Origin of the sequence: Microbacterium atlanticum (assembly GCF_015277815.1) — a bacterium.
Lineage (GTDB): Bacteria > Actinomycetota > Actinomycetes > Actinomycetales > Microbacteriaceae > Microbacterium > Microbacterium atlanticum.
This window is the reverse complement of record NZ_CP063813.1, coordinates 2,924,737-2,980,771: the sequence shown is the minus strand read 5'-3', so window position 1 is coordinate 2,980,771 and position 56,035 is coordinate 2,924,737. Positions and strand designations below refer to the sequence as shown.

General features: G+C 70.3%; 58 protein-coding genes, 3 tRNA genes and 1 pseudogene (2 of these 62 running past the window's edge). 44 read left to right on the top strand and 18 right to left on the bottom strand.

All coding sequences use genetic code 11. The features are described from left to right. Both IR212_RS13690 and IR212_RS13685 read left to right on the top strand, forming a co-directional pair. A protein-coding gene (locus IR212_RS13690; protein WP_194396429.1) for a 1,4-dihydroxy-2-naphthoyl-CoA synthase crosses the window boundary here: on the top strand, positions 1-46 show its 3' portion. 860 nt of this gene lie to the left of the window's left edge; only the last 46 of its 906 coding nucleotides appear in the window; its start codon lies beyond the left edge, outside the window; its stop codon occupies positions 44-46. Positions 47-143: 97 nt separating this feature from the next. Further along, entirely contained in the window at positions 144-1,298 is a 1,155-nt protein-coding gene (locus IR212_RS13685; RefSeq protein ID WP_194396428.1) for an AMP-binding protein, read from the top strand. A 6-nt stretch (positions 1,299-1,304) separates the two neighbouring features. Here the strand turns inward: IR212_RS13685 and IR212_RS13680 are convergent, their stop codons facing one another. Further along, positions 1,305-1,703 carry a VOC family protein gene (locus tag IR212_RS13680; protein WP_194396427.1) on the bottom strand — a complete coding sequence of 133 codons (399 nt, stop codon included), beginning with the start codon at positions 1,701-1,703 and terminating at the stop codon, positions 1,305-1,307. Between the two features lie 83 nt (positions 1,704-1,786). On the opposite strand from IR212_RS13680, the gene IR212_RS13675 reads away from it, so the two are divergent. Beyond that, on the top strand, positions 1,787-2,770 hold the full coding sequence (locus tag IR212_RS13675; RefSeq protein ID WP_194396426.1) for a 1,4-dihydroxy-2-naphthoate polyprenyltransferase: 984 nt from the start codon (positions 1,787-1,789) through the stop codon (positions 2,768-2,770). A gap of 40 nt (positions 2,771-2,810) precedes the next feature. On the opposite strand, the gene IR212_RS13670 is transcribed toward IR212_RS13675, so the two are convergent. Further along, complete coding sequence (locus IR212_RS13670; RefSeq protein WP_194396425.1) at positions 2,811-3,149, bottom strand: DUF4229 domain-containing protein; 339 nt, start codon at positions 3,147-3,149, stop codon at positions 2,811-2,813. A gap of 137 nt (positions 3,150-3,286) precedes the next feature. Here IR212_RS13670 and IR212_RS13665 point away from each other — a divergent pair, with 137 nt between their 5' ends. The 4 genes from IR212_RS13665 to IR212_RS13650 are packed head-to-tail and all read left to right on the top strand — an operon-like array spanning position 3,287 to position 8,214. Continuing rightward, a complete protein-coding gene (locus IR212_RS13665; RefSeq protein ID WP_194396424.1) occupies positions 3,287-3,763 on the top strand; it encodes a PLDc N-terminal domain-containing protein in 477 nt (158 codons plus the stop codon). A 1-nt stretch (position 3,764) separates the two neighbouring features. Continuing rightward, positions 3,765-5,591, top strand: coding sequence for a 2-succinyl-5-enolpyruvyl-6-hydroxy-3-cyclohexene-1-carboxylic-acid synthase (gene menD, locus IR212_RS13660; protein WP_194396423.1), 1,827 nt, complete (start codon positions 3,765-3,767; stop codon positions 5,589-5,591). 59 nt (positions 5,592-5,650) lie between these two features. After that, a complete protein-coding gene (locus IR212_RS13655) occupies positions 5,651-6,514 on the top strand; it encodes a PPK2 family polyphosphate kinase (protein ID WP_194396422.1) in 864 nt (287 codons plus the stop codon). Positions 6,515-6,558: 44 nt separating this feature from the next. Then, a complete protein-coding gene (locus IR212_RS13650; protein WP_194396421.1) occupies positions 6,559-8,214 on the top strand; it encodes a DUF885 domain-containing protein in 1,656 nt (551 codons plus the stop codon). Here the strand turns inward: IR212_RS13650 and IR212_RS13645 are convergent. Continuing rightward, positions 8,211-9,461, bottom strand: a complete 1,251-nt coding sequence (locus tag IR212_RS13645) for an amidohydrolase family protein (RefSeq protein WP_194396420.1) — start codon at positions 9,459-9,461, stop codon at positions 8,211-8,213. The genes IR212_RS13650 and IR212_RS13645 overlap by 4 nt on opposite strands. Continuing rightward, positions 9,458-10,765 carry an isochorismate synthase gene (locus IR212_RS13640; protein ID WP_228479330.1) on the bottom strand — a complete coding sequence of 436 codons (1,308 nt, stop codon included), beginning with the start codon at positions 10,763-10,765 and terminating at the stop codon, positions 9,458-9,460. Before IR212_RS13640 ends, IR212_RS13645 begins: the two co-directional genes overlap by 4 nt. 22 nt (positions 10,766-10,787) lie before the next feature. Between IR212_RS13640 and IR212_RS13635 the strand changes: the two genes are divergently transcribed. The 4 genes from IR212_RS13635 (at position 10,788) to IR212_RS13620 (ending at position 14,756) form a co-directional block, all read left to right on the top strand. Continuing rightward, positions 10,788-11,426 (top strand): DUF402 domain-containing protein, encoded by a 639-nt coding sequence (locus tag IR212_RS13635; RefSeq protein ID WP_194396419.1) that lies wholly within the window; start codon positions 10,788-10,790, stop codon positions 11,424-11,426. Between the two features lie 10 nt (positions 11,427-11,436). Then, positions 11,437-12,174: a demethylmenaquinone methyltransferase gene (locus IR212_RS13630; RefSeq protein ID WP_194396418.1), complete on the top strand. Its 738-nt coding sequence runs from the start codon at positions 11,437-11,439 to the stop codon at positions 12,172-12,174. A gap of 51 nt (positions 12,175-12,225) precedes the next feature. Continuing rightward, complete coding sequence (locus IR212_RS13625; protein ID WP_194396417.1) at positions 12,226-13,281, top strand: polyprenyl synthetase family protein; 1,056 nt, start codon at positions 12,226-12,228, stop codon at positions 13,279-13,281. Between the two features lie 101 nt (positions 13,282-13,382). Further along, positions 13,383-14,756 carry an FAD-dependent oxidoreductase gene (locus tag IR212_RS13620; RefSeq protein ID WP_194396416.1) on the top strand — a complete coding sequence of 458 codons (1,374 nt, stop codon included), beginning with the start codon at positions 13,383-13,385 and terminating at the stop codon, positions 14,754-14,756. 277 nt (positions 14,757-15,033) lie between these two features. On the opposite strand, the gene IR212_RS13615 is transcribed toward IR212_RS13620, so the two are convergent. After that, entirely contained in the window at positions 15,034-15,510 is a 477-nt protein-coding gene (locus IR212_RS13615) for a hypothetical protein (RefSeq protein WP_194396415.1), read from the bottom strand. Positions 15,511-15,605: 95 nt separating this feature from the next. Between IR212_RS13615 and IR212_RS13610 the strand changes: the two genes are divergently transcribed. Beyond that, positions 15,606-16,403, top strand: a complete 798-nt coding sequence (locus IR212_RS13610) for a hypothetical protein (protein WP_194396414.1) — start codon at positions 15,606-15,608, stop codon at positions 16,401-16,403. A gap of 26 nt (positions 16,404-16,429) precedes the next feature. On the opposite strand, the gene IR212_RS13605 is transcribed toward IR212_RS13610, so the two are convergent. The 4 genes from IR212_RS13605 to IR212_RS13590 all read right to left on the bottom strand — a co-directional run bounded on the left by IR212_RS13605 (position 16,430) and on the right by IR212_RS13590 (position 19,258). Further along, positions 16,430-17,236, bottom strand: a complete 807-nt coding sequence (locus tag IR212_RS13605; protein WP_194396413.1) for an alpha/beta fold hydrolase — start codon at positions 17,234-17,236, stop codon at positions 16,430-16,432. A gap of 40 nt (positions 17,237-17,276) precedes the next feature. After that, positions 17,277-17,552, bottom strand: coding sequence for a hypothetical protein (locus IR212_RS13600; protein WP_194396412.1), 276 nt, complete (start codon positions 17,550-17,552; stop codon positions 17,277-17,279). A gap of 152 nt (positions 17,553-17,704) precedes the next feature. Then, a complete protein-coding gene (locus tag IR212_RS13595; protein ID WP_194396411.1) occupies positions 17,705-18,046 on the bottom strand; it encodes a DUF7882 family protein in 342 nt (113 codons plus the stop codon). Positions 18,047-18,769: 723 nt separating this feature from the next. Beyond that, a complete protein-coding gene (locus IR212_RS13590) occupies positions 18,770-19,258 on the bottom strand; it encodes a YajQ family cyclic di-GMP-binding protein (protein WP_109211358.1) in 489 nt (162 codons plus the stop codon). A 327-nt stretch (positions 19,259-19,585) separates the two neighbouring features. Here IR212_RS13590 and IR212_RS13585 point away from each other — a divergent pair, with 327 nt between their 5' ends. From IR212_RS13585 to IR212_RS13540, 11 genes are all read left to right on the top strand, one after another. Then, entirely contained in the window at positions 19,586-20,833 is a 1,248-nt protein-coding gene (locus tag IR212_RS13585) for a sugar ABC transporter substrate-binding protein (protein WP_194396410.1), read from the top strand. A 73-nt stretch (positions 20,834-20,906) separates the two neighbouring features. After that, positions 20,907-22,526 carry an ABC transporter permease subunit gene (locus tag IR212_RS13580; protein WP_194396409.1) on the top strand — a complete coding sequence of 540 codons (1,620 nt, stop codon included), beginning with the start codon at positions 20,907-20,909 and terminating at the stop codon, positions 22,524-22,526. A 148-nt stretch (positions 22,527-22,674) separates the two neighbouring features. Then, a complete protein-coding gene (locus IR212_RS13575; protein WP_228479570.1) occupies positions 22,675-23,538 on the top strand; it encodes a sugar ABC transporter permease in 864 nt (287 codons plus the stop codon). Positions 23,539-23,541: 3 nt separating this feature from the next. Continuing rightward, entirely contained in the window at positions 23,542-25,026 is a 1,485-nt protein-coding gene (locus tag IR212_RS13570) for an alpha-amylase (RefSeq protein ID WP_228479329.1), read from the top strand. A gap of 148 nt (positions 25,027-25,174) precedes the next feature. After that, positions 25,175-26,623, top strand: coding sequence for an alpha-amylase family glycosyl hydrolase (locus IR212_RS13565; RefSeq protein WP_337907603.1), 1,449 nt, complete (start codon positions 25,175-25,177; stop codon positions 26,621-26,623). A 156-nt stretch (positions 26,624-26,779) separates the two neighbouring features. After that, positions 26,780-27,151, top strand: coding sequence for a hypothetical protein (locus IR212_RS17360; RefSeq protein WP_475591205.1), 372 nt, complete (start codon positions 26,780-26,782; stop codon positions 27,149-27,151). Next, positions 27,148-27,936 carry a hypothetical protein gene (locus IR212_RS13560; protein WP_194396408.1) on the top strand — a complete coding sequence of 263 codons (789 nt, stop codon included), beginning with the start codon at positions 27,148-27,150 and terminating at the stop codon, positions 27,934-27,936. The genes IR212_RS17360 and IR212_RS13560 overlap by 4 nt, the downstream gene beginning before the upstream one ends. Positions 27,937-28,016: 80 nt before the next feature. Continuing rightward, positions 28,017-28,925: a bile acid:sodium symporter family protein gene (locus IR212_RS13555; protein ID WP_194396407.1), complete on the top strand. Its 909-nt coding sequence runs from the start codon at positions 28,017-28,019 to the stop codon at positions 28,923-28,925. 73 nt (positions 28,926-28,998) lie between these two features. Further along, on the top strand, positions 28,999-29,499 hold the full coding sequence (locus IR212_RS13550; RefSeq protein WP_194396406.1) for an FBP domain-containing protein: 501 nt from the start codon (positions 28,999-29,001) through the stop codon (positions 29,497-29,499). After that, entirely contained in the window at positions 29,496-30,407 is a 912-nt protein-coding gene (locus IR212_RS13545; protein WP_194396405.1) for a PfkB family carbohydrate kinase, read from the top strand. The genes IR212_RS13550 and IR212_RS13545 overlap by 4 nt, the downstream gene beginning before the upstream one ends. Before the next feature lie 122 nt (positions 30,408-30,529). Continuing rightward, a tRNA-Tyr gene (locus tag IR212_RS13540) sits at positions 30,530-30,614 on the top strand. On the opposite strand, the gene IR212_RS13535 is transcribed toward IR212_RS13540, so the two are convergent. After that, the gene (locus IR212_RS13535) at positions 30,602-31,309 is read right to left on the bottom strand and encodes a hypothetical protein (RefSeq protein WP_194396404.1); all 708 of its coding nucleotides are present in this window, start codon (positions 31,307-31,309) and stop codon (positions 30,602-30,604) included. The genes IR212_RS13540 and IR212_RS13535 overlap by 13 nt on opposite strands. 136 nt (positions 31,310-31,445) lie before the next feature. Here IR212_RS13535 and IR212_RS13530 point away from each other — a divergent pair, with 136 nt between their 5' ends. Further along, complete coding sequence (locus tag IR212_RS13530; protein WP_194396403.1) at positions 31,446-32,432, top strand: hypothetical protein; 987 nt, start codon at positions 31,446-31,448, stop codon at positions 32,430-32,432. Between the two features lie 114 nt (positions 32,433-32,546). Here IR212_RS13530 and IR212_RS13525 read toward each other — a convergent pair whose 3' ends face one another. Then, a complete protein-coding gene (locus IR212_RS13525) occupies positions 32,547-34,142 on the bottom strand; it encodes a phytoene desaturase family protein (protein ID WP_194396402.1) in 1,596 nt (531 codons plus the stop codon). A 94-nt stretch (positions 34,143-34,236) separates the two neighbouring features. Between IR212_RS13525 and IR212_RS13520 the strand changes: the two genes are divergently transcribed. From IR212_RS13520 to IR212_RS17140, 10 genes and pseudogenes are all read left to right on the top strand, one after another. Next, positions 34,237-35,040, top strand: a complete 804-nt coding sequence (locus IR212_RS13520) for an inositol monophosphatase family protein (RefSeq protein WP_194396401.1) — start codon at positions 34,237-34,239, stop codon at positions 35,038-35,040. A 264-nt stretch (positions 35,041-35,304) separates the two neighbouring features. Further along, on the top strand, positions 35,305-36,966 hold the full coding sequence (locus IR212_RS13515) for a M23 family metallopeptidase (protein WP_228479328.1): 1,662 nt from the start codon (positions 35,305-35,307) through the stop codon (positions 36,964-36,966). A 61-nt stretch (positions 36,967-37,027) separates the two neighbouring features. Beyond that, positions 37,028-37,099 (top strand) — tRNA-Thr (locus IR212_RS13510). A 32-nt stretch (positions 37,100-37,131) separates the two neighbouring features. Further along, positions 37,132-37,205 (top strand) — tRNA-Met (locus tag IR212_RS13505). A gap of 56 nt (positions 37,206-37,261) precedes the next feature. Next, positions 37,262-37,615, top strand: coding sequence for a helix-turn-helix transcriptional regulator (locus IR212_RS13500; protein ID WP_228479327.1), 354 nt, complete (start codon positions 37,262-37,264; stop codon positions 37,613-37,615). Beyond that, complete coding sequence (locus tag IR212_RS13495; protein ID WP_194396400.1) at positions 37,615-38,802, top strand: tyrosine-type recombinase/integrase; 1,188 nt, start codon at positions 37,615-37,617, stop codon at positions 38,800-38,802. The genes IR212_RS13500 and IR212_RS13495 overlap by 1 nt, the downstream gene beginning before the upstream one ends. 12 nt (positions 38,803-38,814) lie before the next feature. Further along, a complete protein-coding gene (locus IR212_RS13490) occupies positions 38,815-39,240 on the top strand; it encodes a hypothetical protein (protein WP_194396399.1) in 426 nt (141 codons plus the stop codon). 227 nt (positions 39,241-39,467) lie between these two features. Next, positions 39,468-39,893 (top strand): pyridoxamine 5'-phosphate oxidase family protein, encoded by a 426-nt coding sequence (locus IR212_RS13485; protein WP_194396398.1) that lies wholly within the window; start codon positions 39,468-39,470, stop codon positions 39,891-39,893. Positions 39,894-40,009: 116 nt separating this feature from the next. Beyond that, positions 40,010-40,093: pseudogene (locus IR212_RS17345) on the top strand (LacI family DNA-binding transcriptional regulator); the annotation flags it as partial. Positions 40,094-40,167: 74 nt separating this feature from the next. Beyond that, positions 40,168-40,338, top strand: coding sequence for a hypothetical protein (locus IR212_RS17140; RefSeq protein WP_228479599.1), 171 nt, complete (start codon positions 40,168-40,170; stop codon positions 40,336-40,338). Positions 40,339-40,462: 124 nt separating this feature from the next. Here IR212_RS17140 and IR212_RS13475 read toward each other — a convergent pair whose 3' ends face one another. Continuing rightward, positions 40,463-41,032, bottom strand: coding sequence for a TetR/AcrR family transcriptional regulator (locus IR212_RS13475; RefSeq protein WP_194396397.1), 570 nt, complete (start codon positions 41,030-41,032; stop codon positions 40,463-40,465). Positions 41,033-41,160: 128 nt separating this feature from the next. Between IR212_RS13475 and IR212_RS13470 the strand changes: the two genes are divergently transcribed. Further along, positions 41,161-42,714: an MFS transporter gene (locus IR212_RS13470; RefSeq protein ID WP_228479326.1), complete on the top strand. Its 1,554-nt coding sequence runs from the start codon at positions 41,161-41,163 to the stop codon at positions 42,712-42,714. Positions 42,715-42,798: 84 nt separating this feature from the next. Here IR212_RS13470 and IR212_RS13465 read toward each other — a convergent pair whose 3' ends face one another. After that, on the bottom strand, positions 42,799-43,560 hold the full coding sequence (locus IR212_RS13465) for a GntR family transcriptional regulator (protein WP_194396395.1): 762 nt from the start codon (positions 43,558-43,560) through the stop codon (positions 42,799-42,801). 154 nt (positions 43,561-43,714) lie between these two features. Here IR212_RS13465 and IR212_RS13460 point away from each other — a divergent pair, with 154 nt between their 5' ends. The 7 genes from IR212_RS13460 to IR212_RS13430 all read left to right on the top strand — a co-directional run bounded on the left by IR212_RS13460 (position 43,715) and on the right by IR212_RS13430 (position 50,110). Further along, positions 43,715-44,704 carry a LacI family DNA-binding transcriptional regulator gene (locus tag IR212_RS13460; RefSeq protein ID WP_194396394.1) on the top strand — a complete coding sequence of 330 codons (990 nt, stop codon included), beginning with the start codon at positions 43,715-43,717 and terminating at the stop codon, positions 44,702-44,704. Positions 44,705-44,768: 64 nt separating this feature from the next. Then, positions 44,769-45,047, top strand: coding sequence for a DUF2470 domain-containing protein (locus IR212_RS13455; RefSeq protein WP_194396393.1), 279 nt, complete (start codon positions 44,769-44,771; stop codon positions 45,045-45,047). A gap of 101 nt (positions 45,048-45,148) precedes the next feature. Next, complete coding sequence (locus IR212_RS13450; RefSeq protein ID WP_194396392.1) at positions 45,149-46,051, top strand: NHL repeat-containing protein; 903 nt, start codon at positions 45,149-45,151, stop codon at positions 46,049-46,051. Between the two features lie 158 nt (positions 46,052-46,209). Then, complete coding sequence (locus IR212_RS13445; protein WP_194396391.1) at positions 46,210-47,445, top strand: cytochrome P450; 1,236 nt, start codon at positions 46,210-46,212, stop codon at positions 47,443-47,445. Positions 47,446-47,470: 25 nt separating this feature from the next. Continuing rightward, the gene (locus IR212_RS13440) at positions 47,471-48,469 is read left to right on the top strand and encodes a PDR/VanB family oxidoreductase (RefSeq protein WP_194396390.1); all 999 of its coding nucleotides are present in this window, start codon (positions 47,471-47,473) and stop codon (positions 48,467-48,469) included. Positions 48,470-48,605: 136 nt separating this feature from the next. Next, the gene (locus IR212_RS13435; protein WP_194396389.1) at positions 48,606-49,697 is read left to right on the top strand and encodes a transaldolase family protein; all 1,092 of its coding nucleotides are present in this window, start codon (positions 48,606-48,608) and stop codon (positions 49,695-49,697) included. Continuing rightward, a complete protein-coding gene (locus IR212_RS13430) occupies positions 49,694-50,110 on the top strand; it encodes an acyl-CoA thioesterase (RefSeq protein ID WP_194396388.1) in 417 nt (138 codons plus the stop codon). Before IR212_RS13435 ends, IR212_RS13430 begins: the two co-directional genes overlap by 4 nt. Before the next feature lie 66 nt (positions 50,111-50,176). Here the strand turns inward: IR212_RS13430 and IR212_RS13425 are convergent, their stop codons facing one another. The 5 genes from IR212_RS13425 to IR212_RS17135 form a co-directional block, all read right to left on the bottom strand. After that, entirely contained in the window at positions 50,177-50,953 is a 777-nt protein-coding gene (locus tag IR212_RS13425; protein WP_194396387.1) for an SDR family NAD(P)-dependent oxidoreductase, read from the bottom strand. Then, positions 50,950-51,960: a sugar phosphate isomerase/epimerase family protein gene (locus tag IR212_RS13420; protein ID WP_194396386.1), complete on the bottom strand. Its 1,011-nt coding sequence runs from the start codon at positions 51,958-51,960 to the stop codon at positions 50,950-50,952. The genes IR212_RS13425 and IR212_RS13420 overlap by 4 nt, the downstream gene beginning before the upstream one ends. Then, the gene (locus IR212_RS13415) at positions 51,957-53,168 is read right to left on the bottom strand and encodes a Gfo/Idh/MocA family protein (protein ID WP_194396385.1); all 1,212 of its coding nucleotides are present in this window, start codon (positions 53,166-53,168) and stop codon (positions 51,957-51,959) included. Before IR212_RS13415 ends, IR212_RS13420 begins: the two co-directional genes overlap by 4 nt. A 100-nt stretch (positions 53,169-53,268) precedes the next feature. Beyond that, positions 53,269-54,315, bottom strand: coding sequence for a Gfo/Idh/MocA family protein (locus tag IR212_RS13410; protein WP_194396384.1), 1,047 nt, complete (start codon positions 54,313-54,315; stop codon positions 53,269-53,271). Positions 54,316-54,460: 145 nt separating this feature from the next. After that, complete coding sequence (locus IR212_RS17135; protein WP_228479324.1) at positions 54,461-54,706, bottom strand: hypothetical protein; 246 nt, start codon at positions 54,704-54,706, stop codon at positions 54,461-54,463. Here IR212_RS17135 and IR212_RS13405 point away from each other — a divergent pair. Both IR212_RS13405 and IR212_RS13400 read left to right on the top strand, forming a co-directional pair. Continuing rightward, on the top strand, positions 54,690-55,577 hold the full coding sequence (locus tag IR212_RS13405) for a substrate-binding domain-containing protein (protein WP_228479323.1): 888 nt from the start codon (positions 54,690-54,692) through the stop codon (positions 55,575-55,577). The genes IR212_RS17135 and IR212_RS13405 overlap by 17 nt on opposite strands. Before the next feature lie 78 nt (positions 55,578-55,655). Beyond that, positions 55,656-56,035, top strand: the beginning of a protein-coding gene (locus tag IR212_RS13400; protein ID WP_194396382.1) for an ABC transporter permease. It continues 709 nt past the right edge of the window; only the first 380 of its 1,089 coding nucleotides appear in the window; the start codon lies at positions 55,656-55,658; its stop codon lies off the right edge, out of view.

Genomic DNA, 56,035 nt, shown 5'->3' with positions numbered 1-56,035 from the left:
GCAGAAGCGCGAGCCCGACTGGTCGCCGTACCCGTGGCACTTCTGATGTCCCCCTGCAGAACTCCACGCATTCGCGCACTCCGAGGCCGCGCGCGGCGCTCGCGGGCCCTTTCGCGCACCGATCCGTGGAGTTCTGCAGACCGATGAAGCTTCAACCCGTCCTCGGCGACGACCCCCGCGAGATCCTGCGGGGGCTCCGGGGTGCCCTCCACGGCGCGGGACCCGCGCTCGGGCTCGGGCTGGTGAGCGGACTCCCCGAAGAGGTCCGGCCCGGGACGGCGGTCGTCGTGACGACGTCGGGGTCGACCGGCGTTCCCAAGAGCGTCGTGCTCAGCCGCGACGCTCTCACGGCCAGTGCGCTCGCGACCGCGGACCGGATCGGGGACGGCGCGTGGCTCCTGGCGCTGCCGGCCGGCTACGTCGCCGGCCTGCAGGTCCTCGTGCGGTCGCTGGTCGCCGACCGCGAGCCCGCGATCCTCTCCGGAGCGTTCACGCCGCAGGCGTTCGCCGCGGCGGCGCTCACCATGGTGTCCACCGAGCGCGGGGAGCGCGTCCCGACCTACACATCGCTCGTCCCCGCGCAGCTGTCCCGGCTGCTGGACGCGGCGCACGACGACCAGGCGGTCCGGTCCGCGCTGCGCTCCTTCGAGACGATCCTCGTCGGCGGGCAGGCGCTGCCCGCGTCGACGCTGGAACGGGCGGAGGCAGCCGGGGCGCGCATCGTGCGCACGTACGGGTCCACCGAGACCAGCGGCGGCTGCGTCTACGACGGCGTGCCGCTGCGCGGCGTCACCCTGCGCATCGAGCGCGGCGAGGTGCAGGTGTCCGGTCCCACGCTGGCCGACGGCTACCTCGGGGCCGACGCGTTGACGGATGCCGTCTTCCTGCGTGACCGCGACGGCACACGGTGGTACCGCACCGGCGATGCCGGACTGCTCGAGGACGGCGTCCTGCGCGTGCGCGGCCGGTTGGACAACGTCATCGTGTCCGGCGGCATCAACGTCTCGCTCGACCGGGTGGAGCGGATCGTCCGGGGCATCCCCGGCCTGGCCGGCGCGGTCGTCGTCGGGGTCCCGGACGACCGGTGGGGCGAGGCATCCGTCGTGGTCGCCCCGCGCGGCGAGGCGCTGCGTCGCAGCGAAGCGGTGCAGCTTCTCGAGGCCCGCGCCGCCGTGCAGGCCGAGGTCGGATCGCACGCGCGCCCGTCGCGCCTCGTCTTGGTCGACGAGCTGGCCCTGCTGCCTTCCGGCAAGCCCGACCGCGAAGCCATCCGGCGGGCGGTCCTCGCGCTGCACTGAGGCGGCTCAGGCGCGATCGGGGTCGTCGGACCGCCGGGGTCCGGTGTCCACCACGCAGAACCGGTTGCCCTCGGTGTCTTCGAGCACGATCCAGTCGGCGTCCTCGGGGTACCGGTCCCAGTCCACCTCGCGCGCGCCGAGCCCCAGCAGGCGCTCGACCTCGGCCCGCTGGTCCTCGGCGTAGAGATCGAGGTGGATGCGCGGGGGATAGTGCTGCGGATATCCGGTCACCGACAGTGCCAGGCTCGCTCCCGGCGCGCTCCAGTGCTCCTTGCCGGGCGGATCGAGGATGACCCAGTCGTCGCTGGGCTCGCTGCGGTTCACATAGCCCAGCGCACCTCGCCAGAAGTCGCCGGCGCGCTGGATGTCTTCGACGGTGAGGACGGTGGTTCCGATGCTCAGCATGCCGCCATCCTCGGCGCGTCGGCGCGCCGGTGCGAGGGGGTTGACCGATGCCGGCGGGGGCGGGCGCCCTATGATGAGCAGTCGTGGCAGGAACCCCCCGCAAGAAGCGCAGCACCGCCCCGCGCAAGAAGCAGCCCCCCCGAGGCAACCCGCAGAAGGCACACGTGTCGCGCGCCCCCGACCGGGTCAAGCCTGCGACCGCGGCCGACTGGATCAGCGCCGCGCGGCTGCGCACACTGCCCCTCGCCGTCACGCCGATCCTCATCGGCACGGGCGCCGCGATCCTCGTCACCGACGTCTTCCACTGGGTGATCGCGCTGTTCTGCCTCATCGTGTCGGTGTCGCTGCAGATCGGGGTGAACTACGCCAACGACTACAGCGACGGCATCCGCGGCACCGACGACCACCGTGTCGGACCGGCGCGACTCACGGCGAGCCGCAAGGCCAAGCCGCGCACGGTGCTCATCGTGGCGCTGGCGTTCTTCGCGATCGCCGCGCTGGCGGGCCTGGCGATCACGATCCGCACGCAGCAGTGGTGGTTCATCGCGGTCGGCGCCGTCTGCATCCTCGCCGCCTGGTTCTACACCGGCGGCAAGCGTCCGTACGGCTACTACGGACTGGGTGAGGTCTTCGTCTTCGTCTTCTTCGGGCTCGTCGCCACGCTCGGCACCACGTGGGTGCAGGCGTTCGCACTGCCGCAGGAGGCGTGGTTCGGCGCGGTCGGCGCGGGCCTCATCGCCTGTGCCGTGCTGCTTGCGAACAACCTGCGCGACATCGATCAGGACCGCGCGGCCGGCAAGCGCACCCTCACTGTGCTCATCGGGCGCACCGCGACGCGCTGGCTCTTCTCGGTGTTCCTCCTGGTGCCGTTCGCGATCGCGGCCTTCCTCGCCTGGATCGGCTACCCGATCGCATGGCTCACGCTGTTCGCGCTGCTGGCGGCGCTTCCCGCGATCCTCATCGTGTGGACGTACCGCCTCCCGCGCGAGCTCGTCGTCGCCCTGGGGCTGACCTCGCTCACCTCGATCGCCTACGGCGCCTTCCTCATGTGGGCGTTCATCGGCTGACGGCCCTCACGGGCCGGCACCGCGGCCCGGCGCGGACGACTCAGCGCCCGGCGTCGGGATCGTTCGGTTCGGATGCCGCGGAGGCGGTGTCGGCCGCAGCAGATGCGTCGGCGGCGACGGCGTCGGCGGCGGCGTCCTCGGCATCCTCGTCGCTGACCTCGGGCCGCTCCGGCGCGCGGCGGGCGGCGAAGCCGGAGGTCGCGTCTTCGAGTGGCTTGCGCAGGAACAGCAGCGACAGACTCAGGCCGATGAGGGCGGCGAAGATCGCGGCGAGCCAGTAGTACGTCTGCATGACCGGGAACAGCATGAGGATGCCGAAGGGCACGAGGAACGCCAGCAGCCGCAGCACCGAGTAGACGATGGCCGAGCGCGCTTTCACCCGTCCATCCTACGTTTCGCCGCAGTGAGGGCTCCGGCGAGGCCCCTCGACCGCCGCGGCGACGGCTCCGGCGACGGTTGCATCACGGACCCGATGCGAACCGCCCGCGGCGGTCCGTGCCCGCCTAGGATGGGGCTATGCCTCGGGTGCTGCTGATTCTGGCCCTGGTGGCGACCGCGTTCTGGGTCTTCACCATCGTCGATTGCGCAGTTCAGCCCGCGACGCGGCACCGCGGAGTGAGCAAGCCCGTCTGGATCCTCATCGTCGTGCTGCTCCCGGTGCTCGGCGGTCTCCTCTGGCTCATCGTGGGTCGCGCCCGCGCCTCCACGGTCGCAGCCCGCCGGGCTCCTGACGACGACCCGGAGTTCCTCGGTCGCATCGGCAGCATAAGCGATCAGGACGAGCGCATTCGCCGCCTCGAGGAGGAGCTCGCCCAGCTGGACGCGGAGGACGACGACCCCCGCTGGAAGCCGCCGGCAGCCCCCGCAGCGTCGGACGACGCGGCCGCCACGGCAGGCGGCACGGCCGCTCCCGGCACCCCGCCTGCGACGCCTCCGGCACGTCCGGCCGACGGCGACGACGACGCCCGCGGACAGCGCGGCATCATCGGCTGACGTGAGCGCCTCCCGCAGCGCCCCGGGCGCCGCCCCCGACGGCGCGCCCGCGACCGACGCCGCCGCGGCGCTGCTGTGCCGGCTCGTCGAGCTCGGGGTGCGCCACGTGGTGCTCAGCCCCGGCTCGCGCTCGCAGGCGCTCGCCCTCGTCGCCGCCGAGCTGGAGCGACGCGGATCGCTCGCGCTGCATGTGCGCATCGACGAGCGCGTCGCCGGCTTCACCGCACTGGGCATCGCCCGCGAGACACGGATGCCGGCGGCCGTGGTCTGCACGTCGGGCACGGCCGTGGCCAACCTGCTGCCGGCGGCGCTCGAAGCGCACCATGCCGGCGTGCCGCTGCTGCTCCTCACCGCCGATCGCCCGCCCGAGCTGCGCGGCGTGGGCGCCAACCAGACCACCCGCCAGCCGGGCATGTTCGCCCCGACGGTCCGCCTCGAGGCCGACCTCCCGGTGCCCGAGCAGGTCGATCCCGACGGTGACGGCGAGCAGAGCGCGATGCTGCGGACGGTCGCCGAAGAGGCCGTGGCCGCGGCACTCGGCGTGGGAACCCGGTCGCCCGGCCCCGTGCACCTCAACCTGCCGTATCGCGAACCGCTCTCCGGCGCCCTCCCGACCTGGCTGGGCGTGCCGGCGACCGAGCTCGTCACGACCGCGATCGTCGACCCCGACGGACCTCCGTCGTCCGGGGAGCCCGAGGACGAGGCATCCGGCGCGCTGTACCAAGGGGGCGGTGGGATCGGCGAGTCCGACGTCCCGACCGAGCCGGAGGACGCACCCCACGTGCTCGAGCGGGGACCGCGCACCGTGGTGCTGGCGGGCGCGGACGCGGGAGCGGATGCCGAGGAGCTCGCCCACATCGGCGGCTGGCCCCTCATCGCCGAGATCGTGAGCGGCGCCCGCTTCGGGCGGAACCTCGTGCACGGCTATCGCACCCTGCTGCGCGACGCCGAGCTCGGCGGCCGCGTGGAGCGGGTCGTGGTGCTCGGACACCCCACGCTGAGCCGGGAGGTGACCGCGCTGCTGTCCGACCCCGCCGTCGAGGTCATCGCGGTCCGCGGGCCCGGGGAGCCCCTCAATCTGAACGGCTGCACCCTCGCCGCCGACCGCATCGCCGTGGCCACCGGCGACCCCGACCGCGTGTGGCTCGGGTCGTGGCTGCACGCCTCGCGCGCGGCATCCGTCGACCTCACCCCGCCGGCTCCCGACGCCGACGGGCTGTCGTCCGCCGTCCCCGGGGAGCGCCTCGGCGCCATCGCCGCCGAGCTGTCGGTGATCCGTGCGCCGATCGACCGCGCCGGGCTCGTCGACGCGGTGTGGCGCGCGACCTGGCCCCACGATCGCCTCGTCTTCGGCTCGTCGCGTCTCGTGCGCGTCGCCGACCAGGTGCTGCCGGGCAAGAAGGTGCCGGTGCACGCGAACCGGGGCCTTGCCGGGATCGATGGAACGGTCGCGACGGCGACGGGGATCGCCGTGGCCAGCCAGGCCGCCGGCGGGCCAGGCGTCACGCGCGTGCTGCTCGGTGATCTGGCGCTGCTGCACGACGTCGGAGCGCTGCTGCTGCCGCCGCAGGAGCCGGAGCCGCGGATCCAGCTGATCGTCGGCAACGACGGCGGGGGCACCATCTTCGACGGACTCGAGGTGGCCTCGGTCGCCGGCCGCGAGGTGATGGACAGGGTGCTCTTCACCCCGCACACCGTGCGCCTCGAGGAGCTCGCGAGGGCCTACGGCTGGGAGTACCGGCGGGTCACGACGCGGTCGGCGCTGGACCAGGCGCTGACCGCTCCGGTCGGAGGGCGGCAGCTGATCGAGGTTCCGCTCGATCGCTGAGTCGTCCCCGGCGCGGCCGGTCCTGGCTGAGAGGGCAGCGGGCAGGTCATGATGGCTCCATGATCGCCTCGAGTCAGAAGCACTGGAGCGGCGACGTCGCCGAGCTCCTCCGGGCAGGGGACGACTTCGTCCTCGCCGACGTCGACACCCGCGCCACGCCCGGATACGGCGAAGACAAGGACCAGGCCGCGGAGGACCTCGCCGCTGGTGCCGCCGAGCTCGACGAGTACCAGGAGCGGCTGTTCGCCCGCAGTCGCGTCGACGCGACGAACGCCGCCGTGCTGCTGGTGCTGCAGGCGATGGACTCCGCGGGCAAGGGCGGCATCATCCGTCACGTGGTCGGCTCCGTCGACCCGCAGGGTGTGGCGCTCACGGCGTTCAAGAAGCCCACCCCCGAAGAGCTCGAGCACGACTTCCTGTGGCGCGTTGAGCGCAGGCTTCCCGAGCCGGGGTACATCGGGGTCTTCGATCGGTCCCACTACGAGGACGTCCTCATCGGCCGGGTGCGATCCCTCGCGCCGCCCGACGAGATCGAGCGCCGCTACGGCGCGATCAACGAGTTCGAGCAGCGCGTGGCCGACAGCGGCACCCGGATCGTCAAGGTGATGCTGCACATCTCGCACGGCGAGCAGCGCGACCGGCTCATGGAGCGACTCGAGCGGCCCGACAAGCACTGGAAGTACAACCCCGGAGACGTCGACGAGCGCGAGCTCTGGCCCAAGTACATGGCGGCGTACCAGACCGTGTTCGAGCGCACCTCGACCGATCACGCCCCCTGGTATGTCGTGCCCGCGGACCGCAAGTGGTACGCACGGCTGGCCGTGCAGCACCTGCTGCTCGAGGCGCTCGAGGACATCGACCCGCAGTGGCCGCTCGCGACGTTCGACGTCGAGGCGGAGAAGAAGCGTCTCGCCGCGAGCTGAACCCCCAGGCGCGCCGTGCGCCGCACGCCGCGTAGCCTGAACCGGTGAGCGACCACGACCCCGTCCGCGCGATCGCCGACGCGTACGTCAGAGAACTCGCCGCCCACGAGCCCGACGCCGCGGCGGCGATCGGCCTGGAGGGGCCGCCGCTGCCCGATCTCGGTCCGCAGTGGCTGCAGCGCAAGTACGCGCTGCAGGGCGAGACGCTGGTGGCGCTGGACGCGACGGACGGTGGTGACGCGGTGCTGCGCGCGGCGCTGCGTGAGCGCCTGGAGCGCGAGCGGCTGCTCTTCGACTCGGGGTTCACGGCGCGGCTGGTCGCCGGACTCGCCACGCCCGTGCACCTGGTCCGCTCTGCCGTCGAAGGCCTGACGGTGACGCCGGATGCCGCGGGCGAGGCACTGCTGCTGCGGCTGGAGGCGGCGCCGACAGCGGTGCGTCAGTATGTCGCGGCGCTGCGGTGGTCGCGCGACAACGCCGACCGCTTCGCGGGGTGGGCCGTCGCGCCGGTCCGCCAGCTCGACACCCTCACCGAGCAGGTGCAGTCGTGGATCGATCGCGACTGGTTCGGCTCGGTGCCCGTGGCGGACGGGACGCATTCCGCCGCCGCGGGCCGCGTCCGCGCCGCCGCCGACGAGACCGCGGCGGCGCTCGCCGAGCTCGTCGCGCTGCTCCGCGACGAGCTGCGCCCCGTCGCCCCGACCGAGGACGGGGTCGGTGCCGACCGGTACCCGGATCTGGCCGCCGGCATGCTCGGCGCCCGCGTCGACATTGCGGAGACCTACGCCTACGGCTGGTCCGAGCTGGCGCGGCTGGTCGACGAGGCCCGGACGCTGGCTCGCCGGCTCGGCGGCACGGGCGCGGATCCGGTCCGGTCCGCGGCGTCCGTGCTCGACGCCGACCCGCGCTACCGCCTCGACGGCGTCGGGGCGATCCAGGCATGGCTGACGCAGCGTGTCTCCGAGACGATCGATGCGGTTCGGCCGGCGTTCGACCTGCCCGTCGCCATCGGCAGCGTGGAGTGCCTCGTGTCCGAGGCCGCGTCGGGGGTCGTCTTCTACACCCCCGGAGCGCCGGACGGCTCGACGCCGGGGCGCGTCGTCTGGACGATCCCGAGCGGCGTGCCGGTCGCGGCGCGCTGGCAGGAGGTGACGAGCGTGCATCACGAGGGTGTCCCCGGTCACCACCTCCAGTTCGTGCTGACCGCCTCGTACCCCGACCTGCACCCGTGGCAACGTCACCTGTGTCACATCCACGGCTATGCCGAGGGCTGGGCCCACTACGCCGAGCAGCTGGCCGACGAGCTGGGGCTCCTCCGCGACCCGGCGGAACGGCTGGGCCTCCTGCTCGGGCAGATCTGGCGGTCGGTGCGGATCGTCGCCGACATCGGCCTGCACACCGGCCGGCCGATCCCACCCAACGCGCTCGTCGCCGAGCAGGAGTGGACGCCCGAGCTCGCCGAGCGGATGCTCGTGGAGTTCGCGCTCGTCGAGCCCGCCCTGGCCGGGTTCGAGGTGGATCGCTACCTGGGCTGGCCTGCGCAGGCGCTCGCGTTCAAGGTCGGTGCACGCCTGTGGACCGAGGCGCGCCGGGTCCGTCAGCAGCGGCTCGGCGACGGATTCTCGTTGCGCGACTTCCACCGCGACGCACTGGGTCTCGGACCGATGGGCCTCGACCCGCTCCGCGACCTGCTCGCCTAAAGGCCTCCGACGGCGGCTCTCCCGCGGTCATCCCGCACCACGACCCCGCCGCGCATCACGAAGTCGAGGCCGCGCAGGGCGCCGATGCCCGCGGTCGGGTCGTCGGGCATCGCGATGAGATCCGCGGCGTGGCCGGGGCGCAGCATCCCGTAGCGTCCTTCATCGCCGAGCCACCGCGCGGGCCCCGACGTGGCCGCGCGGATCGCGTCGGCCGCGCCCAGTCCGCCCTCCGCCATGTGCTCCAGCTCGCGCACGATGGCCGAGGTGCCCTCGAAGGCCCAGTACGGCGGCATGTCGCTGCCGAGCAGCACTTCCACGCCCGCCTCGAACGCGTGCCGGTACGACCGGAGATGACGGATGCCGGCGCCCAGCGAGCGCTCCGCCATCCACGCGGGCACGCCGAGATCGTCGAAGAACGCCTGTGCGCGGGTCACCACGAGGGTGGGCACGAGAGCCGTGCCGCGCTCGGCCATGAGCGCCGCCACCTCGGGCGTCAGCTCGTAGCCGTGCTCCACGCAGTCCAGGCCGAGCTCGACGGCGTCGGCGATGACCGCGGCGGGACCGGCGTGCGCCGTCACCCTGCGCCCCCAGGCGTGTGCGGTCGAGATCGCGGCGGCCATCTCGTCGCGGGTGAGCTGCGCCGTCGTGATCTGCTCGTGCTCGCCGGCGATGCCGCCCGAGACCATCAGCTTGATGAGATCGGCGCCGAGGGCGATCTGGCTGCGCACCCCGCGTGCGAAGGCGTCGGCGCCGTCGCACTCGAGGGTGTCGTCGGTGTCGTGGCCGTGCCCGCCGGTGCAGCACAGCGCCCGGCCGGCTGTGCGGATCCGGGGTCCGAGCACGTACCCCGTCTCGATCGCGCGCCGCAGAGCGAAGTCCGCCCCTGCCTTCTCGGCGACGCACCGGACCGTCGTCACGCCGGCGAGCAGCGTGCGCCGCGCAGCGTCGGCCATGTGGAGGGCGAGGTCGTGCGCGCCGAGGGCGCTCACCGCGTCGCCACCGGGCCCGGGGAGCGAGAGCGAGAAGTGGTTGTGCATGTTGACCAGGCCCGGCATGACGAAGGCGCCGCCGAGGTCGATCGTTCCGGTGCGCGCGCCGATCGCGTCCGCAGGTGCGACGGCGGCGATGACGCCGTCCTGGATCACCAGGGCGAGGCCGTCCCGCGGCGCCGACCCGTCGCCGTCGATCAGGCGAATGCCCGTGAGGACCGCGCTGCCCTGCACCGGGAGGTGGCCGGGTGCGGTCATGCGAGGGCGTCCACGATCGGCCGGAACTTGACGCGGGTCTCCAGCAGCTCCGCCTCCGGGTTGCTCTGTGCCACGATCCCGGCGCCCGCGTGCGCGACCACCGCGACGGTGTCGCCCGCAGCCGGGTTCCGGTCCTCCTCCGCCGGTCCCCGCTCCGGTCGGAGGGTGCCGACCTGCGCGCACCGCAGGGCGATCGCCCACTCGCCGTTCCCATCGCCGTCGACCCACCCCACGGGGCCCGCGTAGCGCCGCCGGTCGAACGGCTCGAGCCGGCGGATGAGGTCGGTCGCGGCATCCCGCGGCGTCCCCGCGACCGCGGCCGTCGGGTGCAGCGCCGCCACGAGGTCGAGCGCCGACGCGTGGTCGGCGAGGTCACCGGCGACATCGGTCGCCAGGTGCCAGAGGTTCGGCAGCTTCAGCGTGAACGGCTCGGGATCGGCCTGCAGGTGGCGCACGTGCGGGCGCAGCGTGTCGAGCACGCTCTGCACGGCGTAGCGGTGCTCCTCGAGGTCCTTGACGCTGTGCGAGAGCGACGCGGATGCCTCGGTGTCGCGGTGCGCGTCGGTGCCGCGCGGGATGGTGCCGGCGAGCACGCGTGCCGTCACGACACCGCGTGACGCGGTGACGAGGGTCTCGGGACTGGCGCCGATGAGTCCGTCGACCGCGAACGTCCAGGTGTCGGGGTAGTCGTCCGACAGCGCGCGCACGAGACGACGCAGGTCGGCGCCGACCGGGATGGTCCCGACGAGGTCGCGGGCGAGCACGACCTTCTCGAGCTCACCCGCGCGGATCGCGTCCACCGCCTGTCGCACCGCCGCCTGATACCCCGCGGGGTCCAGTGTGCCCGGGCCGAGCGTGGCCGACCAGTACGGTCCGTAGGGCGTCGGCTTCACCGTGGGCTCCGCAAGCGCCTCACCGGCGGTGCGGATCCGCGTGATCCACGATCGGCCGTGGTGTCGCCCGACGACGACCTGCGGGACGATCAGCCGGCTCGTGCCGGCGGACCGCTCGTCGAACACGAACGTCCCGAAGGCGACGAGCCCTGTGCCGGGAAGGCGCAGCGGGTCGTCGACCTCCGACGCCTCAGCGATGCGCCGCCAGGCGTCCGCGGGGGACGTGTCGTCGGCGGAGCTCCCGCGCGGGCCGCGCTCGTAGCCGCTCACCGCGCCGATCCCCACGATGCCGTCGCCCCTTCGCAGCCAGGCCAGCGGGTCGTCGGGGGAGGCGTACGCGAGAAGGTCGTCGACCAGGTCGATCTCGCGGGTCTCGACCACCAGCGCAGCCGGGCGGTGCGGAGATGTCACGGCTCCAGCCTAGACTCGCGTGGTGACCGACGACGCCGCGCAGCCCCGCCCCTCCGGTCCCGTCGAGCGTCCCGCAGCCGGGTCCGAGGTGCTGTTCCGGTGGCGCAAGTGGGACGGCTCCCCGCACTGGCTGCACGAGTGCGTCTACCTCGGCGTCGACGGCTGGGGCGAGTGGTTCGGCCAGCAGGCGGGCGATCGCAGCGCGCGCCCCGGACGCGAGGTCGTCGTCGCACACGACAACGTCACCCTCGTCCCGGCGACCGGCGACTACGCGTACACGTTCAACGCGCCGCCGAGCCGGACGCGCATCTACATCGACATCGCCTGGGACGTGCGCTGGCACGACGGAGAGCCGACCGGCATCGACATGGACCTCGACGTGGTGCGGCGGGATCCCGACGCCGCGTACGTCGATCGCGAGGGGATCCTGCGCCAGCCGGGCGACGTGTACATCGAGGACCGCGACGAGTGGGAGGAGCACCGCGCGCGGTACGACTACCCGCAGGACCTCGTCGAACGGCTCGAGGCGGTGGCACGGAGCCTCGAGCGCCGGGTCCGCGACGGCGAGCCGCCCTTCGACGAGGCGACCGCGGCCGGATGGCTCGCACGACTCGCGTCGCTCGATCGGCCGGGCCGCCGCGCCACCGCGACCGAAGCCTAGACTCGAAGCCGTGGCATCCGACCCCTCCGATCACGAGCCGAACCGCGCCGACCTGCACAAGGACCCGTCGAGCGTGAGCGGCATGTTCGACCAGGTCGCCGCCGGCTACGACCGCACGAACACCGTGCTCAGCATGGGCAACGACCGCCTCTGGCGGGCGGCGACCACCCGTGCGGTGGCGCCCCGGCGAGGCGAGCGCATCCTCGATCTCGCGGCGGGCACGGGCGCCTCGAGCGTCGCGCTGGCCGGCCGTGGCGCCGACGTGGTCGCCGCAGACTTCTCGCCGGGCATGATCGCGGAGGGCAGGCGGCGGCACGGCGGCATCCGGAACCTGTCGTTCGTTCAGGCCGACGCGACCGCACTGCCGTTCGCCGATGCCGAGTTCGACGCCGTCACGATGTCGTTCGGCCTGCGCAACGTCAACGAGCCCCAGCAGGCGCTGCGCGAGCTGCTGCGCGTCACCAGGCCCGGCGGGCGCCTGGTGATCTGCGAGTTCTCGCATCCGCCGTCGAAGACCTTCAACGGCCTCTACCGCTTCTACAACGACCGCGTGCTCCCCGTGGTGGCCAAGACCGTCAGCTCGAACGCCGAGGCGTACGACTACCTCAACGAGTCGATCCGGGACTGGCCCGATCAGCGCACCCTGTCGGCGTGGATCCGCGAAGCCGGGTGGACCGACGTCGCGTACCGCAACCTCTCGATGGGGATCGTGGCGCTGCACCGCGCCACCAAGCCGCGCGACAGGTAGCCGCCCGATCCCGCGAGCCGCGCCCGAACCCGCCCCCGGTAGGCTGGCCTTGTGACACCGACCGCGCCGGGCTCGCACATCGCGGGCAAGCTGGGCCTGACCGACCGCGTCTTCGCCGGCGCGCGCTCGCGCAGCCTGCTCAAGACGGTGGAGGCGGGGCTCAAACGCGTCGACGACGCCCTCGAGCAGGAGCTCCGTGTCACCGACGCGCTCGCCGACGCCACGAGCCGCTACCTCTACGACGCCGGCGGCAAGCGCGTGCGGCCCATGCTGGCCCTGCTGACCGCACAGCTCGGCGACGGCGCGACCGACGAGGTGATCGAGTCAGCCACCGCGCTGGAGATGACCCACCTCGGTTCGCTCTACCACGACGATGTGATGGATGCCGCAGATCGGCGCCGCGGCGTGCCCAGCGCGCACGCGGTATGGGGCAACAGCGTCGCGATCCTCACCGGCGACCTCCTCTTCTCCCGCGCGAGCCAGATCATGGCCCGCCACGGCGACCGCGCGATCAGGCTGCAAGCAGACACCTTCGAGCGGCTGGTGCTCGGGCAGATGCACGAGACGGTCGGGCCGGCCGAGACGGACGATCGCGTCGAGTTCTATCTGCAGGTCCTGTCCGACAAGACCGGCTCCCTGATCGCGGCGGCGGCCCAGGCCGGCGTCATCTTCTCGAACGGCCCCGAAGAGTTCGAAGGCGCGTTGATGACGTTCGGCGAGAAGGCCGGTGTCGCCTTCCAGCTGCTCGACGACGTCATCGACCTGTCCGCCGATCCCGACGAGACCGGCAAGGTGCCCGGCACCGACCTCCGTGCCGGCGTGCCGACCATGCCCTACCTCGTGCTCGGACAGCGGACGGATGCCTCGTCCCTCGCGCTGCGCGACCGCATCGACGAGGGCGTCGCACGCATCGCCGACGGGGCCGACCCGTCGCTTCTGGACGAGCCGCTCGCGCAGCTGCGGGAGCACCCTGCGACCGAGGCGACGCTGGACCTCGCCCACGCGTGGTCGCAGCAGGCGGTCGACGCACTCGAACCGCTGCCCGACGGCGCGGTGCGCGAGGCGCTGACCCGGTTCGCACAGGCCGTCGCGGATCGCTCCAGTTGACCATCCCAGCCCCTGAGCCCGTCGAAGGGCGCGCCCCCCGAGCCCTTCGACACGCCCACGGGCCGGCCCCACGCGGGGCCACGCCTCCCGAAAGGACCACCATGACCAAGCTCCGGCTGGCGATCGTCGGCGCAGGCCCGGCGGGCATCTACGCGGCAGACATCCTGCTGAAGGCCGAGCGCAAGTTCGACGTGTCGATCGACCTGTTCGAGCAGCTGCCGGCGCCCTACGGGCTGGTCCGCTACGGCGTCGCGCCCGACCACCCGCGCATCAAGGGCATCATCACGGCGCTGCGCGAGGTGCTCGATCGCGGCGACATCCGCATCTTCGGCAACGTGCGCTTCGGCGAGGACATCAGCCTCGAGGACCTCAAACGGCACTACAACGCGGTGATCTTCGCCACCGGCGCGATCCGCGACACCGATCTGGACATCCCGGGGATCGACGCTGTCGGCTCGTACGGCGCGGCGGACTTCGTGAGCTGGTTCGACGGGCACCCCGACGTTCCCCGCGAGTGGCCGCTGGATGCGGCATCCGTCGCCGTCATCGGCAACGGCAACGTCGCACTCGACATCTCGCGCATGCTCGCCAAGCACGCCGAGGACCTGCTGCCGACCGAGATCCCCGACAACGTGTACGAAGGCCTCAAGGCCTCGCCGGTCACCGATGTCCACGTCTTCGGTCGACGCGGTCCCGCGAACGTCAAGTTCACGCCCCTCGAGTTGCGCGAGCTCGGCGAACTGCGAGATGTCGACATGGTCGTCTACGACGAGGACTTCGACTACGACGAAGCCTCTCGCGCGGCGATCGCGAGCAACAAGCAGGTCATGGTCATCGACCGTGTGCTGCAGTCGTGGCGCAAGCGCGACTCGGTCAACAACGCCGGCGGCACGGCCTCGCGCCGGCTTCACCTGCACTTCTACGCCAAGCCGATCGAAGTGAAGACGGATGCCGCCGGCCGGGTGTCGGCCCTGGTCTACGAGCGGACGCGGCCCGACGGCGAGGGCGGGGTGGTCGGAACCGGCGAGCTGCGCGAGGTCCCCATCCAGGCGATCTACCGGGCGGTCGGGTACTTCGGCTCGCCGCTGCCGGGTGTGCCGTTCGACAAGAAGCACGGCGTGATCCCCAATCGCGAGGGTCAGGTGCTGAGCAAGGACTCCAACCAGCGCGTCAACGGCGTCTACGCGACCGGGTGGATCAAGCGCGGACCCGTCGGTCTCATCGGGCACACGAAGTCCGACGCGATGGAGACCGTCCGGCATCTGATCAACGATCAGGGCACGTGGTGGCAGCCCAGCGACCCGTCGGAGGAGGCGATCCCCGAGCTGCTCGCCTCCCGCGGCGTGAGGTGGACCGACCTCGAGGGCTGGCACCGTCTCGACGAGCACGAGATGGCGCTGGGCGCGCCCCGCGAGCGCGTGCGCATCAAGGTGGTCCCGCGCGACGAGATGGTGACGATCTCGCGCGGGGAATGACCGCTTCCGCGGGCTTCCGCGGGTGGACGTGCGCCGTTGCCGTGGGTGCCGGGCGACGTGAAGACGCGCGGATCTGTCCCCCGAAGAGGGGACAGCGGACCTCTTGCCCGCCAGGTTAACATTTAGGGGAGATGTCCCCAGCATCTCAGGGAAGGCCCTCCCCAAGAATCCTTCCCAAACCGTCGTCAGGCGCCGCTAACCGGGGGGTTGGTGAGCGAGAGCAGACGGCGACAGGCCCCGGGTGTCCCCAGCACCCGGGGCCTTTTACGTCGGCCGATCATCTCGGCGACCGCGCGAGCGTGCGCATGATGAGCAGATACGTCGTCAGCGACAGCACGAAGCCGAGCAGGTACACGGTCATCTCCTGGACGAGGAACCTGCTGTAGTCCAGGGTCCCCTCCGCGACAGCGGGTGCGCCCTGCCCGACGAAGTACGCGAGCGTCTGCCCGGCGGCGTAGACGGCGAGCAATGCGAGGACAGCCAGCAGGGCGAGCCAGATCCGGGTCCGCCACACCGCTCCCACTGCCGCCATCGCCGTGGTGGAGGTCCAGCCGGGCGTTTCGGGATCGAGCCATCCGTTCACCTTCGGGATGAGGATGATCGCCGCGATGAAGGCGGCGTTGAGCAGCGTGCTGCCGATGCCGACCAGCGAGACCCCGCCGGTGTCGCCGCGGACCAGGCTGGGGATCAGCAGGATGACCAGCACCGGCAGCGTCGCGACGACGGCCGAGAGGACGGCCCGGAGAAAGCGCATGGCCCGAGTGTAGGGGCGGCCGCGCGGCGGCTGCGGTGAGGACCCACGGGACCTTGGCCCCGCAGCATCCGACCGCCGCGGCGCACGCTGTGAGCATGACCGGAACACTCACACCAGGCGTCGCCCCTGCGCCGCAGCGGAGCGGGGGGACCGCCACGATCGTCGGGATCGTGCTGCTCATCGTCGGACTGCTCGTCGCCGCCGGTGGCGGGGCGGTTCTCTTCGTCGGGGTCGCCGCGGCGGGCATCCAGGGGATGCAGGCAGGCGACGGATACATCTCCGCGGGCGGGATCGAGATGTCGACGGACTCGTACGCGCTCACGTCGCCCGCGCGGGACGCGCTGACGATGCACGGCGACGTGTCGAATCTGCCGTTCGACGTCGCGGCGCTGAGGTTGACCGTGGAATCGGCCGACGAGCCCGTGTTCGTCGGCATCGCCGCGCAGGCCGACATCGATCGCTACCTCTCGGACGTCCAGCACAGCGAGGTGCGCCGCCTCGACTTCCGCTCCGACGTCCGCTACCGCGAGCACGCCGGCTCGGCGCCGTCGGCCGCCCCGGGCGATCTCGACATCTGGATCGCGTCGGCGAGCGGATCCGGGCCGCAGGAGGTCACGTGGACACTGACCCCCGGCACCTGGGGGATCGTCGTCATGAACGCGGACGGCGCGCCCGGCGTCGATGTGGAGATGAGCGCGGGAGCGCGCAGCGACCTGATCGCCCCGGCGGCGACGGCGCTGCTGGTGCTCGGGGGCATCCTGCTGGCGGTCGGGACTGCGGGGGTCATCGCGGGTGTCGTACTGCTGGTCGTCGGTCAGCGCGGGCTGCGCTCGCCGGGCGACGCGGGTGCGGGCCGGCCGCCGCGAATGCCACAGCAGAGCTCGCCGGTCTGACGCCGCTCTCGAGGGTCCGCGGCGCCTCAGGCGGTCAGCGCGAGGAGCGCGGACGCCACCGCGCGAGGCGCGGACTGCTGTGCGACGTGATGGTGTCCCGGGATGACCACGAGGTCGGCGGCGCGCGCGTTCTCACGAAGCCGGCGGCACCATTCGAGTCCCGCGATCGGGTCCGCGCCCCCGCGGATGATGAGCAGCGGCACCGTGAGCTCGGCGACACGATCCTCCAGGCGGTACGCGAGCATGTGACGCAGCTGCGTCAGATACCAGCGGGGGCCGCAGCGGAGGTAGTCGCGCAGCACGATGGCGTTCACCGTCGGCGGCTCCAGCAGCGTGTCGAGGGCGAGGGCGCTCGACTGCCGCAGGATCGTGCGGTGCCGTTCGTCGGCGACCGGACCCATCGCGACGACGGTGGTGACGATCTGCGGACGCTGGACGGCGGTCTCGACCACCCACTGCGATCCCATCGAGTGTCCGAGCAGGACGACGGGCCCGAGCTCCAGTCCGGCGAGCACCTGACCCAGCGCGCGCGCCATCGCCGGCACGTCGAGGTCCACGCCCGGCTTGGGCAGGCCGCCGAAACCGGGGAGGTCGATGGAGACGACCGTCCGATGGGCCGAGAGCTCGTCGTGCAGGCGGGACAGGTACCGGTGGGAGACCCCGATGCCGTGCACGAGCACGACGGGCGGGGCGTCGGCGTCCGGCCGGGCGGAGGACAGCACCCGGAAGGCCAGCCCGTCGACGTCCACCCGCCGGGCGACCGGCCGCTGCCTCGGGCTCCGTGTCGGCCGCGTCTCGGGTTCGGTCAGCGGGTCTTGCTCCGTCAGCACCATGGTCCCATGCTACGAACCCGCGATGGGATGGACGCGGTGGTCAGATCGGCCAGTCGGTCTGGGAGATCGGATCCCCGTCGCCGTCGCCCTCCGGGCCGAGGAGCTCCGCGTCGGGGATGGTGATGCGCTCGATGAAGACCGCGACTCCCGGACTCACGAGCACCGCCTTGGCCGAGTGCGTCGAGGTGCCGGGCAGGTCGACGATCCCGCCGCCGGCTCGGATGGCGTCGGTCAGCTGAGCGAGCACCGCGTCCTCGTCCACGCCGTCAGGCAGCCGGAACACGTGTTCACCGATGGTCAGCTCCGTCGCGTACACGGACCCTCCAGACCCTTCTCACGTCCGGGACACGCTACGGAGCGTGACGCCCGCCGTCGCGGGGGTTGCGCGGCGGGACCCGGAGATGCATCCTGTGCGCCCTGCGGCATCCGCTGCCGACGTGGCCGCGGGACCGGCGTCCGCGTGAGTGCTCAGCCCACCAGCTCTTCCTGCGTGGCCCCGTTCTGGCTCGGCGGCAGCGCCGGCTCCGGCACCAGGTACAGGCCGGATGGCGAGTTCGCCGTGTGCGCGAGCGCGTCGATCCACGCGGGGTTCAGCTGGGGCTTCTTGCTTCCGTAGTACTTGTAGACCAGGACCGAGCGCGGGTGCACCCAGATGGTGGTGCGCCCGTCGCCGACGCTCACGTCGTCGCGCCAGGTGAAGTGGAACGGCTCACCCCGGCGCAGCTTCGACCCGATCACGACCTGCAGATGCGCCAGCGTCCGATCGTCGAAATCGACCTTGACGGCTCCCTCGTAGATCAACTTGCCCAACGCTCACCTCCGCCCGCGCCGCCGGGACACGTCGAAAGGCACGTGGGAAACGGTGGCGTCACTCGTCATCGTCCTCTCCGGGTCCGGCCACGGCTACCCCTTGACAGCCGGGCGTTCGTCCCCGCGAGTCGCCAAGACACGCCGGGCCCGAGGCATCCGTCCCGCGTGTCTTGGCGAGTCGGGTGTGGCGGGGCGCGCCGACCGCTGTGTGGGCTGCGTTGTGGGCTGCGGTGCCCGCGAGTCGCCAAGACACGCCGGGCGCGAGGCATCCGTCCCGCGTGTCTTGGCGAGTCGGGTGCGGCGGGCGCGCCGACCGCTGTGTGGGCTGCCTTTGGGGCTGCGGTGCCCGTGAGTCGCCAGGACACGCCGGGCCCGAGGCATCCGTCCCGCGTGTCTTGGCGAGTCGGGTGCGGCGGGGCGCGCCGACCGCTGTGTGGGCTGCGTTGTGGGCCGCGGTGCCCGCGAGTCGCCAAGACACGCCGGGCGCGAGGCATCCGTCCCGCGTGTCCTGGCGAGTCGGGTGCTGTGGGCGGGTGCTGCGGCGGGTTTCTGCGTGCTGCGTGCGCCGCGCGCCGCGCGCGGTGGGGAGTGCGGTGCGGATGCCGCGTCAGCGAGTCGCCGAAACACGCCGGGTGGGGGCATCCCGTCCGGCGTGTCTTGGCGACTCGGGTGCTGCGCGGTGCTCCGCCTGCTTCGCGGTAGGAGCGCGGTTCGGATGCCGCGTCAGCGGTAGTTGACGAACTGGAGGTCTACGTCGAGGTCGGCGGCCTTGAGCAGGCGCTGCACCTCCTGGAGGTCGTCGCGAGACTTCGACTGCACACGCAGCTCGTCGCCCTGGATCTGCGACTTCACCGACTTCGGCCCCTCATCGCGGATGATCTTCGAGATCTTCTTCGCGTTCTCGGAGGAGATGCCGTCTTTGATCGTCGAGGTGATGCGGTACTCCTTGCCGCTGGCGACCGGGTCGCCGGATTCGAGGCTCTTCAGCGAGATGCCGCGCTTGATGAGCTTCGACTGGAAGACGTCGAGCACCGCCTTCGCGCGCTCCTCGGAGTTGGCCTTGATGAGCACGGCCTCGCCGCTCCACTCGATCGAAGCCCCGGTGCCCTTGAAGTCGTACCGCTGCTCGACCTCCTTGCGGGCCTGGTTGAGTGCGTTGTCGGCCTCCTGGTGGTCGACCTTGCTCACGATGTCGAACGAGGAATCTGCCATGACCCAAACCTACCGGCCGGGGCCCCCTGCCGTCTGCCGGTCGTCCAGGCCGGGTCGCCGGGCCGCGCGTCTGGTCGTCCCGCACATCGTGAACGGTGCCGCGCAGCGGTGACGGGCAACGGCGTCGCATCGGCCATAGCGGCTGTGCAAGCGGTTCCACAACACGCGAAGGTCACAGCCAGATATCGATTCGAGCGGGTCGTGTTGCCCCTTGCCGACTCGTGAGGCACAATGTAAGCGCTTGCAGTATTGCGGGCCCGGAACAACGGTCTTCGTCCTCCGTGCGGAGGCCGGCACTACACCAGCACTCAAGAGAGGCACCCACCAATGAAGGTGAACAAGAGGAGCATCGCTGCTTTCGGCGCGATTGCTGCCGTTTCCGCGCTGACCCTCGTCGGCTGCGCGAGCGGCGGCGACGCGGACTCCGGTGAGGAGAACGAGTCGGCAGGCGAGATCACGGTCTGGGTCGACGCAGACCGCGCGGGCGTCCTCGAGGACGCGGCGAAGGACTTCACCGAGGACACCGGTGTGGCCGTCAACCTCGTCCAGAAGGAGTTCGGCGAGATCCGCGACCAGTTCGTCCAGCAGGTTCCCACCGGCGAGGGTCCCGACGTCGCGGTGGGCGCGCACGACTGGCTGGGCACGCTCGTGACCAACGGTGTCGTCGCTCCCGTCGAGCTCGGCGATGCTTCGGGCGACTTCGAGCAGGTCGCCATCGACGCGTGGAGCTACGACGGCCAGGTCTACGGCGTCCCGTACGCGATCGAGAACATCGGCCTCCTGCGCAACACCGACCTTGTTCCCGAGGCTCCCACCTCCTACGACGACATGATCGCCAAGGGCCAGGCCGCGGGCACCGAGTACGCCTTCCTCGTCGGTCTCGACCCCGAGGCCGCCGACCCGTACCACCTGTACCCCTTCCAGACCTCGTTCGGCGCTCCCGTCTTCGGCAGCAACCCCGACGGCAGCTACAACGCCGGCGACCTGCAGATCGGCAACGCGGGCGGCCAGGCCTTCGCGCAGTGGCTCGCCAGCCAGGGCGCCGCGGGCACCGGCGTGCTGAACACCAACATCTCGGGCGACCTCGCCCGTGAGAACTTCGTCGCGGGCAAGTCGCCGTTCTTCCTCACCGGCCCGTGGAACGTCCCGGCTGCCGAAGAGGCGGGCCTGAACCTCGCCGTCGACCCGATCCCGTCGGCCGGCGGCCAGGCAGCTCAGCCGTTCGCGGGTGTGCAGGGCTTCTTCCTCAGCTCGGAGAGCGAGAACAAGCTCGCCGCCACGGAGTTCCTCGTGAACTACATCGGCAGCGAAGAGGTGCAGACCGCGCTCTACGAGGTCGGCGGCCGCACCCCGGCGCTCACCTCGGCCTACGAGGCGGCCGTCGCGGCCGACCCGATCACCGCGGGCTTCGGCACCGTGGGCACCGACGCCGTCCCGATGCCGAGCATCCCCGAGATGGGCTCGGTGTGGCAGTACTGGGGCGTGACCGAGGGCGCCATCATCAACGGCTCCGGCGGTGACCCGGTCGAGCTGTGGAACAAGATGTCGTCCGACATCCAGGGCGCCATCCAGTAACCGGCATGCCGGGGCGGCGTCCGCGCGACGCCGCCCCGGCGATCACTTTCCCCGCAGTTTCGAAAGAGGAGCGATGGCGACCCCGACGATTGACCGCGACGCTGCGGTCGAGACACCCCCCAGCAAGAAGTCGAGGCGCGCCGCCCGGATCGCCGAGGCGGCCGGAGCGGGGTGGAAGCTCCTGATCTTCAAGGTCGTCGCCCTCGGCCTCATCGACGCGCTCGCGCTGTACGCGGCGCTGGTCCTCTTCCAGAGCGAGCAGTGGGTCGCCGCGATCGCCGTCCTGGTCGTGACGGGCGTGGCGAACTGGGTCTACTTCAGCCGAGGGAATCTGCCCGCGAAGTATCTGATCCCGGGCCTGATCTTCCTCCTCATCTTCCAGATCTTCGTCGCCGGCTACACGGCCTACATCGCCTTCACCAACTACGGCACCGGTCACAACGGCTCCAAGGAGAGCGCGATCAACTCGCTCATGCTCTCCGCCCAGGAGCGCGTGCCGGACTCGCCGGCCTACGAGCTGACGATCGTCGAGCAGCTCGGCGAGTACTCCTTCCTGGTCACGAACCCCGACGGCGACGTCGAGCTGGGAGGCGTCGACCGCCCGCTCGAGCCGGTCGACAACGCCGAGATGGACGGCGGCAAGGCCGTCGCGCTCCCCGGCTACAACACCCTCAACTTCTCGCAGATCGTCGCCAACCAGGAGGCCATCGCCGCGATCGCGGTGCCGATCAGCGAAGACCCCAACGACGGGTCGCTGCGGACTCCGGACGGCTCTGTCGCCTACGTCTACCTCTCGAGCCTCGAGTACGACGAGGCGGCCGACACGATGACCGACACCCGCACGGGCACGGTCTACAGCGACGTCGGCACCGGCGCGTTCACGTCCCCCGACGGCGAGGAGCTGATGCCGGGCTGGCAGATCACCGTGGGGTTCGACAACTTCGTGCGAGCCTTCACGGAGGAGTCGATCCGCGCGCCGTTCTTCTCGGTGCTCACGTGGACCTTCGTGTTCGCGTTCCTATCGGTGTTCACGTGCTTCGCCATGGGCCTCTTCCTCGCGATCGTCTTCAACGATCCGCGGATGAAGTCCAAGAAGTACTACCGCCTCATCATGATCCTCCCGTACGCCTTCCCGGGGTTCCTGTCGGCGCTGGTATGGGCGGGCATGATGAACCAGGAGTTCGGCTACATCAACGTCGTCCTCTTCAATGGGGCGGACATCCCCTGGCTGACGAACGAGTGGCTGGCCAAGTTCAGCATCCTGCTGGTGAACCTGTGGCTCGGGTTCCCCTACATGTTCCTCATCTGCACGGGCGCCCTGCAGTCCATCCCGGACGACGTCCAGGAGGCCGCGAAGGTCGACGGCGCGAGCGCCTGGCAGATCTTCAAGAGCATCAAGCTGCCGCTCCTGTTCGTCGCGGTCGCGCCGCTGCTCATCGCCTCGTTCGCCTACAACTTCAACAACTTCAGCCTGATCTACATGCTGACCGGCGGCGGGCCGCGCGACGTGACGGCCGACGTCAACGTCGGCGCCACCGACATCCTCATCACGATGGTGTACAAGGTCGCCTTCGTGGGATCGACCGCCGACTACGGCCTGGCCAGCGCGTTCTCGATCATCATCTTCCTGCTGGTCGGCACGATCTCGGTCATCGCCTTCCGACGCACCAAGGCCCTCGAGGAGCTGAACTGACATGAGCGGCACCCAAGACTCCGAGAAGAAGTCCACGCTCCAGGAGTTCGGCGAGAGCGTCGGACGTGCGGAAGCCCTGATGGCCGCCCCGGCCGCCATCGACGGCTTCGACGCGAAGGAGGGCGCCGGCGTGCGCGGCGAAGGCCCCATGCCCCGTCGCCCCTTCAAGCGATACTTCCGCGAGACCGGATGGCGCCACCTCATCGGCATCGCCGTGGCAGTGTTCGCGATCTTCCCGCTGCTGTACGTCTTCTCCGCTTCGCTGAACCCGGGTGGCACCCTGCTGACGGCGAACGCGTTGTTCTCCAACGTGAGCCTGCAGAGCTACATCGACCTGTTCGGCAGCGAGCGGCAACCGTACGGCGCCTGGTTCCTCAACACGCTGGTGATCGGCCTCGCCACCGCCGCCGGCACGGTGATCCTCGGTGCGCTGGCCGCGTACTCGTTCTCGCGCATGCGCTTCACGGGCCGCCGGTTCGGGCTGACGACGCTGCTCGTCGTGCAGATGTTCCCGCAGATGCTGGCGATGGTCGCGATCTTCCTCCTCATGGTGCAGATCAGCGAGATCTTCCCCGCCATCGGCCTGAACACCCAGATCGGCCTCATCATGGTCTACCTGGGCGGCGCGCTCGGCGTGAACACGTACCTGATGTACGGCTTCTTCAACACCATCCCGTCGTCGATCGACGAGGCGGCCAAGATCGACGGCGCCGGCCACGCGCGCATCTTCTTCACGATCATCCTGCGCCTGGTCGCGCCGATCCTCGCGGTCGTCGGGCTGCTGTCGTTCATCGGCACATCCAGCGAGTTCGTGCTGGCGAGCATCATCCTGATCGATCCCGACAAGCAGACGCTCGCCGTCGGCCTGTACAAGTTCATCTCGGACGAGTTCTCCAAGAACTGGAGCCTGTTCGCCGCCGGCGCGGTGCTCGCGGCCGTGCTCCCGGTGGCGCTGTTCCTGGCGCTCCAGCGCTACATCGTCGGGGGCCTCACCGCGGGCAGCGTGAAGTAGCGGATGCCGGGGCTCCCACGCCCCGGCATCGGCCGGGGTCTGCTCGCCGCAGGCGTCGTGTCCGCCGTCCTCGCGCTCGCGGCGTGCGCCGCGCCGCAGGCCGCTGACGCCGACCGCGCGGCGCCGGACGTCGGCATCCAGCTCTTCCAGCTGCCGTGGACCTCGATCGCCGAGGAGTGCGAGTCGACGCTGGGGCCGAACGGCTTCGCGTGGGTGCTGACGTCGCCGCCGAACGAGCACGTCGACCTGCCGCAGTGGTGGGCGTCGTATCAGCCGGTGAGCTACCAGCTGGAGTCCCGCCTGGGCACACGCGACGAGTTCGCCGACATGGTGGATCGCTGCGGTGCCGCCGGCGTCGAGGTGATCGCCGACGCGGTCGTCAACCACATGACGGGTCAGGATGCCCCGGGCGCCGGGTTCGCGGGAACGCCGTACGAGCACTACGCGTACCCGGGGCTGTACGGCCCCGAGGACTTCCACCACTGCGGGCTCACCACCGACGACGACATCCTCGACTACGACTCGCGTGAGCAGGTGCAGACCTGCGAGCTGGTGAACCTCGCCGACCTCGACACCGCCAGCCCGCGCGTCCGGCAGACGATCGTCGGCTACCTCGACGATCTGCTCTCGCTGGGCGTCGCGGGATTCCGCATCGACGCCGCGAAGCACATGGCGGCCGACGACGTGGCTGCCGTCGTCGCAGAGCTTCCCGAGGGCACGCGCGTCATCAGCGAGGTGATCCGCGGCGCCGGCGAGCCGGTGCAGCCCGAAGAGTACGCCGGCTTCGGCGAGGTGTTCGAGTTCACCTATGCGCGCGACCTGTTCCCCCAGCTCGAGAGCGGCGTGTTCGCCGAACCCGAGCGGGAGGGTGACCGGCCGCTGCATGTCCCGTCCGACGCGGCGGTCGTGTTCATCGACAACCACGACACCGAGCGCGGGGAGGCCGATGTCACCTATCGCGACGGACCGCTGTACGTCATCGCCAACGTCCTCATGCTCGCCGACGACTACGGGACGCCGATCGTCTACTCGGGCTACGCGTTCTCGGATCGCGACGCCGGTGCGCCGGCCGCGCCGGACGGGACCGTGTCTCCGGCGAGCTGCGCCGACGCCACGGGCCCGGCCGGGTCCTACACCGACGGCGAGCGCACGTGCGTGCAGGCCTGGCCGGCGATCGGGGGCATGCTCGAGTTCCGCGCGGTCGCCGGTGACGCCGCCCGCCTGAAGGGCGTGGACGAGGGCGACGCGTACGGGTTCGAACGCGAGGGCCGCGGTGTCGTCGCCGTCAACGTCGGCACGGAAGAGCAGTCCGTCGAGATCCCCACCTCGCTTCCGGCGGGGGAGTACTGCGACGTCGTGACCGGTGGCCGGGAAGCGGCGGACGGCGACGGATGCCGCGGCGCGGGGTACACCGTCGCGGACGGCGTCGCCCGATTCGAGCTCGCTCCGCTCGGCGCAGCCGCGATCCACCTCGGGTCGCGGCGCTGAGGCGAGGCATCCGATCCCGTGACAGGATCGATGACCGACAACTGAACAACAACTCAAGGGCTCTGTCATGGCCGTCGCCGTGCAACCACGTCGCACCGATCTCGCACCCGGCGCGTCCGCGCCGCCTGTCTTCCGAAAGGCGAAGAGCATGACAACCCTCACCCCCCACCACGACGGCTCGCCGCTGTACGTCTCCGATCTCGCGCCGGACCTCGGCGACATCGTCACCGTGCGCCTGCGCGTGCCCGTCGGCTACGGACCGCTCTCGGCCGTGCGCACGCGCTCCAACCCCGATCACGAGCCGGAGTGGACGGATGCCTCGCCCGTCGGCTCCGCGGACGGCTGGGACTGGTGGGAGGCGCCGGTCGCCGTGCGCAACCGCCGTCACGGCTACCGCTGGCTGCTCCTGCACGAGGACGGCCGGGTCGAGTGGCTCAACCAGACCGGTCTGCACTCGATCGAGACGCTGGACGCGGAGGACTTCGCCCTCGTCGCGCACCCCGCACCGCCGTCGTGGCTGTCCGACGCCGTCATGTACCAGGTCTTCCCCGACCGGTTCGCGCGATCGGCGCAGGCCGACACGCACCCCACGCCCGAGTGGGCGATCGCCGCGAGCTGGGACACGCCGGTCGACCCCGTCATGCCCGGGCGCTCGCAGCAGTTCTACGGGGGCGACCTCGACGGAGTGATCGAGAAGCTCGACCACCTCGTTTCGCTCGGCGTGAACCTGCTCTACCTCACGCCGGTGTTCCCCGCGGCCTCCAACCACCGTTACGACGCGGCGAGCTTCGACCGCGTCGACCCGCTGCTGGGCGGTGATGAGGCCTACATCCGCCTCATCGAGGCGGCCCACGCCCGGGGCATCCGCGTCATCGGCGATCTCACGAGCAACCACTCGGGGGACCGTCACGAGTGGTTCCAGGCGGCGCTGGGCAACCCCGGCGCCCCCGAGGAGAAGTACTACTACTTCACCGACGACGCCAACACCGAGTACGTCTCGTGGCTGGGCACGCCCACGCTGCCCAAGTTCAACTGGGCCTCCGACGAGCTGCGCAGGCGGTTCATCGAGGATACGGACTCGGTCGTGGCGAAGTGGCTGAAGCCGCCGTACTCCACCGACGGCTGGCGCATCGACGTCGCGAACATGACCGGGCGGCTCGGCGACGTCGACCTCAACGCCGAGGTGCGGCAGCTGCTGCGCCGCACGATGCTCGAGATCAATCCCGAGGCGATCCTCCTCGGCGAGTCCACCAACGACGCCGCGAGCGACCTGCAGGGCGACGGCTGGCACGGCGCGATGACGTACCCGTCATTCACGCGGCCGCTGTGGGGCTGGCTGTCCGAGCCCACCGGCACGCCGTTCATGACCGCCGAGGGCGTCGAGCGCACCGAGCCGTGGTTCTTCGGCCAGCCGATCGGCGGCATACCCCGCTACACCGCCCGCCAGTTCGTCGACGCCGTCGTCCGCTTCACCGGGAGCATCCCGTGGCGCGTGCGCCTGGGCAACATGCAGCCGCTCGACACTCACACGACACGGGCCGCTTCGCGACCAACGCCGCCCCGGGTGCCATTCCGGTCGCGGTGGGCCTCATGGTGACGCTGCCCGGCCTTCCGGTCGTGTACGCCGGCGACGAGTTCGGGCTCACCGGCGCGGAGGGCGAGGACAGCCGCACCCCCATTCCTTGGGGCACCGAGGGCGAACCGGACGTCGCGGAGCGGCTCGCGCTGTATCGCGACCTCGTCGCCCTCCGGCGTGCCCACCCGGCGCTGGCCACCGGCGGTCTGCGCTGGATCCACGTCGACGACGGTCGTCGCGTTCGTGCGCGAGTCGGCGGACGAGACCCTGCTCGTGCTGGCGGCGAAGGGCGACGCGGATGCCGCGATCCCCGCGGGTGCGCTGCCTGCCGCTGCGGACGCCGAGGCGGTGTTCGGCGACGCCACGCTCGCGGTGGCCGGCGACGGCTCGGTGCTGCTTTCGGCCGACGGGCCCGCGTTCGCGGTCTGGCGGCTGGCCGGCGTGGAGGTTCCGGTCTCGTCGCATGAGGGCGTGGAGCACGCCGACGTGCTGCGCGGTGTCGTATCGGCGCACGACGCCACGCCGGCCGAGCTGGTGGAGGCGGAGTGACCTCGCCCGAGCGGTTCGACGAGCTGAGCGCGGGGCTCGCGGACGGCGTGCGGGCGCACCCGGACCTCGTGGGCCTCGTGCTCCTCGGGTCGGCGTCGGACGACGCGCGCGACCGGCGCGACGAGTGGTCGGATCACGACTTCTTCGCGCTGACCGCCGCGGGCCGCGGCCCCGAGGTGCGACCCGACCTCTCGTGGCTTCCCGACCAGGACCGTCTCGTGCTCACCGCTCGCGAGGGCGAGATCGGCTTCGTCGCCGTGTACGACGACGGGCACGTGTTCGAGTTCGCATTCTCGGATGCCGCGGAGCTGGAGGGGGCCCGCGCCGGCGATGCGACAGTCCTCGTCGACGACGAGGCGGGGACCACCGCGCGACTCCTGGGCGAGTCGCGGGCGCGGGCCGCCGGGGACGACCGGTTCGACCCCGTCAACGACACACGTCTGGTGCTCGTGAAGCTCCTGATCGGCGTGGGGCGGGTGCGGCGCGGCGAAGTGCTCAACGGCAACTCGTTCATCCGGCAGTGGGCGGTGCAGCTGCTCGTCCGGGCCATCCGCGGGCGCTTCGCGGCGGCATCCACCCCCCTTCGCGACACGATCGATCCGATGCGCCGCTTCGAGCGGGATTTCCCGACGTGGGGCGCCGACATCGCCGCTTCACTGGATCTGCCCATCGAGGAGACCGCGTTCGAGCTGTACCGCCTGACGCGCCGCATCCTCGAGCCCGGGTGGGACGCGTTCCCCTCGACGGCGGCGGACGTCGTGGCGATGCGGCTCGGCTGGAGCTGACCTCCGCCGTCCACAGGCCGCCGCGCGAGCGGCCTGTGGACGGATGACACGGGGTCGCGGCATCCTGCACACTGAGTCCCATGTCAGCGTTGACCACCATCGGGCTGCCCGTAGCCCTCGGCATCATCATGTTCGGGCTCGGCCTGAGCCTCACCCTCGGCGACTTCGCGCGCGTCCTCAAGCAGCCCAAGGCGGTGATCATCGCGCTGGCGTGCCAGCTCGTGCTGCTGCCGCTGATCTGCTTCGGACTGGTCGTCGCGTTCCAGCTTCCCCCGGTGCTGGCGGTCGGCATGATGATGCTCGCCGCCTCGCCCGGCGGGACCACCGCCAACCTCTACAGCCACCTGTTCCGCGGCGATGTGGCCCTGAACATCTCACTCACCGCGGTGAACTCGGTCATCGCCGTGTTCACGCTGCCGGTCATCACGAACCTCGCCATCCTGTACTTCGACCCGTTCGACGACCAGCTCGGACTGCAGTGGGCGAAGACGCTCGAGGTGTTCGCGATCGTCCTGCTCCCCGTCGCGCTCGGCATGATCGTGCGCCGGTTCTGGCCGCGGTTCGCCCAGGCGATGGACAAGCCTGTCCGCATCGCGTCGGTGATCATCCTCGTCATCGTGATCGCCGGGGCGGTCGCGCAGAACTGGACGCTGCTGGTCGAGAACTTCGGTCGCCTGTCGCTCATCACCATCCTGTTCTGCCTCATCAGCCTGACGATCGGCTACCTCGCCCCCCGCCTCGCACGGGTCGGCCGGCGCCAGGCGATCGCGTCGTCGTTCGAGATCGGCATCCACAACGCCACCCTCGCCATCGTCATCGCGCAGACCGTGCTCGGCTCGGTCGAGCTGTCGCTGCCGGCGGCCGTGTACGGCGTGCTGATGTTCTTCATCGCGTTCGGCTTCGGCTTCCTCATCCGCGGCCGCGCACGCGCGTCGGACGAGGCGGAGGACGACACGGCCGAGCAGCGCGCCCGCGTGGAGCCCAGCTGACGGCCGCGCGGATGCCGCACGGCGGGTGGCGCCGGCATCCGTCGTTCGTAGACTGGACCGGCGAGGAGGTGCCATGCGCCCGCTGACCGAAGATGATGTGCGTTCGTCGTTCGTGAACGCCTCACCCGACGAGCTCAGGCTCGTCTCATTGCCGCACGACTTCGTGCTGACCGACTGGGATCACCTCGACTTCCTGGCCTGGCGCGACCCGCGCACGCGCAGCCGCGGGTATGTGATCGCCGAGATCGACGGCGAGCCGTCCGGCGTCGTGCTGCGTGCGGCCGACGGGACCTCTCGGGGTCGGGCGGCGATGTGCAACCTGTGCCACACCATGCAACCGGCCGACCAGGTCGTGATGTACACCGCGCGCAAGGCGGGCGAGGCGGGGGCGCACGGCGACAGCGTCGGCACCTACATCTGCGCCGACCTGTCGTGCCATGAGACGGTGCGGCTCGCCGCGCCGCTCGCGCCCAACGAGGTCCGCGCCAGCGTCGATCGCAAGATCGACGGCACGCGGCGCCGCACCGAGGCGTTCGTGGGTCGGGTGCTCGAAGCGGCGGGGGTCCCGCGATGACCGTCGTGGTCGTGGGCGACGCACTCATCGACGAGCTGCGCGACGACACCGGCGTGCGTGAGTTCGTCGGCGGAGCGGCGCTCAACGTGGCCGTCGGCCTCTCGCGGCTGGGGGTGCCGGCCACCCTGATCGCCATGCTGGGCGATGACGAGCCGGCCTCGCGCGTGCGCCGCTATCTGGCCGACTTCGGAGTCGACCTCCTCGCGACGCCGTCGCTGATCGGCACCGCCCGCGCCGTGAGCACCCGCTCGGGCGGCGGCGAACCGGTCTACGAGTTCAACGAGGCGTCGCAGCGCCGCCGCATCCGGTTCGGGGAGGAGGAGCGGCAGGCGATGGCGGATGCCGACCTCGTGGTCGTCAGCTGCTTCGCGTTCGACGACCCCGAGCAGGCGGCGGAGCTGGCCGAGGCCGTCGCGACGACCGGCGCCTCGGTCGCCGTCGACCCGAACCCCCGCGCCGGCATGATGCGCGACACGGCGGAGTTCGTGCGCGGATTCGAGCAGCTCGCCGCAGGCGCCGTGCTGGTGAAGGTGGGAGAGGAGGACGCGGCGCTGCTCTACGACGCCCGGCTCGACGTGCTGCGCGCCCGGCTGATCGACCGCGGCGCCAAGGCTGTCCTTGCCACGGAGGGGGCGGCCGGCGCCACCATCGAAGCCGGTGAGGTCGTGGTGACCCGGCCGATCTCGAGCCTTCCCGGCCGGATCGTCGACACGATGGGCGCCGGCGACGCCGCGTTCGCCGCGACGGTGCGCGCACTGGTGGACGGCGTGCCCACAGACGCCGCCGGATGGGAGGCCGTGCTCCAGACCGCGATGGACGTGGCCGGGGCGACCTGCCGCTTCGAGGGTGCCCTGCTGCGCACGCCGAGCGCGTTGGACGGCATGGACATCGACCGCATCGGCACGTGAGAGCGCGGGTGGCACCGCGGTGCTGCCGCTGTCGGGCTGCCGATTTCTGACCTCGCGCAACAACGCGTAAGATTGTGGATCGCGCCTCCGGTCGACTGGAAAAGCCGGGCGGGTGCGCACTCGGCGAGTTACCCAAGCGGCCAAAGGGATCTGACTGTAAATCAGCCGGCGTAGCCTTCGGGGGTTCGAATCCCTCACTCGCCACCATTCCCGGAACGCGCCCCGACTGCGGGGCGCGTTCCGGCGTTTCGGAGCATCGCCCGCAGGCCCAGGCCCGTCAGCACCGCAACGGTGGTCGCCATGAGCACGCCGGCCACGGCGAAGAGTGCGAAGGTGAGCGCCGCCGGCGTCGTCTCATCCACCCAGGGCGAGGGCAGGAAGGTGAACGCGATGCCGACCAGCCACGCGCCCATGTTGATGGGCAGCCACCACCACGAACCGGGCACGCCGGCGCGGGCGAGCAGCGGACGCTGAGCCAGGGGAATGGTCGCCAGCAGCGCGAGCGCGGCCGGCGCGGCGATCGCCCACGTGGCGGGCGAGGCCCAGTCGATCTCAGCCCCGAGGTCGGCGAGCGTCGAGGGCAGCATCCCGATGGCCCAGGCGACGGATGCCGCCACCGCCGTCGCGGCCACCCACGACCCGATCGGCACCTCCGCCCGCGAGTAGCGGGCGCCGAGAGCCTGGCCGAGGCCGAGCAGGGCGCCCTCTCCAGCGCCGAAGACGACGAGCACGCCCCAGGCCGACCATGCGCTCAGCCCGAGGGCGGCTGCCACGGCGAAGGCCGTGACCGGGATGAGGAAGCCGAGACTCTCCCCGAGCACCGTGAAACCCACCCAGCGCCGCAGCCGCAGCGGCGGTGGCGCGGCCGTCACCGGCGGGCGCGGACGCGAGACGCTCTGCACAGGCTCACGGTACGAGGCGAGGCGTGCGGGCACACCCCCCCTGTGCGGCGTGCCACCGGGGCGATCCCGAAACCGCCCGCGCCGCGTGTCAGGATGGGCGTGCCGGGCTCGCCGCCCGCCTCCCGAGAGGAACGTCATGACCGCGCCGGACCCGTATGCGACGCCACAGCCGGAGCGCGCCGACGCCTCCCTTTCGCCGCTGCTGCGAGCCGCGATATGGGTCGCGATCGGCGCCCTCATCGCCGCCGCGATCGTCTGCGTGGTCTGGGTGCTCGTCGGCTCGCAGAACGGGCTCATCGGGCGGGCCTTCCTCACGATCCTCCTGCTCGCCGCGTTCGCGGGCGTCGCGATCCTGGACGCCCACCTCGCGCCCCGCCGCCCGGCGTGGTTCGCCCTGGCGAGCATGGCGTCGTGGATCGTCGCGCTGCTCCTGGGCGCGATCATGATCTGGATGCCCGAGCGCTTCCCATGGCTCGGTGTCTCGCGGTTCATCCAGTTCCTGCTGATCGTGCTCATCCTGCAGCTGGTGCTGCTGCACCTGCGCCTCTACCTGAAGGCCTTCCAGCGCCATGACACGACCTTCACCCGTGCCGTCGTCATCGTCACGGTCGCGCTCGTGGTCGCGCTCGCCGCGCTTCTGATCATCCCGCTGGCCTTCGGCGAGTGGATGTTCCTGGCCGAGCTCTACTGGCGGGTCGTCGTGGCTGTCGCGATCCTCGCGGCCGTCGGGACCGCGCTCGTGCCGCTGGTGAACCTGCTCTTCGCGCCGAAGCGCCAGCGGTCGCGCCCGGTCGCCGCGCCGCTCGCCGCACCGCCGGCGGCACCCGCATCCGCGACGCAGGAACTCCTCCCGTGGCCGACGTTCATCGACGGGGTCACGCCGCTGCCCATGCTCCCCGACGGCTCCCCGGACTGGAACGCCTACCACACCGGGCACCCGTCGCCGGGCGCGCGGGTGTTCGTGCCCCTCGCGGCGGCCACTGACCCGCCTCCGCCGCCCGCCCCGGCCGGGCCGGCGCCGCGCGCCGAGGGCACCCCGGCGCCGCAGCCCGGCTTCCCGCCACCGACACGCCCCGGTTACGAGGGCTACCCGCCACCGCCGCCGCTGCCGCCGCACCCGTAGGCCGGAGCCGCCGCGCCGCCTGCCGCAGGCGGGTCCGCTCTTCGCAGCCGCCGACCGCAGCTCAAGCCCTGGGCCCCGCGGACCGGTCGCCTCCTCGGACCCGCGCGGGCCGCGTCAGCGCGCGAGCAGCTCCAGCGCGGCCATGGCGGCGTTGTGGCCGCCCAGGCCACTCACCGCGCCCCCGCGGCGCGCGCCCGAGCCGCAGAGCAGCACCGTCGGGTGCGCGGTGGCGACGCCCCAGCGCTCCGCGGGGGAATCCAGCGGCTCGTCGTCGCCGGCCCACGGCCACGACAGCGCGCCGTGGAAGATGTCACCGCCGACCATGCCGAGGTCCCGTTCGAGGTCTGCGGTGGTGCGCGCTTCGACACACGGTGTGCCGTCGGGCGTCTCCAGCACGCAGTCCGCGATGGGTTCGGCCAGCACGGCGTCGAGCGAGCGCTGCGCGGCGGCGAGGAGCTCGGAGCGCGCGGCATCCCGATCCCGCCCCGCCACCAGCCGGTGAGGGACCTGCAGGCCGAACAGGGTGAGGGTCTGCGCTCCGGATCGCCGCAGCTCGGGGCCGAGGATCGACGGGTCGGTGAGCGAATGGCAGTAGATCTCGGCGGGGAGGGGATCGGGGATGCCGCCGCCGGCCGCGACGCGGTGGGCGGTGTCCAGCTGCGAGAGGGTCTCGTTGACGTGGAACGTGCCGGCGAAGGCGGCCTCCGGCGCGACACCGGTGTCGCGCAGCCGGGGGAGCCGGCGCAGCAGCATGTTGACCTTCAGCTGTGCACCCTCGGGCCGCGGGGCCTCGGCACCGCTTACCGCGTCCGCACCGCCCGCCGACAGGAGATCGGCCAGCAGCGCCGGTCCGACGCCGCTCAGCACCAGCCGGGCGTGCACCGCGGAGTCGTCGCCGAGCCGCACCTCGCCGTCAGGGGAGATCGCCACCACTTCGCTGCCGCTGCGGAGCTCGGCTCCCGCGCTGCGCGCGGCCCGCGTGAGCGCGGCCGACACCTCTCCCATGCCGCCGACCGGCACGTCCCAGTCCCCGGTGCCGCCGCCGATCACGTGGTAGAGGAAGCAGCGGTTCTGACGCAGATCCGGCTCGTCGGCCGCGGCGAACGTGCCGATGAGCCCATCGGTGAGGGCGATGCCTCGAACGAGGTCGGTGCTCAGCGAGGCTCGCAGCAGGCCACCGAGGGGCTGCTCGACGAGCTCCGACCACAGGCGGTCATCGCCGAGCCGCGCGCGCAGGTCCGATCTGCGCAGCAGCGGTTCGGTCATCGAGGGGAACACCAGCCGCGCCACGGGCGCGAGCCGCTCGGTGAAGCCGGCATACCGCTCGGCCTCGCGCGCGCTGCCGGTGACGCGTGCGAACGAGTCGGCGGTGGCTGCGGCATCCGCGTTGTCGATGAGGACGCCGCGCGCCGGATCGGCGGGGTCCGGCGTGTACGAGGAGTATCGCCGCCGGAGCAGACGGATGCCGAGACCGAGGTCGCGCACGATGCGCTCGGGCAGCAGGCTGACGAGGTAGGAGTAGCGCGACAGGCGCGCATCGACGCCTTCCCACGGCCGCTCCGACACCGCCGCGCCGCCCAGGTGCTCGAGGCGCTCGAGGACGACCACCGACCGGCCGGCGCGGGCGAGGTAGGCCGCGGCGACCAGCGCGTTGTGGCCGCCGCCCACGATCGCGACGTCGTACGTGCGGTCCGAGGACGATGCCACCATCCCCAACACGTTAGCGAGCCGCGCGACCGACGCGGTTCAGGAGCCCGGACTCCTGCGGCCGGGCGGCGGCCCGTGGCCCGTTAGCGTGGTCGGTATGACTCTCGTGCAAGACCTCGAAGCCCTTGCGATCGATATCGCCCGGGAAGCGGGCGACCTCGCCCGGAGGCGCCGCGACGCGGGCGTGTCGATCGCCGCGACGAAGTCCGCTCTGGCCGACATCGTCACGGAGGCCGATCGAGAGGTCGAAGCGCTGATCCGCGCACGACTCGCGCAGGAGCGACCGGACGACGCCTTCCTCGGAGAGGAGAGCGGCGCCGAAGGCGGCGCGAGCGGCATCACGTGGGTCGTCGATCCCATCGACGGCACCGTGAACTACGCCTACGGCATTCCCGCCTACGCCGTCAGCATCGCCGCCGTCCGCGGCGAGCCCACCCCGGCGCAGTGGGAGGCGCTGGCCGGCGTCGTGTACGCGCCGGTCATCAGAGAGCTGTTCCATGCCGCGCGCGACCACGGCGCGTGGCTCGGCACCGACCGTATCCACGTGAACAGCGAGGTGGGGCCGGCCGGCGCGCTCCTGGCGACCGGTTTCGGCTACGACCCGGCCACCCGCCCGGGCGACATCGAGCTGATCTCCGGTGTGATGCCGGGCCTGGCACGTGACCTGCGACGCGGCGGTGCGGCATCCCTCGATCTGTCGTACGTCGCCGCCGGCCGGCTGGACGGCTACTTCGAGCGGGGGCTCGCGCCGTGGGACCTCGCCGCCGGGTCGCTGCTGGTCACCGAGGCCGGCGGGCGGTTCCGCCGCGCCGAGCCCGACGGCTCGTCGCGTGCGCCCCTCGTGGTCGCGGCGACCCCGGCGGTCTTCGAGCGGCTCGCCGTGGCCGCCGGCATGTCGTGACCGGCGTCTCATCGAACTCTCATGTGTGCCGCGCGGTGAAATCCGAGCCGTACATGGCATTCCCAGGACGCCCGGGGTAGTGTTTACCCGTTCGTTACCTTCGCTGCCCGAACTGCGAAGGTCGTCATAGCCCACGACCGCCTTGCCGCCTCAGCCCCGCGCGGCACGACCCGAGAGCCCGCCGCCGCTTTGCCTTTCGACGCACCCCTGGCCGAATCTGCGCCCACGCGCCGGTCCAGCCGGACCTCCGCCACGCCTGTGCAGGTGACGCCGGAGACCGCGGGTGCAGGCCGCCGTGAGGCCCTGAGCACTGCTGCGGAGCGCCCGGCCGTCGTGTGGAGTCGCTCCGCCGAGCTGACGAAGACGGATGCCGCGCCCGCCGCCGCGACCCAGGCACAGCTCGGGAGCCCCGCAGGCCAGACGACGACGGCGAGCCTCGCGCCGGCATCCCGCCGTCAGCGCCCCGCCGCCCGCCCGATCGTGGCCGTGCAGGACGCGCCGGCCGCCCCGCCCTCGGCGCCGACGGCAGACGGCCCTGCTCCGGCCGCGCCGCTGACGAGCCGCCGCGCCCGCCGTGCGCAGACCGGCCAGTTCGGCGCCGTCGGCGCGCCGGCCGGAGAGCCCGCCGCGGCCTCGAAGCCTCCGTTCGAGCTCCTCGAGCCGCTCGTCGACGGCGAGACCGCGCCCATCCCGACGCCCACCAGCTCCACCGTGCGCGCGGGCGCTGCGTCCGGCAGCGCCTCGACGTGGATGGCGGGATCCTTCGCGAAGATCCTCGCGGCAGAGGCCGTCGCCGCCGCTGCAACGACGGCGCCGCTGGTGGAGGCGACGGCCGCCGCCGCTCCCGAGCCCGTCGTGTCCGAGCCGGCGCAGGCGGCCGCGTCGATTCCGGTTGCCGAAGCCGGCGGGTCCGCCGAGCCGCGTCCGACCGCTCCGGACGCCCGCCCGGCGACCGAGCAGATCCACCCCCTCACCGGGCCGATCCCGCAGGCTGCGGCATCCGACGTCGACGAGTTCGAGGCCGCTGCCCGCCTGTTCGAGTTCACGGGCGAGACGCCCGTGCAGCAGCCCTCCGCCGAGACGGCTCAGGCCGGCGATGCCGAGACGGCCGAGGCCCGACCCGCCGCCGACGACAGGCCCACCGCGCACGCGGCTCCCCGCCGCTCGAAGGCCGGCCGCGGCGCGTCGTTCCGCCGGGTCGCCACCGCCTCGTTCTCGGGCAGCGTGCTCGGCATCGTGGGGCTCATGGCCGTGGGCATGACGACGCCCGCCGAGGCGGTCGCCGCAGTGCGCGGCGTCGACGCCTCGCTGTCGGTCGTCGCACCGGGCGATCAGAGCGTCCCGGTGATCGACGAGGCCGAGATCCAGGCCTACGTCGCACCGGCGGGCATCGAGCACGACACGTTGGACCGTCCCGAGAACTACACGACCACGACGACGGCTCAGCTGGCGTCGGAGGCCGGGATCAAGAACTTCTCGAACCTGTTCCGCAACGACCCGAACTCCAACATCCAGTGGCCGTTCACGGTCGGCGTGACGATGTCGTACGGGTTCGGCATGCGCTCCGGCCGCATGCACGAGGGCGTGGACTTCACGCCGGGTGCCGGAGCCCCGATCCAGGCCATCGCCGACGGCACGGTGCGCGTGGCCTCCGAGGCGGGCGGCGCCTACGGCGTGCACGTGATCATCGACCACGTCGTGGACGGTCAGCTGATCTCGAGCCACTACGCGCACATGGAGTACGGCTCGCTCCAGGTGTCGCCCGGCCAGCACGTCACGGTCGGCACGGTCCTGGGTCGCACCGGCAACACCGGGCGCTCCTACGGGGCGCACACGCACTTCGAACTGCTCCAGAACGGCACCACCGCCATCGACCCGATGCCGTGGCTGCGGGAGCACACCGACGGCACCCACACCGTGGGCTGACGGTTCGGAAGGGTGCCGGGCCTCTGGTATCCTCTTCTAGTTGCCTGCTCGCAGGCGGCACGCCCCGATAGCTCAGTGGCAGAGCACTTCCATGGTAAGGAAGGGGTCGTCAGTTCAATCCTGACTCGGGGCTCGCAGCATCCGTTCCCGTGACGGATGCCACGCGGCAGGGTAGCTCAGTTGGTGAGAGCGCACGACTCATAATCGTGAGGTCGCGGGTTCAAGCCCCGCTCCTGCTACAGAAGAATCTCACTTGACCAGGGTTTCTTGTCCCACCTGAAGGGGCAGAGATTCGATGTCGTCAACGTTTATCCACCGCTTTTGCGCGGGCTCGCGTAATCTGCGCGCGCTCAGCAGCAAGGTGCTCGCCGGGCCTCGGTTCACCTGGGGTCACCTGGCGCACCTGTTCGATATGAACACCGAACGCCTCGCTGGGCTCGGCCTCGAGCCGATGCTCACAACCAGTGAACTCGCCGAGTACCTCGGCGTCCACGTGCAGGCGATCTACGACCTGCGCGCCGACGGCCGCGGCCCCACCGGCATCCGTGTCGGCCGCGAACTGCGGTACCGCATCTCCGATGTGCGGAGTTGGTTGGACCGACTCCACGAGCCCGAGCCAAGTCTTGCAGTGAGCGGAGGTGGGCACTGATGGCTGGGCGTCCGCGGCTGCCGATCGGCACCTTCGGAGAGATCACTGCGACCAAGGTCGCGCCGGGGCGGTTTCGTGCTTCCACCCGCTTCCGAGACTGGGACGGGCAGACTCGTCAAGTCACCGCATCCGGGTCGTCGGCCAACGCTGCGAAGAATGCGTTGAAGGACGCTCTCGCAGGGCGGATGCGGATCGGCGGTACCGGCGATGGGCTCACTGCCGACTCATCGTTCGCCGAGCTCGCTAACGCTTGGCTCGACGACCTCAGGGTCGACCCCAGCAGATCAGACGGGACGAAAGAGGTCTACGAGCGCGAGTTGACGTCGCTCGTTCTTCCCACGTTCCAGCACTTCACGATTCGTGAGGTCACTGTTGGGCGCGTGGAGCACTTCCTCAAGACCCAGCATGCCAAGTCGTACGCGCGCGCGAAGCACTCGCGGACGATCCTGAGCATGGTGCTCGCATTTGCGGTACGCCGGGAGATCATCCCTCGGAATCCCGTCAAGGAGACCTCCCGACTGAAGAAACCGAAGCACGTCCCCAAGGCGCTCACCGTCGACCAGATCCGCGCAATCCGAGCGGCAGCACGGGATTGGCGGGCGGAGCCAGGTCGATTGGGGCCGCGCCCAGACGGCCAGGTGCGCGACGTGATTGAACTCATGCTGGGGTCACTGACTCGTATCGGGGAAGCGCTCGCACTGCGCAAGTGCGATGTCGACATGACCGCCGACCCACCCACGCTCCACATCTGCGGAACGATTGTCGTTCGAAAGGGAGTCGGCGTCGTTCGACAGGCGAAGCCGAAGACCGATGAGTCAAATCGAGTTGTCGCCATCCCGGCATTTGCCGCGGCTGTGGTGCGGCGTCGACTGGCGCGTATCGCCGGGGACGACCCGGACCATCTGCTCTTTTACTCTCGCAAGGGCACACCGCTCGCGCCGCACAATGTACGGAGGACTTTCCGCGAGATCCTCAAGATCGCCGGGCTGGAGGGAGCGGACATCACGCCACATTCCTTTCGTCGAACCGGTGCCACGCTGCTCGCGAACGAGCTCGGGATCGAGACGGCAGCCGATGTCTTGGGCCACACCTCGATCAAGACGACGAAGGACCACTACGCAGAGCCGGATCGATCGGTCGACCCGATGCCCGCAGCCGTCTTGGAGAAGCTTGCGCCGGGCGACTGAGATTCTCCAGGGATGGCGGTCGTGACTGCCGGGCATTGCCCGCCGGCACGTGTCTATCCGCGCATCGCGCACTACGCGAGCATGGCACCGACATATGTATCGGTCTTCCTGGAGCGACCCGCGATCGTCAGGCCGCTTGCTGAGCACACCGCCGCACTGATCGGCGACTTCGGGGCGAGTGATCGCGTCATTCTCGATGCGTTCAGTGGCAGGGCACCGCTGACGGGTGTGCTTCCCTTCGACCTGCCGTCGTCGATGCGGGCCGTTGAGAACTCGCGGGAGGATGTCCCGTTCGACACGACCGATCCATACCTTCGGGCCGGGACGGGGATTCGCCGAGCATCGGGGGTCGCGGCTCAGCGCTTGAACACCGGCCCCAGTCGGTCGGACAGTCGAGGTCGGGAAGAGCGGTCCCTCGCATTCGACTCGGAAGGATGAACGCGCTGGCCAAGCGCCGACACGCTCCTGGCGCCCGCCGCATCGTGGACCGAGCACTTCTTCGCACCGAGCTGTCGCTCACATGAGAGGCTGTACGCGCCCCGTGGCGAGGACGGCGGCCTGAGGGCTCGACCCACGCTTCCGCCACGTCGCACGCCCCGCTCTACGCGCGCGGGAGCCCCCGTGCGTTCCCACCGCAATCAGCCATCTCACCGATCGGAGGCCCCTTGACCGCCAACCTCGAGCTCGACCCCAACAACCTTCTGCACGCACGTGTGCTCGCTCGCCTGGAGAACGACCGCATCGCCTGGCTGGGGACGAACGGTCGCCAGGGATATCCCCACAGCGTTCCCGTATGGTTCGCCTGGTGGCGGGGGCAGGCGGTGATTCTTGTCCACCCGGGCACAGCCAAGGAGCGGAACCTGCGTTCAGACCCGCGCGCATCATTGCACCTCGAGACCGGCCAGAACGAGCAGGAGTTCATCCTCCTGCGCGGATCCGCCGAGATCTCCGCCGAGCGCACAGCGACCTGGATGGATCGCATTCGGGGAAACTACCGACACAAGTACGGCGATGACGTGATCGCCGCGGTCGGTGACGGGGGCGACAGCCTCATCGTGACATTCCGGCCGCGCTGGCTCACGGCAGCCTGACCACGCTGTGGCCAGGCTGCTGGGTCGGCGGGCTTCGCATGCGGTGGGTCTCAGAGGACAGGGCCGAACGCTCCGCGTGGTGCCATGAATGAGTGCGCGACGGGAGGGAGGCTTCGATGGGTGCACCGACGATGGCTGACGTTGCCCGCCTGGCCGGCGTGTCGAAGAAGACCGTCTCCAACTACGTCAACGGGTATCCGTACATCCGGCCGGATACGCGTCCGCGCATCGAGGCCGCCGTCAGTGAGCTCACCTACAAGCTGAACATCTCCGCGTGCAATCTGAGTTCGCGATCGATCCCGATGCTGTCGTGGACCGCGCCCTGGTCACGCTGCTGGCCGGTGAGTCCGCGCGTTTCGCTGTCATCGGTGCCACGAATGCCGATGACTCGGCGTTCATTGTCGGGTCCGTGCCCCGTTCGGCAAATGTCCTTGTGCAGAATTAGCACGCTGAGGACATCGCACGCGCAGCGAAGTCTTCGCGCGACCGGCCCGCGGGGACGGCACGACACGAACGATCAGTGGGCCGCCGCTCTGGTCGGGACGCGCGAGGCGGCCTGATCGGGAGCCTCAGCCCGGCTCGACGAGCTTGAGGAGGGTCCGCAGCGCCAGTTCGCGAGACTCCCGCGGACTGCGCGGCGGTGTGCCCTCGGCGGGTGGTGTCGGCATCTCGATCGAGTAGAGGGCTGACCACAGCATCGACACCACCCAGTCCGCTGGCATCGCGGCATCGATGGAGCCGTCGGCGTGCCCACGCGCGACGATCTGCTCGGGCCGCGACTCGGGGTCCACCTCCAAGCCGCCCTGGTAGTTGTCGGCGTACATCCACCAGGCGAACACGTGCAACTGATCGAGCAGCTCGCTCGCCAGGCGGGCGAAGGCTTCGATCCCGGTGCCGTCAGCGGGGCGCGCGCGCTCGACGGCCGCGAGGTGCTCGGCCTTGACGTACTCGTGGATCGCGGCCTCGAGCGTCGTGCGGTCGCCGTAGTAGCGATGCAGGGTGCTCCGCGCGACGCCGGCCGCGTCCGCGATGTCGCCGAGGCTCGCGGCCGGACGCTTCGTCAGGGTGGCGATGGCCGCGTCGAGAATCGCCCGCCGCGTCCGCTCACGGGTCGCGCTCTCGGGGTTCGCCTCGGTCATGGATGCCGATCGTACAGGAAGGCGCGTTTACGAGACATAGCTGCTCTTTTGTGAGACACTTATGTCTCATTTATCTTTCGCCCTCGCGCGACGCCACCTGCCGAACCCGGAGTTCTTCTATGGCCGAGATGCACACCGCCGCAACGTCCCTGCCCGGGACGTCGCGCACGCTCACCTCCCGCCAGCGTTGGCTGGCGCTCGTGGTCCTCACTGGCAGCCTGCTGGTCGTCATGATGGACATGACGATCCTGATCCTCGCGCTGCCGGCGCTCACTGCCGAGCTCAAACCGACGGCGACCGAGCAGCTGTGGATCGTCGACGCCTACTCGCTCGTCCTCGCCGGACTGCTGATCCCGATGAGCGCGCTGGCTGATCGCTGGGGTCGCAAGAAGATCCTGCTGGCGGGATTCGTGATCTTCGGCGTCGTCTCGGTGCTGGTGCTCTTCGCCGACAGCCCGTCGTCCGTGATCGCGCTGCGGGTCCTTCTGGGCGCCGGTGGCGCGATGATCATGCCGACCACGCTGTCGATGATCCGCAGCATCTTCCCGGATGCTGCGGAGCGGGCTCGGGCGCTCGCGATCTGGGCTGTGGTCGCCAGCCTCGGCGGGATCATCGGCCCCGTGCTCGGCGGCGCTCTGCTGCAGTTCTTCTCGTGGCACTCCGCGTTCCTCATCAACGTGCCCTTCGTCGCGATCGCACTGATCGCCGGTGCCCTCCTGCTGCCCGAGTCCCGCGATCCGAACCCTCCCCGGTGGGACTTCCTCGCCACGCTCCTGGCGATGGCGGGCATGGTCGCCATCGTTTGGGGCATCAAGGAAGCCGCGAAGAGCGCGTGGGCGGATCTGGGGTCGTGGGCTTTGATCGCCGCGGGCCTCGCGCTGATGGGTCTGTTCGTGCTGCGGTGCCTCCGGCGGCCCGATCCGCTGCTCGACGTCCGGTTGTTCCGCAGTAGGCCCCTCACGGCCGGCGCGATCGCCGCTTTCACCGCCAGCGTTGCGATGGCGGGAATGCTGTTGCTCGTGGCCCAGTGGCTGCAGAGCGTCGCGGGGTTCAGCCCGATGCTCGCGGGGGTCGCCCTCCTGCCGATGGCGATCGGGTCGCTGATCGTCGGTCCGTTCGCCCCGGCTCTCGCCCGCGTCCTTGGCACGCGCAACGCCCTGGCCGCTGGTCTGGCCGTCGCCGGCGCCGGACTGCTCTGGATCTTCCTCACCGGAGGCGTGACGTCGTACTGGCAACTCGTCGGCCCACTCGCGCTGGTCGGCGCAGGCACCGGGGCACTCGCAATCGCATCCGCCGTGATCATGGGGAGCACGCCCGCAGCCAAGGCGGGTAACGCCGCGGCCATCGAGGAGTCGATGTACGACCTCGGGAATGTGCTCGGTGTCGCGCTGCTGGGAAGCATCTCCCTCGCGGCGTACCGCACTCCCGTCGACGTCGACGCGTTCCTGCCCCAGGGCCTCACTCCCGACCAGATCTCGCAGGTCGAGGAATCGATTGCAGGGGCGCAGATCGTTGCCGCCGAGACCGGCATCACCGCATTGGGTGATCAGGCGGCCGTGGCGTTCGCTGACGCGCTGGGCCAGGCCTCGCTCATCGGCGCGATCGTTCTGCTCGTCGCCGCCGGCGCGGTGCGCCTCCTCGTGCCCGGCCAGTTCAGCATCACCGAGCAGCACCACCACTGATCGACCAGCATCCGATGCTGTTAGGCGAGGCTGCAAGGTGAGCGACCCGGATGTGAATCCTCGCGTGGGATAGACCCCGTCCGACTACTTGTCGACGAGCGTCATCTCGAACGAGTAGCTCTCGGGTGAGTAGCAATGCTGCCCGAACTCCACTGCCCGTCCCGAGTTATCGAAGGCCGTCCGCGACATCGTCAGCACTGCGCCACCGTGAGGTATACCCAGCAGTTCGCTTTCGAGAGAAGTAGCGGAACGAGCGCTGATGCGCTGCTTCGCGACCCGCATCGTGACGCCGCGGTTACGCATCAGCTGGTAGAGCCCGAATTGCTCGAGCTGTTCGGCAGTGAAATCGGTGAAGTCGCGCGGCAGAGTGTTGTCCAGGACGGCGATGGGAACGCCGTCGGCCGAACGAAGGCGAGTGACATGCAGAACCTTGTCGCCGACGGGAACGCCGAGCGCATCGGCGGTGGCTTCGTCCGCTTGCGCGACCTCGTATCGGATGACGCGAGTCGTCGGCTTTTGGTTGCTTTGGCTGAGGTCCTCATACAGGCTGGTCAACTCGACCTTGCGGCTGATCTGGCCATGCACGACCTGAGTGCCGATGCCCCGTCGACGCACGAAGAGCCCCTTGTCGACGAGTTCCTGTATCGCACGTCGCACGGTCGGCCGCGAGAACCCGAAACGCTGGCCGACGGAGATCTCGTTCTCGAGCCTTGCGCCCGCGGGTAGTCGTCCGTCGTGTATCGCCTCCTCCAAGACGGTCGCAATCTGGTAGTAGAGCGGCACCGGGCTGGAGCGGTCCACCTTGAGGAAGAAATCAGTGGGGAGCAGATGCTCCTCTTGAGCCATGCCGTCGCCCCGTTCGTCATATTTCCTATTGTCTTGACAATAGTATAGAGATACTACTATGTCAGGTCGCTGTGCGGGCGCGTCGATCGATCGCGAGAGTGGCCTGGGTTAGGTTTCGGGTATGGAAGGCGCTAACGTGCGGCGAACGGTGACCATGACGGACGTCGCGCGGGAGGCGGGTGTGTCGCGACAGCTCGTCTCGCTCGTCATTCGCGATGTCGGGTATGTCGCCCCGGAGAAGCGCGCTCTCGTGCTGGATGCGGCCGAGCGGCTCGGATACCGGCGCAACAACCTCGCCGCCAGTCTGGCAGGGCGGCGCACCTACTCGATAGGCCTCGCTGTGCTCGACATTCACAACCAGGTGTATGCGGACTTCACGGACGGCGTCGCCGATGTGGTGGAGCCGGCAGGCTATCAGCTGCTGCTCGCGACCGGGCCCCGGCGAGACGAGCGTGGCGTCACCGGCCTGGAATCGCTGGTCGGCCTGCGGGTGGACGGCATTCTGATCGCCACCCACGTCGCAGGCAGTGACGATCTCGGACGTGTGCTCGCGGGTACCCCGGCCGTGACGCTGGGCGAGGCGACCGGCCTTCCGCACGTGGACGCGGTGCACGGTGACGACTTCGCGGGGGCGCGCGCCGCGACAGATCACCTTCTGAGCCAGGGACATCGCGACATCGCCTTCCTGACCGGTCCCGAGACGCGCCAGGGCGCAGCGCGCGCGGCCGGCTATCGCGCGGCAATGGAGGCGGCGGGACATCCGGCGAGGTTCGAGCAGGCGGATGCCACCGAGTCCGGCGGTACGAAGGCGCTGCTGGCGATGCGCCGCGCCGACCGACTTCCGACGGCCGTGGTGTGCTACAACGATGCCGCCGCTTTCGGCGTGCTCGCATGCGCTCATCGCGAGCGGATCCGTGTGCCGGAAGATCTCGCAGTGGTCGGCTATGACAACACCCGCGCCGCGGGCTATCCCGGCGTCGGGCTGACCTCGGTCGACCAGCACGCGAGGACGATCGCTTCGCAGGCGGCGACGCTGCTCCTCGAGCGGATCGACGACCCGGACCGTCCGGCCGTCGTGGAGACCGTGACGCCCCGGCTTGTGGTGCGGACCTCCTCGAGCCGGTTCCTGGTGCCCGCTTCTTGAGTGGCGCCAACCCTTAGCGCGCGCTACTATCGTCGGGTCCGCGACCGAAGACCTGGAGCAGATCGTGTTCGAACCTCCCGACGACGTCGTGGCGTTCATCGCCGACTACATGAATGAGACCCACCAGGACGCCCTCGCCGAGATTGCCGTGGCGCACGGCGCTTCCGCTCGGTCGGCCAGGATCGTGGGCATGTCCGGCGCTGTCCTGACGCTGGCCGTCATCGACGCCGGCGGCGCGCGCCAGGACGTCGACATCCCGTGGCCCGCGCCACTCAGCGCTCGCGAAGACATCCGACGCCACCTGCAGGAGATGCAGGAGGAGGCGCGGTTCGGTCGGTCCTGATCGGGCCGCAGACTCATTCGAGGAGAGATATGACGCGTGACGTCGCCCCCATTTCCCGCTGGCAGGACCTCAGCGACCGTCTACCGCGTTCGGACGGCTGGATGCACTCCGGCATCGCCATCACCCCCGACGGAACGATCTACTGTGCGCACCCGCAAGGTCGTGCCCTTCTCGTGATCGACCCCGAGGGGGCCACCCGTGAGGTGCCCACGGCTCTCACCGAGCTTCACGGGATTGCCCGAACCTCAGATGACGGCGTGCTCGCCGTCGCCGACCCGGGGTACCGGATGCTGCCCGGAGAGGACGCGCACTACGAGGCGGAATGGAAGCAGGGGCGTGCGGTGCTGCTCGCCGTGGCCGACGGCCGGATCGTGGTCGAACTCGCCCAGCCGGACCTGCCGGTCTACAGCGAGGCGTGCTGGCGGCCGACGTCGATCGATGTGGACCGCGGACAGGGCGGCACTGACGAGGTGTGGGTGGCCGACGGGTACGGCGCTGACCTCGTGCACCGCTACGCGTCTGATGGCACGCTGCTCGGCACGTACGACGGCTCCGAGACCGGCGCGAGGTTCTCATGTCCGCACGGCATCGTCCTGCGCCGACGCGGAGACGAACTGCGCGCCCTCGTCGCGGATCGGTCGAACCATCGCATCGTCGTCCTGGACCAGGACGGCCGCGCGGTCTCGGTCTTCGGCGAAGACCAGCTCGACAGTCCGTCCTCTTTCGCGCTGCTCGGCGAGGACCTGTTCGTCACCGAGCTGTTCGGCGGGGTCGCCCAGTTCGACCGCGAGGACAGCTTCGTGCGGCGCCTCGAACCGCGGCGTGTCCGCTCGCACGAGGGGGCCGGTTGGCCGAACCGACTGGGCGAGGACGGCGAGGCGCTTTTCGCACCGGATCTCGTGCCTGCCACCTTCAACAGCCCGCACGGCATCGCCGCTCACGAAGGGGATCTCGTGCTCACCGAGTGGCTCATCGGCGGGCGTCTCGTGCGTGTGACTCCATAGCATCGACCGACTCGGACCCCGTGCGCCCGACCGCTCCGGCGGTCGGGCGCACTGCTGTCGCGGGGGAGATCGCGACGTGCTTGACGCGGATGTTGGCGCGCGCTACTGTTCTGATGTTGGCGCGCGCCAATACTGTTCCGAAGAAGGAAGTGACGTCGATGGCGATGAGCATCGAGAAGCCGTACGTCGAGGCCGAGTACGACCCGATCTACGACCCGTTCACCGCGGAGTTCCAGGCGGACCCCTTCGCCTCGTACGAGCGACTCCGTCGCGAGGCCCCGGTCTACTACAACGAGAAGTGGGACTTCTACGCGCTGAGCCGGTTCGCCGATGTGCGGGCAGCCCTCAAGAACCATGAAGACCTGCTCAACTTCCAGGGCGTCGACATCGACGACTTCGAGCAGGAGCAGAGCAGCTTCCCCGGCATGCTGCCCAACATCGACAATCCGCGGCATGATCAGCTGCGCGCCGCTGTGCAGCGGTCGTTCATGCCGCGCAGCATCCGGGCTTTGACGGACGAGGTGCGTCAGGTGTGCGACACCCTGATCGACTCCTTCGGCGACAGGCGCGAGATCGACATCTCCGCGGACTTCGCGTGGCCGATCCCGTTCGAGGTGTTCTACAACTTCCTGGGCATGCCCGAGGGTGAGATACGCGAGAAGTTCGTGCAGTGGACGCACGGCATCAAGCACCGCGAGATCGGATCGCAAGAGCTCACGCCCTGGGCCAGGGAGTCGTCGCAGGAGCTGCGCGAGTACCTGGCGCACCTGCTTCGCGAGCGTCGAGCGAATCCCCGCGAGGACGTGCTGACCGCGATCGTGCAGGCCGAGATCGACGGCGTGCCGATCGCCGGCGACGAGATCGACTTCGCCGCCGAAGCAACGGGCCTGGCCTTCGCCATGTACCTCGGTGGCGTTGAGACGACCGCCGGCACGATGTCGACGCTGTTCGAGCAGCTCGGCCGCCACCCCGAGCAACAGCGGGCGCTTCACGACGACCCGAAGCTCATCCCTCGCGCTGTGGAGGAATCCCTGCGCTACCGCACGATCTTCCAGGTCACCGCGCGCACCACCGTGCGGCCCGTCGAGTTCGACGGCGTCGAGATCCCCGAGGGCAAGCGCGTCTTCCTCATCCTTGGCTCGGCCAACCGTGACGAGACGGTGTTCGAGGACGCCGAGAAGTTCGACATCCTCCGCACGCCCAAGCCGCACCTCGGATTCGGCGAGGGCCTGCACGGATGCCTCGGCAACCCGCTTGCCCGCCTCGAGACCACCGTCGCCCTCGAACAGCTCGTCGCCCGCAAGTCCATCTTCGAATTGGCCGGTGAGCCGCATCGCTATATCACCACGCCGAACGCCTACGTGTTCGACAGCGTGCCGGTGCGCTTCGCCTGACCGCGCAGAGAAGGAGAACCACATCATGTCGAATCACACTGGAGTGCTGACCGAGCACGCCCCCGCCGAGGCGATCGAGGAGGAGGCGGTGATCGACGCGGTCGTCCTGGCGCGGACGGATGCTGCCGCCGACGTCGTCTTCATCACCTTCGCCGCGGTGGACGGAGGCGAGATGCCCGCATGGCAGCCCGGCGCTCATATCGACGTCGAGCTCGGCAACGGCATCGTCCGTCAGTACTCGCTGTGCGGCGATCCCGCAGACCGCTCCTCATTGACGATCGGCGTGCTCAACGCCCCGGCGAGTCGCGGCGGTTCGCGGTACGTGCACGATTCCGTGCATGTCGGCGACCGGTTGACGATCCGAGGGCCGCGCAACCACTTCGCGCTGGTCGACGCCGACTCGTATCTGTTCATCGCCGGCGGTATCGGGATCACGCCGATCGCGGCGATGGCGCGCGAGGTCGAGCGCAGAGGCAAGCCATGGAAGCTCGTGTACGGAGGCCGCACGCTCGACTCGATGGCATTGCGCGAGGAGTTCGCGGCGTTCGGCGAGCGTGTATCGCTGTGGCCTCAAGACACCCACGGCATCATCAACCTGCCCGAGGTGCTGGGTGGCCCCGATGCCGACACCGTGGTGTACACCTGCGGACCGGAGCCGCTCCTGGCGGCGGTGGAGACGATCTGCGATGCCACCTGGCCGACGGGCGCCCTGCATCTCGAGCGGTTCGCGCCGAAGGTGGTGGAGCGGGCCGCCGACGTGGCGTTCGATGTCGAGATCTCGAGCACGGGCGAGCGGATCACGGTCCCCGCCGACAAGAGTGTGCTCGAAACTCTCGGCGAGGCCGGCATCCACATCCTGTCGTCGTGCGGCGAGGGAACCTGCGGCACGTGCGAGACGCCGGTGCTGGAGGGCGAGGTCGACCACCGGGACTCGGTCCTGACCAAGGAGGAGCAGGGGCGCAACGACTGCATGATGGTGTGCGTCTCGCGGGCGGCATGCCCACTGCTCGTGCTCGATCTCTGAGCGACCAGCCGAGCACACGCGGCGACCGCGGGGGGAGCCCCGCGGTCGCCGCTTTCTTTGCGGGCGAAACCTTTGAACCACGACAAAATCATGAGATACTAACGATGTAATGTCCTGACAAAGTTGTGGAGGAATCGTGAGCAGAACGCTCGACACCAGCACGCCCACCGCCCCGCTCGCCGACGCGGCCAATCGCTTCCCGACCGTGCTGTGGAACGACTCGGCGGATCCCGTCGAGCTCGAACAGTCGATCGCGTTCGGCGCGGTGGGCGCGACCTGCAATCCGGTGATCGCCCTCGCCGCCGTCCGCGCGCACCTCGACGAATGGCATCCGCGGATCGCTGAACTCGCGCAGGAGTACCCGACGGCAGGCGAGTCGTTCCTGGGCTGGAAGGTCGTCGAGGAGCTCTCCATCGCTGCGGCGCGGCTGCTCGAGCCCGCCTTCGAGGCCTCGGGTGGAAGGGACGGTCGACTGTCGATCCAGACCGACCCGCGCCTGCACCGCGACGCCGAGGCGCTCGTCGAGCAGGCGGTGCGCTTCAGTAGCCTCGCGCCGAACATCATCGTGAAGATCCCCGCGACCTCGGTGGGGCTCGTCGCCATCGAAGAGGCCACCTACCGGGGCGTCAGCATCAACGTCACCGTCTCGTTCACGGTCGCTCAGGCAGTCGCCGCGGCCGAAGCCATCGAGCGCGGTCTCGATCGCCGCGCCGCCGACGGACTCGTCACGGGCGAGATGGGCTCGGTCGTCACGCTCATGGGGGGCCGGCTCGACGACTGGGTCAAGGCATCCGTCGTGCGCCAGCGAGTCCTCATCGACCCGGGCTATCTGGAATGGGCGGGTGTCGCCGCGCTCAAGAAGGCGTACCACGAGTTCGTCGCTCGGGGGTTCCGCTCGCGCCTGCTGTCGGCCGCCTTCCGCAACCACATGCACTGGTCGGAGCTGCAGGGCGGCAACCTGGTGGTCTCGCCCCCTTTCGACTGGCAGGTGCGCATCAACGACAACCTGCTGCCCGTCGAGTCGCGCATCGATGTGCCGGTTCCCGCGCACATCCTCGACACCCTTCTCGAGCGGGTGCCCGAGTTCCGTCGTGCCTACGAGGTGGACGGTCTGACCCCGGCGGAGTTCGACACGTTCGGCGCCACAGTGCGCACACTGCGTCAGTTCCTCGAAGCCGACGAACAGCTCGACCACGTCGTGCGCGACATCCTTCTCCCGCCGGCGTGAGCGCGGAATCTGTCGACGAGGTGACCTTCCGGTCGCGCCGCTGGGTGCGGCCGGAAGACCTCAATGCGCACGGCACGCTCTTCGGCGGCAGCCTGCTGCGCTGGATCGACGAGGAGGCGGCGATCTACGCGATCCTGCAGCTCGGCAACCCGCGCGCGGTGACGAAGTACATGTCGGAGATCGACTTCGTGAGCTCCGCCCGCCAGGGGGATCTGATCGAGCTCGGAATCCGCGCGGTCTCCTTCGGGCGTACCTCACTGACGATGCGCGCCGAGGTGCGCAACATGGTCACGCGCGCGCCGATCCTCGCGATCGACAAGATCGTCTTCGTGGGGATCGACGAGGCCGGTACGCCGGTTCCTCACGGCTATCGGACCATCACGTACGACCGCGACCGGCTTCCGTACGGTTAGGTCTCACCCATCCGACGCACGACAGAGGGGGCCGGCGGGTGCCGGCCCCCTCTGTCGTGCGCTCTCTCAGCTGCGCGGCGTCCCCGAGGACGCGCTCACACCGCCGTCGACCGGCACGATGGCGCCCGTCATGTACCCGGCGTCCGGGCTGCACAGGAACAGCGCCACCTTCGCGATGTCCTCCGGGTCGGCAACCCTCCCGATCGCCACGCGATCGAGCAGGCGCTCCCTGAACTCCGGGTCGTCCAGGCGCTCCTGCGTGAGCCGCGAGGCCGTGAACCCCGGCGCGAGTGCGTTCACGCGCACACCGACGGCGCCGAGGTCCAGCGCGAGGGCCTGCATCATGACATTCACCGCGGCCTTCGTGGCGTTGTAGGCGAACATGCCCCAGTCGCCGCGCAGACCCGCGATCGACGAGATGGCGAGCAGATTGCCCGCCGTCTGCGTCAGGTGCGGAACGCTCGCCGCGGCCAGCGCGATCACCGAGTCGAGGTTGATGGCGCGCTGCCGCTCCCACACCGCGATGTCGAGATCGTGGATGTCGCTGCCCTCGCTCGTCCCTGCGCTCGCCACGACGACGTCGAGGCGGCCGAACCGGGCGACCGTCTCGGCCACCGCGTCGGCGGGTGCCGCGGACTCGGCCAGGTCGGCGACGATCACATGGACGCGCTCGGCCGGGAAGTCGGCCACCGCCTCGTCCAGCGCCGCGCGCGTGCGGCCGACCGCGGCGACCGAGGCACCCTGCTCCAGGAACGACCGCACGATCGCGCGGCCGATCCCGGTGCCGCCGCCGGTGACGAGCACAACTCGGTCCTGATACGGATAGCTCGCCCACGCTGTCATACGAGAGACCCCTGGAGCGCAGCATCCGCCGCCTTCAGGACCTCCGCGGCGACCGCGACGCCTTCCACGCGACCGAGTTCGACGTCCTCGTGCTCGATGTTGACCATCATGTCGGGGTCGATGTCGTGCAGGGCGCGGAGGAACTCCGTCCAGTACGCGACGTCGTGCCCCTTGCCGAGGGCGACGAAGTCCCACGCCGAGTTCTTCGGCCACTCGTTCGCCCACTCGTCGCCACCCAGATTGGTGCGCGGCTCGTCGGACCGCAGGCGGCGGAAGCTGTTGTCCAGCACGCCGTTGAGTGCGGCCCACTGCGGGTTGACACGCACGTCCTTGGCCGCGGCGTGAAACACCAGTTCGCCGAGGTGCTGGGCGACCGCCACCGGATCCATCTGCTGCCAGAACAGGTGCGAGGCATCGAGCTCGACCCCGACGTTCGTCGCCCCGGTGAGATCGATGAGCTTGTGCACGTCGGCGCTGTTGAACACCACGTTCTGCGGGTGCAGCTCGAGCGCCACCTTGACGTCGTGATCGCGTGCGAGACGATCCGTCTCCCGCCAGAAGTCGGCCACGAGCGCCCACTGGTAGTCCAGCACGTCGAGCGCGGCGGAGTTCCAGGCGTTGACGATCCAGTTCGGGTACTGCGCGGTGGGCTCACCGCCGGGCAATCCGGACATCGTCACGACCCGGTGCTGGCCGAGCCGCTCGGCGAGACGGATCGAGCGGCGGATGTCCTCAGCGTGTTTGCGCCCGATCTCGGGGTTGGGGTGCAGCGGGTTTCCGTTGCAGTTCAGCCCCGCGATGCCGACGCCGGTGCCCTCGAAGATCCCGAGGAAGTCGTCGCGAGCGGTGTCGCTGACCAGGATGTCATCGAAGGTGGGCACGTGCACCGCCGGCAGGAAGCCGCCGGTGTTGATTTCGAGTCCGGTCAGGCCCAGGCCGCCGACGACCTCGATCGCCTCGGGCAGCGTGCGGTCGTGGAGGACCGCGTTGTACAGGCCGAGCTTCATCGGGCACCCGCCGTCTCGCGCGACACCTCGACGGTGGCGCCGCCGGCCGCGGCCGACTGCGCGACCGCGTCGAGCAGCAGCATGTTGCGCAGGCCGTCCGCGAAGTCGGCGTTGCGGGGGAGCGAGTCGGCCTCGGGGATGCCCGCCACCTCTTCGAGGAAGGCGCGTGCCTGGAAGACGAAACCATCGTTCTGGCCGACACCGACGCCCTGGGCGTCCATCGCGAGCCCGCCCTTCCAGTACGGCTGCTGCGGTCCGAGGATGACGGTGCGGTATCCGGCTGTCGCCGGCGACTCCCCCGCGAGGTACAGCTGGATCTCGCCCGGGTGCCGGAAGTCGAAGGAAGCCGCCCCCTTGTCGCCGAAGACCTCGATGCTGAGCGAATTGGGGTGACCTGCCGCCACCCGGGAGACCTGCAGGGTCGCGGTCGCGCCGTTGGCGAGCAGGCCCGAGAAAGCGGCGACGTCGTCGTTCTCGACGGGCTCGCGCTCGTCCGAGACAGCGCCTCCTTCGTGGCCGACGACCGCGCCGAGAGGCTTCGGCCGGGTCGGAATGACGGTGCTGAGCGTGCCACCGCGCACGGAGGTGAACTGGGCGCCGCCGACGAACTCGGCGAGGTAGGTGAGGTGGCTGCCGACGTCGGCGAGGGCTCCGGAGCCGTTGGGTCCCTTGTAACGCCACGAGATGGGAGACTCTGGGTTGCAGGCGTACTCGGTCCAGTACGAGCCGCTCACGTTGAGGATGTTGCCCAGCGCGCCGGACTGCGTGAGTTCGTGGATGAACGCCAACCCGGGCGAGCGGCGATAGGTGAGCCCGATGCGGGCCACGGTGTCGGCCGCGTCAGCGGCGGCGACCATGGCGCGCGCGTCGTCGAGGGTATCGGACAGCGGCTTCTCACACAGCACGTGCTTACCTGCCGCGAGGAGCGCCTCGACGATCTCGCGGTGCAGCGCGTTGGCGACCACCACGCTGACGACGTTGATGTCGTCGGCGTCGACGATCGCCTGCCACGACGTGTCGTGGCGCGTGAAGCCGAAGCGCCGTGCCGTCGATTCCGCGAGGGGCTCGTAGACGTCGGCGATGGAGACCAGGCGAACCGGAGGCAGCGTGGTGTCGTAAACAGTGGGAGCCGAGCGATAGGCGGCGGCATGTGCCTTGCCGGCCATGCCCGCGCCGATGACGGCGACTCCGATGTCGTTGGTGGTCAACAGTCCTCCTGGAACAGGATCTGCCGTCGCCTCACAGCGCCGGTGCGGTGATGACGCCAAGCGGCGCCAGCGGCAACTCTACGGTTGTCGGTATGTCCTGTCAATTGGTTTCACTGGGGATGACATCGACGGTTGCCCCCTCCCGGGAGGACTGGAACGCGGCGTCGATGACCTCCAGTACCGCGAGGCCCTGCTCGGCGGGAACCGGACCGGCATCGCCGGTGGCCCACGCTCGCGCGAAGCGATCGTAGAAGGTCGTGTAGTCGCCGCGCGCGGACGGCACGGCCAGATCGGTGCCGTCGAGCAGGCGGATCCGTCCCCAGCGCGATTCGTCCTCGACGCCCCACGAACGCTGTGCGCCGGGGCGTTCGCCGCGGACGATTGCGTCGTACTGCACATCGGAGTAATCCGAGATGTACGAGCCGTTCCTTCCGATCAGTCGCAACTCGCGCGACGAGAGGCGGCTGCGTTTGGTGGACGACAGATGAGAGTGCGCTCCGGATCGGTGATGGATGTGCAGGACGTACCCGGTGTCGACCGGGCCGGCTGGAGTGTCCGCCCAGTCGAGCGAGGCGCTGACCGCGCGGGCGGGGCCGAGCAGGCTCAATGCCTGGTCGACGACGTGACTGCCGAGATCGCGCAGAAGTCCGCCGTCGGGGGAGTCATCGAGCGCGTCGGGGTCGTCTTGGTCGCAGCGCAGGTCCAGCCGCTGGATCGCGCCGAGTGCACCCGAGTCGAGCACTCCGCGCGCGGTGACGATGTCCGCGTCGAAGCGGCGGTTGTGAAAGACGTTGAGCAGGACGCCGGCGGCGTGTGCGGCGGAGATCAGTGTGAGCGCGTCGTCGGCGGAGAGGGCGAACGGCTTGTCCGCGACGACGGCGACGCCGCGCTCGACCGCCTCCAGTACGAGCTCGCGACGGGTCTGCGGCGGCGTGGTGATGGTGACCGCGTCGACTCCGGCGTCGATCAGCTCACCCAGCGAGCCGTAGACCGGCACTCCGGGGCAGTGCGTCGCGGCGAGCCTCACGCGCTCGGGGGAGCGGGCCACGATGCCCGCCAGCTCGCATTCCGCGGAGGCTTCGATGTACGGGGCATGGAACAGCCTCCCTCCCACGCCGAACCCGACCAGCCCGATTCTCGCCCGCATGTCCGCTCCTTCCGCCCGGACGCGATGCGCCCGGATACGGGTGTCCATCAAACCGTCCGTCCGCGCCATCGTCGACGATTGATGGTAACGATTCGGTAACGGGTGCACTCAACGCATTGTCGGTATGTATGCACATAGTCCACTATCAACCCAGGTCAAAGTCGATCGCCGCAACGTGCGGCTCAACAATGAAGGGAGTCGCGAGGATGAATTCCACGCAGCTCATCACCCGGCCTTCTCGTCTGCGTCGCCGTGCAGCTGCGGCCACGCTGATCGCGGGCATCGTCGCGGTCGGAATGACGCTCGCCGGATGCACGTCGGGAAGCCCCGACTCTTCGGCCACCGGCGGTTCCAGCAACGGAAGCGCCGATGGCGTGACGATCGCCGTCATGGGCGGCGCCTCGTCGGACCTCTTCTGGTCGACAGTGAAGAACGGCGCGGAGTCCGCCGCGAAGTCCGTGGAGGCGGCCGGTGGCAAGGTCACCTTCGTGTCGATGCCGAACTACGACAACTTCAGCTCGGACGCGGCGAAGCTCGTCGGCAATCTGCAGGCTATGAACCCGGACGCCGTCGTGCTGCCGAACTGGGTTCCCGATGCCCAGAACGCGAACATCCAGGCGATCTCGGACGCGGGCATCCCCGTCATCATCTACAACGCCGGACAGGAGACTGTCGGCGACGTCGGCGGAGAGATCTACATCGGCACCGACGACTATGAGGCGGGTGTCGCCGGCGGCAAGAAGCTCGAGGACGACGGCTACGCGCACATCCTCTGTGTCAACACGCTCCCGGGCGTCGCCAACGTCGACGCCCGCTGCGAGGGGATCCACGAGGGTGCGTCCGGCACGAAGGTGACTGACCTCAACCTTCCGTCGACCCAGTTCGGCGACCCGACGGCCATCAAGGAGGCCATCAAGGGCGCGCTGCTGCAGGACCCGTCGGTCGATGTCGTCATCACTATCGGCACCGCTGACGCCGACAGTGCCGCGGCGGCGCTCGAGCAGGGCAGCCTGACCGAGAAGGTGGGGCTGGCCAGCTTCGATGTGGCCGAGACGGTCCTCAATCGCATCGCGGACGGCACGCAACTGTTCACGATCGACCAGCAGCCCTTCGCGCAGGGCTATTACGCGGTCGCCAACGCCTTCCAGCTGGCTGCTTACGGCATCAAGCTGCCCGAGGAGCGCATCCTCACCGGGCCCGCGCTGATCACGTCCGACAACGTGGACCTCGCCATCCAGGGAACCAAGAACGGCGTTCGCTGAGGCGACGGCGGGGTGCGGCTCGCGCTGCGCCCCGCCGCGCCCCCGCAGGCGACCCGAGCACAGAACCAGGAAAGAGTCATGAGCACGAACGTCTCACCGCAGGGCGCGGATCTGCTCCGCCCGCCCACCACTCCCATCAAGATCACCGGTGTCCAGAAGGAGCCGTGGACCTGGCGCCGCCTGACCCACCGCCCCGAGGCGGGCGCCTTCGCCGGCACGCTGGTCGTCTTCATCTTCTTCTCGATCTTCGGCGGCCAGCAGTTCCTGTCCGCCGGCGGAACGGCCTCATGGTTGAACATCGCCGCCGAGCTGGCGATCATCGCGCTTCCTGTCGGCCTGTTGATGATCTCCGGGGAGTTTGATCTCTCGGTGGGGTCGGTCGTCGCTGCGAGCTCGATCACTTTGGCACTCGTTGCGGGTACGTTCGGAATGCCGGTGATCGTCGGCATCGTCGCCGC

Excerpts from the sequence above, each read along its gene's own strand:
- IR212_RS13585 (WP_194396410.1), top strand. The coding sequence starts at position 19,586 with ATGAAGGTGAACAAGAGGAGCATCGCTGCTTTCGGCGCGATTGCTGCC.
- IR212_RS13450 (WP_194396392.1), top strand. The coding sequence starts at position 45,149 with ATGCACTCCGGCATCGCCATCACCCCCGACGGAACGATCTACTGTGCG.
- IR212_RS13645 (WP_194396420.1), bottom strand. The coding sequence starts at position 9,461 with ATGACCGCACCCGGCCACCTCCCGGTGCAGGGCAGCGCGGTCCTCACG.
- IR212_RS13615 (WP_194396415.1), bottom strand. The coding sequence starts at position 15,510 with ATGCGCTTTCTCCGGGCCGTCCTCTCGGCCGTCGTCGCGACGCTGCCG.
- IR212_RS13605 (WP_194396413.1), bottom strand. The coding sequence starts at position 17,236 with ATGGTGCTGACGGAGCAAGACCCGCTGACCGAACCCGAGACGCGGCCG.
- IR212_RS13580 (WP_194396409.1), top strand. The coding sequence starts at position 20,907 with ATGGCGACCCCGACGATTGACCGCGACGCTGCGGTCGAGACACCCCCC.
- IR212_RS13665 (WP_194396424.1), top strand. The coding sequence starts at position 3,287 with ATGCCTCGGGTGCTGCTGATTCTGGCCCTGGTGGCGACCGCGTTCTGG.
- IR212_RS13440 (WP_194396390.1), top strand. The coding sequence starts at position 47,471 with ATGTCGAATCACACTGGAGTGCTGACCGAGCACGCCCCCGCCGAGGCG.
- IR212_RS13570 (WP_228479329.1), top strand. The coding sequence starts at position 23,542 with ATGCCGGGGCTCCCACGCCCCGGCATCGGCCGGGGTCTGCTCGCCGCA.
- IR212_RS13545 (WP_194396405.1), top strand. The coding sequence starts at position 29,496 with ATGACCGTCGTGGTCGTGGGCGACGCACTCATCGACGAGCTGCGCGAC.
- IR212_RS13610 (WP_194396414.1), top strand. The coding sequence starts at position 15,606 with ATGACCGGAACACTCACACCAGGCGTCGCCCCTGCGCCGCAGCGGAGC.
- IR212_RS17135 (WP_228479324.1), bottom strand. The coding sequence starts at position 54,706 with ATGACGGCGATCGTCACGCCATCGGCGCTTCCGTTGCTGGAACCGCCG.
- IR212_RS13620 (WP_194396416.1), top strand. The coding sequence starts at position 13,383 with ATGACCAAGCTCCGGCTGGCGATCGTCGGCGCAGGCCCGGCGGGCATC.
- IR212_RS13655 (WP_194396422.1), top strand. The coding sequence starts at position 5,651 with ATGATCGCCTCGAGTCAGAAGCACTGGAGCGGCGACGTCGCCGAGCTC.
- IR212_RS13425 (WP_194396387.1), bottom strand. The coding sequence starts at position 50,953 with ATGACAGCGTGGGCGAGCTATCCGTATCAGGACCGAGTTGTGCTCGTC.
- IR212_RS13420 (WP_194396386.1), bottom strand. The coding sequence starts at position 51,960 with ATGAAGCTCGGCCTGTACAACGCGGTCCTCCACGACCGCACGCTGCCC.
- IR212_RS13550 (WP_194396406.1), top strand. The coding sequence starts at position 28,999 with ATGCGCCCGCTGACCGAAGATGATGTGCGTTCGTCGTTCGTGAACGCC.
- IR212_RS13445 (WP_194396391.1), top strand. The coding sequence starts at position 46,210 with ATGGCGATGAGCATCGAGAAGCCGTACGTCGAGGCCGAGTACGACCCG.
- IR212_RS13500 (WP_228479327.1), top strand. The coding sequence starts at position 37,262 with ATGTCGTCAACGTTTATCCACCGCTTTTGCGCGGGCTCGCGTAATCTG.
- IR212_RS13465 (WP_194396395.1), bottom strand. The coding sequence starts at position 43,560 with ATGGCTCAAGAGGAGCATCTGCTCCCCACTGATTTCTTCCTCAAGGTG.
- IR212_RS13525 (WP_194396402.1), bottom strand. The coding sequence starts at position 34,142 with ATGGTGGCATCGTCCTCGGACCGCACGTACGACGTCGCGATCGTGGGC.
- IR212_RS13685 (WP_194396428.1), top strand. The coding sequence starts at position 144 with ATGAAGCTTCAACCCGTCCTCGGCGACGACCCCCGCGAGATCCTGCGG.
- IR212_RS13520 (WP_194396401.1), top strand. The coding sequence starts at position 34,237 with ATGACTCTCGTGCAAGACCTCGAAGCCCTTGCGATCGATATCGCCCGG.
- IR212_RS13530 (WP_194396403.1), top strand. The coding sequence starts at position 31,446 with ATGACCGCGCCGGACCCGTATGCGACGCCACAGCCGGAGCGCGCCGAC.
- IR212_RS13475 (WP_194396397.1), bottom strand. The coding sequence starts at position 41,032 with ATGACCGAGGCGAACCCCGAGAGCGCGACCCGTGAGCGGACGCGGCGG.
- IR212_RS13460 (WP_194396394.1), top strand. The coding sequence starts at position 43,715 with ATGACGGACGTCGCGCGGGAGGCGGGTGTGTCGCGACAGCTCGTCTCG.
- IR212_RS13555 (WP_194396407.1), top strand. The coding sequence starts at position 28,017 with ATGTCAGCGTTGACCACCATCGGGCTGCCCGTAGCCCTCGGCATCATC.
- IR212_RS13410 (WP_194396384.1), bottom strand. The coding sequence starts at position 54,315 with ATGCGGGCGAGAATCGGGCTGGTCGGGTTCGGCGTGGGAGGGAGGCTG.
- IR212_RS13680 (WP_194396427.1), bottom strand. The coding sequence starts at position 1,703 with ATGCTGAGCATCGGAACCACCGTCCTCACCGTCGAAGACATCCAGCGC.
- IR212_RS13565 (WP_337907603.1), top strand. The coding sequence starts at position 25,175 with ATGACAACCCTCACCCCCCACCACGACGGCTCGCCGCTGTACGTCTCC.
- IR212_RS13575 (WP_228479570.1), top strand. The coding sequence starts at position 22,675 with ATGCCCCGTCGCCCCTTCAAGCGATACTTCCGCGAGACCGGATGGCGC.
- IR212_RS13470 (WP_228479326.1), top strand. The coding sequence starts at position 41,161 with ATGCACACCGCCGCAACGTCCCTGCCCGGGACGTCGCGCACGCTCACC.
- IR212_RS13495 (WP_194396400.1), top strand. The coding sequence starts at position 37,615 with ATGGCTGGGCGTCCGCGGCTGCCGATCGGCACCTTCGGAGAGATCACT.
- IR212_RS13490 (WP_194396399.1), top strand. The coding sequence starts at position 38,815 with ATGGCGGTCGTGACTGCCGGGCATTGCCCGCCGGCACGTGTCTATCCG.
- IR212_RS13590 (WP_109211358.1), bottom strand. The coding sequence starts at position 19,258 with ATGGCAGATTCCTCGTTCGACATCGTGAGCAAGGTCGACCACCAGGAG.